This window comes from Solibaculum intestinale, assembly GCF_040096205.1.
GTDB classification, from domain to species: Bacteria; Bacillota; Clostridia; order Oscillospirales; family Acutalibacteraceae; genus Solibaculum_A; species Solibaculum_A intestinale.
In genome coordinates, this window is sequence record NZ_JBBMFD010000002.1 from 113,556 (window position 1) to 161,654 (window position 48,099).

Sequence of the window (48,099 nt, forward strand, 5' to 3'; positions counted from 1 at the left end):
GTTCGCTTTTTCTGTGGTTAAGCCGCTGGCGTTTCTCTTTTTCCGGCTGCGTCTGATCGGGCGGGAGAATATCCCCGAATCGGGCGCTTTGATGCTTTGCTCCAACCACCGCAGCTACTGCGACCCGGTGTTCGTGGGAGTGGGGCTTAAACGCCAGGTGCATTTCATGGCGTACGACAAGCTGTTTCACGGCTGGTTCGGCAAACTGATTACAGCTTTGGGCGCATTCCCGGTCAACCGGGAATCCACCAGCGCCCAGACGGTGCGCAGCGCCTTCGACGTGCTGGAAAACGGGGAGGTCATGGGCATTTTCCCGGAAGGGACCCGTTCAAAGGACGGCGCTCTTTTGAAAGCCAAGGCGGGCGCGGTGATGATCGCCTACCGGGCCAACTGCCCCATCCTGCCCGCCGCCATCATTGCAAAGGGAAAGGTGCGCCCGTTTAAAAAGCACACGGTGCGGTATGGGAAGCCGGTCACCCCCCAGGAGCTGGGGATCACCACCGGCTCGGGCACGGAGATCCGGGCCGCCAGCCGGGAGCTGATGCGCCTCATCGGCGAGCTGATGGAGGAAGGATTTTGAGTATTACCGTGGCAAAAACCGCCGGGTTCTGCTTTGGCGTGAACCGGGCGGTCAATCTGGTTTATGAGCTGCTAAACGAGGGCAAGCGGGTAGTGACCTTAGGCCCGATCATCCACAACCCCCAGCTGGTGGAGGAACTGGAACGCCGGGGTGTGCGTATCGTAAAGCATCCGGAGGAAGCGCCGGCGGGAAGCACGGTGGTCATCCGTTCCCACGGGGTTCCTGCTCAGGTGCTGCGCCGGGTGGAGGAAGCGGGCGTGGCCTGCGCCGACGCTACCTGCCCGTTTGTGGCGAAGATTCACCGGATCGTGGCGAGGGAATCGGCGGACGGGCGGCTGGTTTTGATCGCGGGGGACAAAAACCACCCCGAAGTGGAGGGGATCCGCGGCCATTGCGCGGGGGTTTCTTTCGTGTTCAAAAACGCCGGGGAACTGGAGCAATTGGCCATTTCCATGTCAACAGAAGAAAAAAAACGCGTTTCCATCGTGGCGCAGACCACTTTTTCGTTAAATGAATGGAGAAATTGCATCAAAAGTGCAAAAAAGGTCTATACAAACGCCAAGATTTTTGATACAATATGTAGTGCCACGTCCAGACGTCAAAATGAGGCGGAGGAGCTGTCTTCCCGCTCCGATTTGATGGTCATTATTGGCGGCCGCCAAAGCTCTAACACAGCAAAGCTGCGCGACGTATGCGCGGCCAACTGCGATACCATCCTGGTGGAAACCGCGGGCGAACTGCCGCGGGAACCCATCCGGAAGGCGAAAAGCATCGGCGTTACGGCGGGCGCGTCCACGCCTGCCAGCATCATAAAGGAGGTACTATTCGCCATGTCCGAAATTCTCAACAACGAGCCCGAGAAGGAGCTCGAACAGACCCCTGAGGTTAAGGTGGAGGAGACCGTGGAAACGCCCGAGAAATCCTTCGACGAGATGACCTTTGAGGAAGCGCTGGAAGCGTCTTTCAAAAATTATAATACAGGTGAAAAGGTGCACGGCGTTGTCGTTTCCATTGCGCCCAACGAGGTGCAGGTCGATGTCGGCAGGAAACAGGCCGGTTACATCCCGGCGGACGAGCTTTCCAACGACCCCAACGCCAAGCCCGAGGATCTTGTGAAGGTCGGCGACGAGTTGGATCTTCTCATCATGCGCACCAACGACCAGGAAGGCACCATCATGCTTTCCAAGCGCCGTTTCGACGCCATCAAGGGCTGGGAAGAAATTGTCAAGGCCAGCGAGGACGATACGGTGGTGGATGGAAAGGTCGTGGAGATCATCAAGGGCGGCGTGCTGGCCGTCTCCAACGGCGTGCGCGTGTTTATCCCGGCTTCCCAGGCGACCCTGTCCCGCAACGAGCCGCTGGACGGCCTGCTGGGTAAGGAAGTCAAGTTCAAGATCATCGAGGTCAACCGCGGCCGCCGCCGCGCGGTGGGTTCCATCCGCAAGGTGGCAAGCGAAGAGCGCAAGAAGCTGGAAGAGAAGTTCTGGGAGACGGCGGAGGTCGGTCAGAAGTACACCGGCGTCGTCAAGTCCCTGACCTCTTACGGCGCATTTGTAGACATCGGCGGCGTGGACGGCATGATCCACGTTTCCGAGCTCTCCTGGAGCCGCGTCAAGCATCCCTCCGAGGTCGTCAGCATCGGCGACACGGTAGAGGTGTATATTAAGGAAATCGATCCGGAGAAGAAGCGCATTTCTCTGGGCTACCGCAAGGAAGAGGACAATCCGTGGGAAATCCTCAAGAAGGATTACCCGGTGGGAACCGACTGCGATGTGACCATCGTGGGCCTGACCACCTTCGGCGCCTTTGCCCGCATCATTCCGGGCATCGACGGCCTGATCCACATTTCCCAGATCGCCGACCGCCGCATCGAGAAGCCCCAGGATGTGCTCAAGGTGGGCCAGGTGGTCCGCGCGCGCATCACGGAGATTGACTTCGAGAAGAAGCGCATTTCCCTCTCCACCCGCGTGCTGATCGAGGAAGGCCTTGCGCCGTCCCCGTTCGCGGATGAGGAGGCGCAGGAGGCTGCTCCGGCTGAGGAAGCGCCTGCCGCGGAGGAACCGGCTGCGACCGAGGAATAAGAGACAAAAGAAAAGGGTTGCCGTACTCGTACGGCAACCTTTTTTTGCTTGAGAAGGGCGATCAGACAAGAAATAGTGGCTAGGGCAGCTCCCGGATATCCGTATGCCCAAGCAGGTATTCCATGCTGCATGCATAGAAATCAGCTAAGCGTACCAAGGCTGCCAGCTTGACCCGCCCGGTCCCTTCTTCATACCGCAGGTAGGTTTTCCGCGTAATCCCGGCGGCAAGGGCTGCCTGGGAGGGCGTCAGCCCCCGCTCCTGCCGCAGTTCTTTGAGCCGCGTTTGCATCCTGGTTCACCTCCTTTTCCGTCTGCATCGTACCATATGGAGCAGCCCTTGTGGAAAATTGACGAAGTGTTGACGCAAAGATGACGCAGAATTCCATTAGGACGCCCGGATTTGCAATCGAGCGGTAGCGTCTATCTGCTGGAAATCCCGTGACCGGCACGATATTTCCATACGCTTGTTTTGCCGAACGCTGGCAATTTTATTTGGATTATGGTATAGTAACAGCGAACCCTTATCCACCTGTAATCGAGAGAAGGAGGAGAAACCCCATGCCTTACGAGGTTTATAAAGCCGACCCGGCACGGTACGACACCATGCCCTTTCGCCGCTGCGGACGCAGTGGACTGATGCTGCCGGTGATTTCCTTCGGCCTGTGGCAGAATTTCGGCACCGTCAACCAGTACGACAACTGCCGCCAGATGCTTCTGCGCGCGTTTGACCTGGGCATCACCCAGTTTGACCTGGCGAACAACTACGGTCCCCCCTCCGGCGGCGCGGAAGAGCTGTTCGGAAAGGTGCTCCGGGAGGACTTTAAGCCTCACCGGGACGAGATGGTGATTACCACCAAGGCCGGTTACAAGGGGTGGGACGGCCCTTACGGGGACCATGGCTCCCGCAAGTACCTGATTTCCTCTCTGGACCAGAGCTTAAAGCGGATGGGCCTGGACTATGTGGACATTTTCTATCACCACCGCCCCGACCCGGACACCCCCATTGAGGAAACCATGGGGGCGCTGGCGGACATTGTCAAGTCCGGCAAGGCGCTGTATGTGGGCGTTTCCAACTATACCCCCGAGCAGACCAAGGAAGCCTCCCGCGTCATCCGGTCGATGGGCGTGCCGCTGACCATTCAGCAACAGCGCTACCACATGCATTACCGGGACATTGAGGACGGGCTGCTGGATGTGGTGGAAGAGGAAGGCATGGGCCTGGTGGCGTTTTGCCCGCTGTTCCAGGGCGTGCTCACCAGCCGGTACCTGGGCGGGGTGCCTGCCGATTCGCGCATCACCCATCCGATGAACGGTTCCATCGGGCAGAATGTGGTCACGGAGGAGCTCATCGAGAAGTCGAGAAAGTTAAACGTCATCGCCGCCGAGCGGGATCAGACCCTGGCGCAGATGGCGCTTGCGTGGGATCTGCGGGACAGGCGGATGACCTCGGTGATCATCGGCGCGAGCCGGGTTTCTCAAATTGAGGAAAACGTCAAGGCAATCGAAAACCTGACCTTTACCGAGGAAGAGCTCAACAGCATCGACGACATTTTAAACGGCGTGGTGTAAGCTGCGAAACCGAGTAACAGCCGGGCAGAGAACCCTGTGCGACAGCAAGGTTCTCTGCCCGGCCTTTTTTCGATATATGCCCGCAGGTGCGAAAGCCCGGCAGCATCGCTGCCGGGCTTTTTTGTCAAAAAAACCAGGAGATTCCGACGGCATTTGCAAAAAGAGCGGCGTTACAGCCCTGCCCGCTGCGTTCGTTTGGAAGCGGCGGCTTTTTTCTTTTCCCGGGAAACCGCCGCCCGAAGGCGGGAAGCAAAAAACGGGGTTTTGCGGCTTAAAAGGGCGGCTTTGGCAAAAGGGCATGCATGTTTTCCCGGAAAGCCGTGCACAATAAAACAAGAATGCGCCGATTGGGAGAAGTTCCAGGCGCTTTTTATGGAAAGGAAGGGACGGCCATGGAAGATATGCAGAAAAAGGCCCACTTTCGAAATAAAACGCCGCTTTTTAACCAGGTCTGTGCCAAGCTTCAGAAGAACAGCGACTTTCGCGTGCGGCCCATCCTCATCGGGCAGCGGTTTCAGGGCGCGTTCGTGTTTCTCGACGGGATGATCAATTCCGGGCAGATGAGCGAATTGGTGATGCGTTCTTTGGTGGAGTACCGGTTCGAGGCGGATGCTACGGTGGAGGACCTGTACACCTATATCGATTCGGGCGGCATCTACTGCCCGGACCAGAAAAAGCAGACCGAAGCCGACGTGATCATCAATCAGATGCTCACCGGCAGCGCGGCCTTGTTTTTCGACGGCGCCGCCGAAGCCTATACCTTTGAGATCAAGTCTACCTTTGTACGCAGCGTGTCCGAGCCCACCAATGAAAACATCACCAAAGGCGGCAAGGACGCGTTTGTGGAACGCTGGCTCATCAATACCGCCTTGGTGCGCAGCCGCCTGCATTCGCCGGATATCGTGGTGGAAACGGTGACGGTAGGGCGCCAGTCCAACACCAACATCGCCGTGGTGTACCTGCAAAACACCGCGAACCCAGATTTGGTCCAGAAAGCCAAGGACTGCCTTTTGGGCATGGACGTGGATTCCATCGCTTCCCTGGGCATCGTGGAGGAAGCCCTGTGCGGGGACGACAATTCCATCTTCCCTCAGGTCACCAACACCGAACGTCCCGACTCCTTCTGCGCCGACATCAACGAAGGCTACATCGGCATCATCATCGACGGGTTCCCTTTTGCCCTGCTGGTGCCCGGGAGCCTCCTGCAGCAGATGCAGGCTCCCGAGGACTACGCGCGCCATCCGGTGTTCGCCTCCGCCATCCGGGTGCTGCGGTTCTTGCTTATGGGCGTAACCCTGCTGCTTCCCGGCTTTTATGTCTCCATCCTGTCCTATCACCAGGAAATGCTGCCTTCGCGGCTGGTACAGTCCATTATGAAAGCGCGGCTGGAGGTTCCTTTCGATGAGCTCATTGAAATGCTCGTCATGCTGGTGGCCTTTGAGGTGCTCATCGAGGCGGGCCTTCGCATGCCCAAAAACATCGGGCAGGCGGTGTCCATTGTGGGGGCGCTGATCGTGGGGGAAGCGGCGGTCAGCGCAAAGCTTATCTCACCGGCGGTGGTCATCGTGGTGGCCATTACCGCCATTGCGTCCTTTACCCTTCCCAGCCAGGATTTGAGCAACGCTGTACGGGTGTGGCGTTTCGTGCTGCTGCTGTTCAGCGGGGTGCTGGGCCTGGTGGGCCTGGTGCTGGGCGCTATTTTGCTCACCCTGCGCATTTGCAGCCTGGAAGTGTTGGGCGTGCCCTATATGGCGCCGATCATCGGAGGCCACACCAAAACCAAGGACAGTTATTTCCGCCGTCCCTTCCTGCAGGATCAAAAGCGGCCGGAATTTTTGGGAAATCAGAACAAGACAAGGCGGAGGACAAAAGGATGAAACGAAATACCAAGGCACTCATCGGCAGTTTGTTCCTCTTTGCCCTGGTGTTTTCCGTAAACGCCGGCAGCAAGACAAACCTGCCTCAGCGGGAGGAACTGACCCGCAAAACTCTGGTTCAGGCCATCGGAGTGGATAAGCTTTCCGACGATGCCATGCGCGTGACGTTTGCCCCGGCCATGAGCCGGGACCAGGAAAGCCTGCAAGGATCCACCGAGGAGATCAACAACGTGGTCATCAGCGACGGGAAGACTTTCTTTGAGGCGCTCAAAAAGGCGCAGACCTTCATGAGCAACACCGTTTATTTGGGACAGGTGGACCTGATCGTTGTGGGAGAGGAAGCGGCCCGGGAGGACCTGGGCAAATACATTGATTTTGTCACCCGCGACCAGGATATGCGTATGAGCCTTCATATCGTAGTGGCCAAAGGCGCGACGGCGGAAGAAGTGCTGCGCTGCAACAGCGACGACGGAGCCACTTCTTTTGAAACCATTCAATCCCTCCTGTTGGACGCAGGAGAAATGTCCTACTCGAGTGAAATCCAGCTGCGCCAGGTGGTGCAAGCCACGGAAGAGGAAACGCTCGATCCCATTTTACCAGCGGTGACCATTGCCAAAAAGGAAGACGGTACCGGCGGGGCCGCCACCATCTCTATAGAGGGGTACGGTGTCTTCCAGGATACGAAGTTGCTGCGCTACCTGGAAAAGGACGCGGCAAAGGCCTATAATCTGCTGACCGGCCGGTTTGATAATTCGGTGGCGGTGTTGTCTGTAGAGGGCATCGGGACGCTGTCGGCCCAGCTGCTCAATGCAAGCGTGGACCTTTCTGTCCAAGAGAAGGATGGAAAGCCGGCCTTTACCTTCCGGGTTGGCCTGGCTGCCAACATCACCGAGCGGGTCGGCATGGATGGAAGCGCCAAGGCTCAGGAACTGCGCTTTACCGAGGATACCATGCAGCAGCTGGAGGAAAACCTTTCCGGCCAGCTGAAGGAGGAGATGGAATGGGTGGTCGCCCAAGCGCAGGCGGACGGGGTGGATTATCTGGGCCTTTCGGACCATCTCTACCGCAGCGATCCGGATTGGTGGGACAGGGTGAAAGACGAGTGGGAAACGCTCTATCCGACGTTGACGGTAAATGTGGAACTCGAATCTCAGATTCTGAGCTTTTATACGGTCAATCAAGGTCTCAGCATGGAAGAATGAGCGGATAGGAGGAACACCCAATGACTATATTTTTGTTGACCCTCGCAGCGGTGACCGGCTTTGACCTGTGGAAGAATTGCGGAAAGGAAAAACGGGCGGTAATCACCTATCTGATCTTTGCCTTGCTGGCGCTGGGGCTTGGCGTCGCCTATTTCCTCAACCCCACACAAATGAGTCTGACCCGTCTGCTGCTGGGCTGATGCCCCCATTGCTTCAATAAAGGTGTGAGCGGAAATGAATGAAAAAAATACCCTGTCGGTGCGGCAGATGTTCGTGCTGTTTTTGCTGTTTCTGGGGGTACCGTCCCTGCCGCTGCTGGTGCCGGAAGCGGCCCATATCGGAAAAACGGCCTCTTGGCTCATCCCGCTGGCGGGCGGCCTCCTCTTTTTGCCTCTTTTCTTCCTGTATGGGTACCTGGTACGGCGCATGGGAGAACGGGGGCTGTCGGAGGTGTTCTGCCAGGTATTCGGCAAGCCGGTGGGAATGGCGGTCAACATCCTCTACCTGCTGTGGGGGACCCTGCTGTGCGCTTTTTACCTGCGCCAGTTCGGCGAACGCATCATCACCACCATTTTTACCGAAACGAGCATCGCCGTTTTCCTGGTGGTCATGCTGTTTGCGGTCCTCTATACGGTTAAGCTGGGGCTCAAATCCATCGCCCGTGCGGGAACCCTTTTCTTCTTTGCCATTGTAGTGGTTTATGCGATCTGTTACGGAGCGCTGAGCCAATCGGTGGAGACAAAAAATCTGACCCCGGTTTCCTGGCAGGATACCCTGCCGGTACTGGGCGGCGGTGTGATTATTACCGCTGTCCTTTGTTACATGGTGATTTTCCTCTTTTTCTCGGACAACCTGCGGGACCGGCACCGGTTCCAAAAGGGAGGCCTGATCGCCGTCGGTATTCTTTCCGCCTTTCTGGTGCTGGCGGTAGCAATTCCGGTGGGTCTGTTCGGACATGAGGCGGTTTCCAAGATGAGCTTCCCGTTCTTTGCCGCTGCGAAGAGCGTATCCCTGTTCGGTACCATCGAGCGGGTGGAAGCGGCCGTGGTGGCGGCGCTGACGGTGGGGGACTTCGTTATCGTCACCCTTCTGGCTTTCTTATGTCTAAAGCTTACCAGCTTCGTTTCCGGCGCCCATAAACCCAATGCCTACGCAAACGTCTTCGTCATTCTGGTGTTTGTTCTGTCTCTGGCGATCGGCAGCAACACACTGGAGCTGCGACGGCTGTACACCCAGTTGATTTTACCGGTAAATCTGGTGATGGGAGTGGGAATCCCAATCCTGTTGCTGTTAACGGGAAAGCTGCGCAAAAAGCTGTAAATGCAATGCGCTTGTTTTTAGCAGGAGGTAGGGGAAGGAAAGCCCGAGGCGAGCCGGACGCAAAATACCACGCAAACAAGGGAGGCGCGGCGAAACTTCGCCGCGCCTCCCTTGGCGTTTGGAATATCCGTGCCGGCCAATAGCTTACATTAGCTTGGTTTCTTCCAGCCGTCGCTCGAAGAATTCGTTCATCCGGATCAAAGGCTTTCGAAGTACCAGGCCGATGGCCAGCGCTACGGGTATATGGGCGAACAGCCCCAGCAAATTGAGCAGATAGTGATTGCCGTACATCCCGGCAATGGTTTCCCGCATGGCGTTAATGCCGGCGGTAAAGGGAAGGAAGGGATTGACGGCCTTGAAAAAGTCCGGTGTGACCTCGATGGGAAAGGTGCCGCCGGCCCCCGCTACCTGGATGACCAAAAGAATGACAGCGATGGCTTTGCCCACGTCTCCGAAGGAAACGGTCAGAGTATAGATAAGCAGAGTGAACACCACGCTGGAGCAGACGCCGGCCAATATAAACAGGCCTGGATTCTGGCATTGGATGTGCAGAAGATACAAGTCGCCCAGGCATACGATAAGGGACTGGAGAATGCCGCAGAGCATGAAAAGCAGGTAGCGGCCGAAGTAAAGCTGGTAGGGCTTAAAGTGAGCGTATTTCTCTTCTTCTTTCACCCGGGCCTTTAGAATTGCTACAAGAACCAGACCTCCTACCCAGATGGCCAGGATGGTGTAGAAGGGCGCCATGGCGGAACCGTAGTTGGCGATAGGGTAGAGGGAGGTGGACTCCACCTCTACTGGCTCGGACAGAAAGCTCGCCATCAGAGAGGGATCGTTTTGCATGAGCGCTTCGAGTTTTTGCATGGCTTCACCCTCAGATACGCCCCGCAGTTCCTCGAGTACCTGGTCGAGCCGTCCTTTGGCACTGTCAATCAAAGACTGCGTGCCGCGCAGCGCGTCCACCCCGTGAGACAGAGCACTTTTGAGGCTGTCCGCCGAACCTGCCAGCAGGGAAGTGGAGCGGCTGGCGGAGGACAAAAGCCCAGAGAAATCGGTGAGCGTATCGAAGACCCCATCCATGGTGGAGGTGAGCTGGGGAGCCAGCTGAGAGTGAAGAAGCGAATCAAAAGCCTGCCAATCCGATGAAAGCGTTGCTGCCAAAGCCTTGAGCTCCTGACGCTTTTGCACGGAAAGTTCGCCGGAGGCGTTTAGGTCGGCGATGGCCGAGGAAAGCCGGTCGCTCAGCTGTTGCTGCTTTTGGATCAGGGCGGCGATCTGGTCACAGGCTTTCGAGAGAAGTTGCAGGTCGGGGAACCGCTCATGCAAAGACTCGAGGGCGGAGGAGAGGGAACGGCATAAGAGCAGTACCCGGTCGCTGGCGGTTTTGGCAGAGGTAAGCGATTCCACTGCACCTTCCCGTCCCGCATCCAAGCGGTCGAGCGCGGCGTCGAGTTCCCGCCCGGACGACTGGACAAGCGTAGAGGCGGAGGAACTCACCGTGTCTAGGGAAGAAGAGAGAAGCCGGGAAAGCTGGCGCGAGGAGGTGATGACCCCTTTTATATCGGTGACGGTCTGCTGTCCGTCGGCCAGGAGAGCGTTTCCTTCAGGAAGAGCCAGGGAAAGCAGGTCGGCAGCATCGGATACCGAGAGAGCTGCACTTTCCAAAGAACCGAGGGTGACGGAAATCTCGTCAAGGTTTCCACTTGCCTGTTCCAGGGAAGAAAGGAGGGCATCCATGGCCGAACGCCCGCCGCTTTGGAGCGTTTCATCGGTCAGGTTGAGGGCTTTGCCGGCCACTTCGGTCACGGTAGCAATAAAGGTCTTGTTGACCTCCTGCTGCACTACGCCCACCCCCTTGTCGGTGATTTTGGGAGCGATGGCGTTTTTCTTTTCATTGACATAGTACTCAATGGTAGGACGACGAATGTCGCTTGTGAGAAAACTGGCGATTTTTTCGCTGAAATCGGCGGGAATGAGGATGGTGGCGTAATACTCCCCGCTTTTCACCCCTTCCATGGCCTCATCGGCGTTGTCCATAATTTCCCAACCGATTTGGCGATTGGTAGCGAGCTTTTCGACAATCATGCGTCCGATGTTCAACTCAGTTCCTTCCAGGGTGGTGCCCTCGTCCTGGCTGGCGACTGCCACCCGGATGCCTTGGGTATTGGAATAGGGGTCCCAGTTGGCAGCAATGTTGAACCAAGCATAGAGGGAGGGAATGACGATGATACCGACGGCCACCACCAATGCAATCCAGTTGGTGGCAAGACGCCTAAGATCGGTGACAAAAATGGAAAGAATGTTTTTCATATGGTTTCACACTTTCACGAATTTTTTCTGAGTTGCAATCGGTAAGAAAAAAGTGGATGGCCTGTGGCTTGCATCCGACTTGTAATACTTGTTTTGTAATTCTTTTTTAACCGGACAAGCTATTGAAAATACGGCGCAGGCATGTTTTAATGAGTGAGTCATGTGTCGTTTTTTTGCTCCAGGCTTCGAGAATCCCCTGTCCGCAAGATTCCTTTATCGAGCTTCAGGTGGAGAGTTGAAACCAGGCGGAAGAACTGGCGGTTTTTTAATCCGGCCGAGAAAACCGCTCGCACAATTGCCGTCTGCGGCAGCGGCAGAATGGATGTTTCTATGGTTTTTTCCAGCCTGATTTTTCTCTACCTGTTTTTGCCTGTTTGCCTGATCTTGTATTTTTTAGCAAGAAAAATGAAGGTCAAAAACATCATCCTCCTGGTCCTTTCCCTGCTTTTTTACGCCTGGGGCGAACCGGTATGGGTAATCCTGCTGATCTTTTCCGGTTTTGTGGATTACTTTAACGGCCGGATCATCGAAGCAAACCGGGGCACCAAGTATGCAAAAATGGCCCTGATCGCCTCTATCGTCATTAATTTGGGGCTTCTGGGCGTGTTCAAATATTCGGCCTTTTTCATCCAGAGCATCAATGGGCTCTTTTCCGCCCATCTGCCCTTTGCCGAGTTCGCGCTGCCCATCGGCATTTCTTTCTACACCTTCCAGACTCTGAGCTACACCATCGACGTCTACCGCGGGAATACCAAAGCACAGATGAAATTTTCCAATTTTCTGCTCTATGTTTCGCTGTTCCCGCAGTTGATCGCGGGCCCAATTGTGCGTTACACCGACGTGGCCGAGCAGATTGATAACCGCACCACCACCCTTTCGGGTTTTAAAAACGGAGCCATCCGCTTTTTGACCGGCCTTGCCAAAAAGGTGCTCATCGCCAACTACGCCGGATCGGTGTGCCAGCAGCTGCTTTCGAGCAATCTTTCCGAGCTGACCACGGCGGGGGCATGGTTCGGCATTTTCCTCTTCGCCGTCCAGATTTACTTTGATTTCTCCGGTTATTCCGACATGGCCATCGGCCTTGGAAAAATTTTCGGCTTTGCCTATCCGGAGAACTTCAATTACCCCTATATCTGCACTTCCATCACCGATTTCTGGAGACGCTGGCACATTTCCCTGAGTTCCTTTTTCCGGGATTACGTGTACATTCCCTTGGGCGGCAACCGCAGGCATCTGGTGCTGAACCTCTTGATCGTTTGGTCGCTGACGGGCCTGTGGCACGGGGCCAGCTGGAACTTTGTCCTTTGGGGGCTTTACTACTTTGTGTTCCTCTTCTTTGAAAAGGTGATCCTCAAGGGAAAGATGGAGCAGATGCCTTGGTATGTCAAGCGGCCTTATTCGCTTTTGGTGGTCCTGATCGGCTGGGCCTTCTTTTATTTCACCGATCTCGGTCAGCTGGGGACCTTCTTCCAAAGTTTCTTCTTTGCAAGCCCCAACGGACTGATCGACACCACCTCTCAGACGATCATTATCAACAATTCCCTGTTTGCAGTCATTGCGGTGATCGCCTGCTTGCCGCTATCCAAGTACGTCAAGAAGCTGGTCAATTATGTGGGACAGCAAAAGGGCAACGCCGGTATGGTGGTGCAGTTTTCGCTGAACTTTGTGTATATGGCGGGCGTGCTCTTCTTCTGCACCGCGTCCCTAGTGGGGCAGAGCTACAACCCGTTTCTCTATTTTCGGTTTTAAGGAGGGAAGGAGCATATGCGTGATTTACAGCTTGAAAAAGAAGCCCGGCGGCAGCGCCGTAACCTATTCACCAGCATTTTGTGCCTGACCTTTGTGGTTCCGCTGATTTTCCTCGGCGCCGTATCTTTGGTGGACGGGAAGGCCGAGGTTTCACAGGATGAGAACCGGGAGCTGGCCCAATGGCCCTCCTTCTCCTTTTCCTCTCTCTTCTCCGGCGAATACTTTCAGAAGCTGGACGCGTATTATACCGACCAGTTTCCTTTCCGCAACATGTTCTTGTCGGTCAATAAGTTTCTCAATAACCTCTATTTCGTACCCACCGGGGACGATATGACCATCATCAAAGGAAACCAGGCCGGCATTGGCGGCGATGAGGAAAGCAAAGCGCCGTCTTCCTCCCAGGTGTCCTCCGGCAGCGACTCGTCCAGTCCATCAGAAGGCTCTTCTTCCGAGCCGAGTTCCTCCGAGCCGGACAACAACACGCCCGTGGATATCGATGGAACCGCGGACGCAGAGGTGAAGGAAAACTACACCATCATCTTAAAGGACCGGATTATGGAGCAGTATACCGTCAGCCCCACCTATTTACCCATCCATGCGCAGCTGGTCAACTCCATCAAAGAACAGCTTCCGGAATGCAGGGTGTTCTCCTTGACTGCGCCTACGTCGGTGGAGTTTTACTCGCCCAATCAATATCACACCGGCAACAAGTCCCAGCTTCGCACGCTGGAAATTCTCAAGGAAAACCTGTCGGACGATGTCATCCAGGTCAACGCCTACGGCAAGCTTCGAAACCATACTGACGAATACATCTATTTCCGCTCCGACCATCACTGGACCCAGCTGGGCGCTTATTATGCCTACACGGCCTTTTGCGAATCAGCCGGGTTTCAGGCCCATGATTTGAGCGAATACCAGACCGGGCGGTATGAAAACTTCCTGGGGACGCTCTACCGGGCGGCGAAGAATTATCCCCAGTCGGACAAGGTACGGGATAACCCGGATTACCTGGATTACTACGTGCCCTTGAGCACCCATAACGGGGAAATCTACGGCGACGCCAATTATACCGTCCAGTATAACATCCAGGCGGTGAAGACCGGGCTTAACAATCCCACCTACGCCTATGACTGCTTCTGCGGGGATGCTGCTCTCATCAAGTTTACCAGCGACTGCGGCACCGGCAAGAAGCTCATCATGACCAAGGATTCCTTCGGCAACGCCTTCATCCCCTTCCTGCTTGACCATTATTCCGAGGTATATGTGGTGGATCCCCGCCATGTGTCCAAGGTGTTCGGTGACAGCTTCGATCTGACCGATTTTGTCCGGGAGCATCAGATCGACGATGTGCTGGTGATGAACTACGCCTTCGCCGCGCAGGAAAAGAGCTATCTTACCAAGCTGGAGTCCATTATTTGACAGAGGGTAAAAATGTGCGCTGCGGGCTTTCTTCTTAAGAAGAAAGCCCGCAGCTTTTTCTTTAGTAGAACTTCAAAGGAACAAGCCGCTACCGCCAAAATGGAAGGATTGCGAAAATGCTTTGTAGCCGGGCCTGGAAATTGGTCGAAAGGGGTGCTTATCCGTGCGGTTTTAGCCGAGTCTTTCGGTTACCGGAACAGATCCCAAAGCCGGTCGAAGAAGTTCTTGTCCTCCACCTCTTCCTGGACCTCCTCTTTGGGAGTTTCCTTGGTCAAAGCAGGCGTCTGGATGACGAACTGCACGGAATTGGGCACGATTTTGTCCGACACAAAGGAAACCGGCGTGCTCCCTTCCTCGCTCTTTTCCAGGAAGTCAAACTGATCCAGATAAGAGGAGGATTCCCCGATCCCCTCATGCAGCAGATGCTGGCCGTCCGCCAACTTCTGCACCTCGGAGGGAATGGCCGCGCTCTGGGAAGAAATCTGATCGAGCCCGCTCGAAAGGGCGGTCAAACCTTCGCGCATCTGAGCAGCGCCCTCTTGGAGCTGGCCGCTGTTGGCCTTGAGCTGGGTGAGACCGTCGTTTAAGGACCGGATGCCTCCCACCAGCTGATGGATACCGTCGGACAGCCCGTTGATCTTTTGATCCACGCTGGCAAGCTGGTCCTCCGCCTTTTGTAGCAGTTCCATGGCCTCTTGCTGGTATTCCTCAGGAACCAAGGTGGCAATGAGCTCTCTCACGTAGGAAAGGGCTTCTTCCACCCGGGCTTTGATCTCCCGATAATAGCTTAGCATCTTTTCTCCCTGCTCGGCAAAGGAATTGACTGCGGCGGTGATGTCGCCGCACCCGTCGGACAGGGCGTTCACCGCGTTTGTGTATTCGTCGATGCCGCCGGTGAGGGCCCCGGCTCCATCCTTTGCCTGGGCAGCGCCGTGCGCCAGCTGATCGAGCCCGCCGGACAGGGCGGTCAGCCCCTTCTTGAGCTGGATGGTACCGTCATAAAGCTGACCGGTGGCGTCGGACATCTGTCCCACCGCGTCCTTGATTTCCTGGGTATCCACATCCATAAAGCTGTTGATGTCGAAGTACGAGCAGGTGATGCTGATGGCGTCCATGGAGAAGTCCTTGGCCTCAAAAGAGAGATGGTATTCGCCTTCCCGCCCGGCCATGGCCATATAGGCGAGGGTGGCGGTGCGTCCTACAATGACGGTGGTGGCGCCCGGGGCACTGATCTTCGAACACACGTCCAGGTTTAAGGGCAGCTGGATCTGAGACAGATAGTTCTCTGCAAAATAGGGCTTTGCGTCCGGATTTGGGTGCACCTTAATGGTGATTTCCACCTTGCCGGACTTGCCGATCAGTTCCTGCGGGTCCATGGCTTTGCCGTCCAGCGCGTATTTGAACTCGTAAGTGAAGGGAAGCGCGCCGCTGACCGGGGTGCCCTGATAGTAAAGTCCCTTTTCGCTTTTGGACCGGGTGAAGGAAATTTCGTCCCCCTTTACCGTCGGCTCCTGAGAATCGGTCAGATTCTGGATATCGGTATAATTGCCGTAATCGGTGTATACCCCGTCGGCCGGAGTTTCCAGATGGTTGACCACATACATGGAAGCCATGCTTCCGTCGGCATTGAGGGTGACGTATACGGTTTCGTCCTTTGCCAGAGCCTGGGCCTTGCTGTCGGTAGCCGGCTCCCCGCCGGCGGTCTGGGTTTCTGCCGCGGGCATTACGGCGGGAGTGGAAGCCGAGGCAAAGGTAGCGGTGGTAATCAGCAGCACCGCGGTGAGCAAGATGGAAAGAACCCGTTTCATCGCAATCGCTCCTTTCGCGTGGGTAGCTTTGCCGGATGTTTCGCTTCATGGGGTTTTCTTATGGGCTTTTTATTTGCTTTTGGGACGGGGAGCTTTATAAAAGTGCTTCGTTCCAAGAGAGGTAACCCGGATGACCGGGTCTAGGAGAGTCAATAGGATGGGAAGCAGGGTAAGGACCAGCACGCCGGAGAGGGCCGCGCCGCGCCCGAGCAGCGTGCCGATTTCGCTGATGGACCCAATTTGGGACACAAGCCCGTAGGAGAAGCCGGCCGTTGCTAGAATGAGGGCGGAAATGACCACCGAGGGCCCGGCTGTCTGAATGGCGGACACGGCGGCTTCCCGGGGCGGCTGGATGCGCCGGAATTCCGTATAGCGGGTGGTGAGCAAAATCGCGTAGTCGATGGTGGCGCCCAGCTGCAGGGAGCTTACCACCAGATACCCGATGAACAACAGCTTCGACCCGGAGAAATAGGGCACGCTCATGTTGATCCAGATGGACGCCTCGATGGCGAAAATCAGGATTACCGGGATGGACAAAGACCGCTGGATCAGCAGGATGATAATTCCCACCGCCAGAATGGAAAAGAGATTAACCACCATAATGTCCTGCGATACCGTGTCCTTGATGTCCAGGACGCTGGTGGGGGTTCCCGCGGCCAGCCACTGGTCGGGATAGTACCGCTGGGCGGCGGCCTTAATGTCCTCCACGGCGGCAAAGACCGCGTCCGATTCCCCTTCTATGTTCAGCGATACGATCATGCGGCTGTAATCCTCGGAGATGAACATATCCCGGACCGCCTGGGGCATCATGTCCCTTGGAATGGCCGGATCCGCCATGGTGGCCAAAGCCTGCACGCTTCCCACTGCGTTCATGTCGGAAAGTTCGTTTGCCAGCTGGGCCTCCTTGGCCACGCTGTCGTTGGGAACCAGCAGGATGACGGGATTGCTGACGCCGAACCGGTCCTCCACCTTTTGTTTGGCCACGGCTACTTCGCCCTGGGCCGAGCTGCCCGACGAATCGCCGTAGAGGAAGGAATTGTGGTTCTGCGCCAGGAAGCAGGGAATCAGCAGCACCAGCACCACCCCTATAATCACCCACCGGGATTTGAGAACCCCTCGCCCCAGCTTGCCGAATTGAGGCATCAGCTGGCGGTGGGCGCTTTTCTCAATGACCTTGTGCATGGTCAAGATGATGATGGGGGTCAGGATGATGACGCTCAAAAAGCTGATGACGATGCCCTTGGCAAGGACCAATCCTAAGTCCGTCCCGATGGAATACTGCATGAACACCAGCGCCAAAAAGCCCGCCACCGTGGTCAGGCTGGAGGCGGCGATGGAGGAGATGGATGCTTTGGTAGCGGTCACTACCGCGTCGTAAACGCTGTCGGTTTTCTTTCGTTCCTCCAGGTACCGGTGCATCAGGAACAGAGAATAGTCCATGGACATGGCCAGCTGCAAAATGGATGCCATGCCGTGGGTGATGAAAGAGACTTCGCCGAAGAACAGGTTGGTGCCCATGTTGATGACGATGGACACGCCGATGACAAACAAAAGAATGAACGGCTCAATCCACGTGGAGGAAGCCAGCATCAGGATAAGGATGCACAGCGGGATGACCACCAGCACGATGGTGGTGATTTCCCCGTTCATCACGCTGTTCATATTGCGGTTTTCCTCCGCGGCGCCAGTAATGTAGAGCGGCTTGTCGGTCAGGGTACGGATTTCCTCCAGAGCGGCCCCCGACTTGGGCGAATAGCTCCCTTCAGTGAACTGGACGGTATAGAGGGCCGCCCCGTCCTTATAATAACTGTCGAGATAGCTTTGGTCGATAAATTCCAAGGGCGTGTTGATATCGGCCACCGAGTCGAGCCAAAGCACGGCCGATACGTTTTCCACCCCTTCTATTTTCGTTTTTAGGTCCGCCGCTTCCCGCAGGGATACGTCTTCCACCATCACCGAGGCAGTGCCGGGATAGCTGAATTCCTCTTCCAGCACGGTAATGGCTTGTTTGGTGGTGGATTCTTCCGGTAGATATTCCGCCAAATCGTAATTGACCTGTACCAGAGGAATCATCACGAGACTTGCCACCACCAGCACCAGAAAGATGGAGCAGACGAGAATGCGGTGGTGGAGAATGAAATGTAGGACCCGGTCCAATCAGACCACCTCCTATTCGTGTTTGGGCGGGTACTTGCAGGGAATGCTTCCGAGCAAAAGGCCCAGAAGCTCACTGATCAACGTACGAAGGCGGCTTCCATCTCCGCCGTAGTGGTTGAACACTGTGAAAATCCCTTCCAGAATCGCGCCTGCCATGGCGTCGGCCAAAAGTGGGTCACACTGGGGAAGAATATCCCGGGAAAGCCGCCCGCTGATCATGGCGGAAAGCTCCGCCCGAGCGTTCTTATAGGGGCTGCCTGCGCTTTTGTTCATTAAAATCAAAAACTGGGGCCGGTTTTCCAGGAAGGTTTCAGTAATCAGGTCGGTGATCTGGTTAAGGGTGGGGAGAGTCATCAGGTCCTGGGTGTCCACCGGGATGGAAATCAGCCGGTTGAGAGACTGCCACACCGGAGAAATGATGCTCTCAAAGAGCGCGTCCTTTCCGCCGAAATAAGCGTAGACGTTGCCCACCGTAATGCCGGCCTGGGCGGCGATGTTTCGCATGGACGACTGCTGGTAGCCGGCGTTTAGGAATTCCTCCGTGGCGGCGGCGATGATTTTGTTGCGCACATCGTCCTTTTGCACCTGCATAGAGTTCACCTCCGAAAAAGCAGATTTGAAAGTTAAACGAGTGTTCATTTTTCCGCTTTTATGATACCACTGGAAAAGGATGATGTCAATATTGAATGGTTGTTTAATATTGTCCATCTGTGAAAAAAGTGTGAATTTTTCAAGAAGGAGCAGACTGGAAAAACTGGGCCTTCCCGAAGCGCAGACGGAAAAGGATTGCCTTGGGGCCGCCGAGGTGATAAAATAAGACCAATTGAGGGAAAAGGAAGGGTTTTGATGCGCATCCTTGTGCTTTGCGACGATACCTATCATGCGGGAGAAACCGTCCGCGAGGGGCTGCTGCCCCTGGAAAGGGACGGGGTTTCCTTTGTGTTTTGTGAAGATGGACAAGGGCTCACCAACCAGGGGCTTGCGTCCTATGAGCTGGTGCTGCTCTCCAAGTCGGACCAGCGGTCTATGGAAGATGAACGGCCTTGGCTGACCGAAGAGAGCCTGGACGCGCTGGAAACCTATGTAGGGGAAGGCGGCGGGCTGCTGGCGGTCCATTCGGGGACCTGCTATGACGGAAATGAGCGCATGGAACGGCTGCTGGGCGGCGTGTTTTTGACCCATCCGAAGCAGTGCCCGGTGACGCTGACCCCCTGTGGGGAGGACGAGCTGACCGCCGGCGTTTCCCCGTTTACCGTCACCGACGAGTTTTACACCATGCGCCTTTCGGACCCACAGGTGAAGATTCACGCCACTCTCGAAAGCGAGCACGGCAGCCAGCCTGCGGTGTGGACCAAACGGGTGGGGTTTGGACGGGTGTGCTGTATTACCCCGGCCCACAACCCGAAGTCCTGGAACATTTCCGCCTTTGCAAGGCTGCTTGAAAACGCCGTCCGGTTTTGCACAAAGCCGGTGGGCACGGTGCTGGTAACCGGTGCCGGAAGGGGGCTGGGCTTTAGCCTGACCGAAGCGCTTTTGCGGCATAACTGGCAGGTGGTCGCCGGGGAATACGATCCTAAGGTTTCGTTTTTGCCAAAGCTTTCGGAAGAATTTAAGGGTCGCCTCTGGGTGACGCCTTTAGACGTGACCAGCCCGCAAAGCCTGCAAGCGGCCAAGGCGTTCACCGCCCGCACCGCAGGGACGCTGGACCTGCTCATCAGCAACGCCGGCGTATACGGCCGCCACGAGGACGATTCTTATGAAGAGGGCCTTTATCCCGACGAGATGCTGCGCGACTATCAGGTTAACGCCATAGGGCCGGTCCTGCTCATGGAAGCGTTTGCCCCGCTGATGGAGAAAAGCGGGTGCCGGCGGATTTGTGTGGTGTCCTCCGAAGCGGGGAGCATCGGGGCCTGCTGGCGGCAGAACGCTTTCGGCTACAGCATGTCCAAGGCGGCGGTGAACATGGGCGTGCAGATTTGGTTTCACTGCCTGCGCCCCAAGGGATACACCTTCCGCCTTTATCATCCGGGGTATCTGCGCACCTATATGCTGGGGGAAAAGAACCTTAAGGCGGATTTAGAGCCGGAGGAAGGGGCAAGGCTGGCCCTCGGCTATTTCCTCTTTGACCTTCCCGACGAGGATACCCTGACTTTACACAGTTTCGACGGAAGGGAATACCCCTGGTAAACGCCGTTGCCGCGGATGTCCGCGGAGTTTGGAGACAGATAGATGGAATATATTATTCTGGATTTGGAGTGGAACGGGGCGTGGTCCAAGCGCACGGGAAAATACTTCAATGAAATCATTGAGATCGGCGCGGTGCGCCTGCATGAAAACCGCGTTGTTGCCGACGAGTTCAAAGCCCTGATCCGCCCCCGGGTCAGCGGAAAGCTTACGAGCTTGGTCAGCGACCTGACCAGCATCACCGATCAGGAGCTGCAAAACGGCACTACCTTCTGCCGGGCCATGGAACGGTTCGGCCGGTGGGTGGGGAACCGGGAAAACGTGGTGATGACCTGGGGGAACACCGATCTGCTGGTGCTTATCGAGAATTTTCGCTTTTATTACGGGACCGGCCGGATCCGGTTTTTAAGCCAGTACGCCGACCTGCAAAAGTATTGCCAGAGCGAGATGAAGATGGGCGGCGGCAACCATCTGGGACTCTTAAAGGCAGCCCAGATGCTGGAAATCCCGGTGGATGAAAACAGCCTTCACCGGGCGCTGGACGACAGCCGCCTGTCTGCGAAGGTGTTTGACCGGCTCTATGACGAAAAACGGCTTGCAGCCTTTATCCGAAGCGCTCTGACCGAAGATTTTTACCGGCGGCTGACCTTTAAAAACAAGGTCATCAGCGACATCCAGTCCCCCCTCATCGAGCGCCAGGAGCTGGTGGTGCGCTGCCCCGCCTGTCAAAAGCGCATGCGCCGCAAGGGAAAATGGACCTTCCGGGGCCGATTTTTCAAGGCATCCTTTGTCTGCCGCAGCTGCCAGAAGGAATATACCGCCCGGCTGCAGTTCAAGCAGGAGTTTGACGGGGTGGTGACCAAGCGGATTGTGGAGGAAAAGCTGCCCCCGGCGCAGGAGCCGGAGAAAGTCGCGGCAAAGGAATAAGCGGAATGAAGGAGGGCGCGTCCCTTAAATTCCCGGGGTTGACCGCGCGGCAGGCGGCGTATGACGGTCCGCCGCGCGGCCTTTTGTCTCTCCTTCGGACAAAATCATGGCGAATGTCCGGTTTTCCCGGATATTCGCCGCCCAAGACGGCATATAGATTGGATAAGAATCCAGTGCGGAGGTGTCGCCATTGGACGGGTTGGAACAATGGATCGAACAAGTCAACAGCGCGGTCCACTCCTTTGTGTGGGGACCGGTGATGATCTGCATCCTGGTGGGAGCCGGCATCTGGTTTACCATCGGGACGCGTTTTTTTCAGGTGCGCAAAATCGGCGCCATCTGCGGCACCTTAGGCAGCGTCTTCAAACGGAAGAAGGACCGGGACGCGGGGGCCATTTCGCCCTTTCAGGCGGTATCGGCGGCGCTGGCGGGAACGCTCGGCGTGGGCAACATCGTGGGGGTGGCCACCGCCATCACCATCGGCGGCCCGGGCGCGGTCTTCTGGATGTGGGTGTCCGCCTTTTTCGGGATGATGACCAAGTACGCGGAAGTGGTGCTGGCGGTCCATTACCGGGAACGAAACGGCCGAGGCGAATGGGTGGGCGGCCCCATGTACTATCTCAAAAATGGCCTGCATTCCAAGTTCCTGGCCGGAGCTTTCGCGGTCTTCGGGGTCTGCGCCTCCTTCGGCATCGGCAACATGACCCAGGCAAACGCCATTTCCTCCTATTCGCAAAACGTCTTCGGCGTCCCCACCGCCGTGACCGGTGTGATAATCGCCATCATCACCGGCCTTGTCATCATCGGCGGCATCAAGCGCATCGCCGGAGTGACTGAAAAAATTGTCCCTTTTATGGCGATTCTCTATATTGTGGGCGCGGGCGCGGTGATCGTGGTGCATTATAAAGCCGTGCCGGACGCGTTGAGCGCGATTTTTTCCGGTGCCTTCGCCTTCGAGCCGCTGGCCGGGGGAATTGCGGGCAGCGCCATGGCCCGGGCCATCCAGGTGGGCATCTCCAAGGGCGTCTTTTCCAACGAAGCGGGCCTTGGCAGCGCGTCCATCGTCCACGCGGCGGCGGATACTCCTCATCCGGCCCGGCAGGGGCTTTGGGGGGCTTTCGAGGTGTTTGCCGACACGCTGGTGGTCTGCACCATCACGGCGCTGGCGGTGCTGTCCTGCGGGCTGTGGGAAAACCCGGAGATCACCGGCGTGACCCTGACCCAGAAAACCTTTGAGAGCGTGTTCGGCCCCTTCGGCGGGGCGTTTCTCGCCGTATCCATCATCTTTTTTGCTTTCGCCACCATCATCGGCTGGTCCTATTACGGGGAACGGTGCGGCGAGTACCTGTTCGGCGCAAAGTTTTTAATGCCCTATAAAGTGGTGTACGTGCTGATGACAGCGGTGGGCGCCGTGCTGGAGCTGACGCTGGTGTGGGATTTGTCGGATACGTTAAACGGCCTGATGGCCATTCCAAACCTCATCGGCCTGTTTGCGTTAAGCGGGATGGTGTTTAAGCTGACAAAGGAAGAGTTCCCCGGGCGGCGGGCTTTGGCAGCTCAGAAACGGGGACGAAAGAAGCAAAGGATGCGAAGATAAATGGAAGCGTTTTTCTGTGAGCAGTGCCCGAGAAAGTGTCGGGCTGTGCGCACTGCCACGGCCGGCGAGGGCTTTTGCAGCATGCCCGCCGGGCCGGTGGTGGCCCGGGCGGCCCCTCATTTCTGGGAGGAACCGGTTTTAAGCGGGACAAAAGGATCGGGCGCGGTCTTTTTCTCCGGCTGCGTGCTCCAGTGCTGCTTTTGCCAGAACACGGAGATTTCCGCAGGCGGCTTTGGCAAGACGCTCACCCTAGAGGAGTTTGCCGCCTGTTTAGAAGGCTTGGTCAGGCAAGGGGTTCATAATCTCAACCTGGTCACTCCCACTCATTTTACCCATGTGATTCGCGAGGTTCTCGCCCGGTACAAGCCGGCCGTGCCGGTGGTCTATAACTGCGGCGGGTATGAGCTGCCAGAGACCCTGCGCACGTTGGAGGGCATGGTGGACATCTACCTGCCCGATCTCAAATACGTGGACCAGGATGCGTCCGCCCGGTATTCCGCCGCACCCGACTATTTTGCAGTTGCCTCTAAGGCTATTTTGGAGATGGCGAAACAGGTGGGTTCTGTGCAGCTCGGAAAGGACGGGCTGATGAAAAAGGGCCTGATCGTGCGCCACCTTATGCTGCCGGGGCACACCAGGGATTCCATCCGGGTGCTCGAATGGATCAAGGCCGAGCTGCCCAAGGGAACCTACGTGAGCCTTATGTGCCAGTATACCCCCTGCGGACGGGCGGACCGGTACCCGGAGCTTTCCCGCAAGGTGACGAAGCGGGAGTACGACAAGGTGCTCGACCGGCTGTTCGCCCTGGGGCTGGAACACGGCTTCGTACAGGAGCGGGCATCCGCCGCCGCCAAGTTCATCCCCGCCTTTGACCTGACCGGCGTGCCGGGAGAGGATCGGGAACGAAAATAAACCGAAAGAAGGGACAAGCCATGCCTCGGATTGTCAAGCCTCTTCCTACCTATACCAAAGGGGAAGAGCTCTTTAACGCCATCTCCCATGGAGTCGGCGCGCTTTTGGCGCTGGCAGCCCTGCCCATCCTGATCGTGTGGGCCGCCTTTTATGGGGACGTGTGGAGCGTGGTCAGCTGCAGCGTCTATGGAGCCACACTTCTTTTGCTTTACGTGATGTCCACCATCTACCATGCCCTTCGTATCGAAAAGGCCAAGCGCATCTTTCAGATCATCGACCATTGCTCCATCTTCCTGCTCATCGCCGGGACCTATACACCCTATACGCTGGTGACGCTGCGGCGGGAGGGAGCGTGGGGCTGGGTGCTCTTCGGCGTGGTGTGGGCGGCGGCCATCGGCGGCATCGTCTTAAACGCGGTGGATATGCACCGGTTTAAGGTAATTTCCATGATCTTTTATTTGTGCATGGGCTGGTCGGTGATGGTGGCGTTCGTGCCGCTCATCGAGGTGTTTTCCGGTCCGGGGCTTATGCTGATGATCGTAGGCGGCGTGTGCTACACGGTAGGAGCGGTGCTCTACGGACTGGGGAAAAAGATCAGGTACATGCATGCGGTGTGGCACCTGTTCGTGCTGGCGGGAAGTATTCTGCATTTCTTTTCCATCCTGTTCTACGTCCTGCCCAACCGGTGACCGGCAGTGTAGAGACGGAATAAAATACGCTTTTTTAGAAAAACAGAAAGGAGACCGTTATGATTCGTTTTGACCATATGAATTTCAATGTGCTAGACCTGGACAAATCCCTGCAGTTTTATGCGGACGCGTTGGATCTGCATCCAGTGCGCGAGCATGTGGAAGAGGACTTTCGCATCGTGTTCCTAGGTGACGGGAAAAGCCCCTTTTCTCTGGAGCTTACCTGGCTTAAGGACCGGGAGAAGCCCTACGACCTGGGCGAAAAGGAATACCACCTGGCCTTTACCACCGACCGGTACGACGAGCTGCACAGCCGCCACGAGCAAATGGGCGTGATCTGCTACGAAAACCCTTCTATGGGGATCTATTTCATTGCCGACCCGGACGGCTACTGGATTGAAATCGTACCGGAAAAAGCGTAAGGAACGGCACCTTTTCGAATGCGAGAGAAGGAGGTATCGCTCCTTATTACGCTGGAGAAAAAAGCATTTGTACATGTGTAGTTAAAACCACCGGCTATGCCGGTGGTTTTAACTTGATACGGGAAAAAATCGGCTGACGTCTTTCAAACGTACGGGAATCGGGTTTATTTCCGTGGTGTTTCCTCAGCCAGAAATCGGCGGATGGACCTTTTTGCAATATTGGACCTCTACCGGTAGTTTTTTATCATTGAATGAAGGAAGAGGCCTGCGGACTCAGTCCGCAGGCCTCTTCCTGGTTAATAGGAGATGTTTTTATTTCGTGTCTCCGTCCATCCCCTCCCGCAGGGAACGAACAAAGTCATACAACGGGCCAGCACAGGATTCCCCATGCTCGGCAGCCACCTTGACAACGGCGCTGCCCACAATCACCCCATCGCAGTAGCGCTGCATTTCTTTTGCCTGTTCTGGCCCGGAAATACCGAAGCCTACGGCGCAGGGAATGGTGGCGTAGGGTCGAATTTGGCCGAAAAACGCATCAAAGTCGGTAGAAAAGCCGGAACGCATCCCGGTGACCCCGGTGGAGGACACGCAGTAAAGAAAGCCCTTGGCACCTTTTGCAATTTTGGCCGCCCGTTCGTGGGAGGTGGGGGCCACCAGGCGGATGGAATAGACCCCGTGCGCTTCGGCCACGCCTTCGATCTCGTCCTTTTCCTCATAGGGCATATCGGGGACGATCACCCCGTCCACCCCGCACTGCTCGCACAGGGAGAAAAACCGCTCCTTGCCGAACCGGTAGATGCTGTTTAAGTAAAGCATGAGCAGGAGCGGCTTCTGGGTCCTTTCCCGCAGGCGCTTAACCAGGTCGAAAATAGCCACCAGCGTCGTCCCCGCCGCCAGCGCCCGCTGGGATGCCTCCTGGATGACCGGCCCTTCCGCCACCGGATCGGAGAAGGGAACGCCCAGTTCAATCAGGTCCGCCCCCGCCCGGTCCATCGCCAGAACCGCTTCTTGTGTCACCGAAAGGTTCGGGTCCCCGGCGGTGATAAAGGTGATGAGGGCCTTGCGTCCCTGTTCTTTGCACTCTGCAAATTTCGCATCGATTCTATTCATGAATGGTCACCCCTCTGTATCGTGCTACCTGGTAAACGTCTTTATCCCCCCGGCCGGACAGGCAGATGACCAGGCTCTGGTCCCTGCCCATCTGGGGTGCGAGCTTTCTTGCCGCCGCCACCGCGTGGGCCGACTCAATGGCCGGAATGATACCCTCGGTTTTCGACAGGTATTCGAACGCGCTCACCGCTTCCTCGTCGGTGATGTCCACATAGTCCGCCCGGCCGGTTTCAAAGAGATGGGCGTGCTCCGGGCCGATGCCGGGATAGTCGAGCCCGGCGGAAATGGAATAAACCGGGTCGATTTGCCCCTCTTCGTTTTGCAAAAACAGGGACTTCATTCCGTGAAAAATTCCCTTGGAGCCTTTGGTGATGGTGGCGGCGTGCAGGGCGGTGTCCACCCCTTTGCCGGCCGCCTCCGCGCCCACCAGCCGCACCGACGGCTCGTGGATAAAGTCATAGAACATGCCCATGGCGTTGGAGCCGCCGCCTACGCAGGCCACCACGCAGTCGGGCAGCTTTCCGGTTTTCTCAAGCATCTCCCGTTTGGTCTCCTCGCCGATGATCTTCTGAAAATCCCGGACCATGGTGGGGTAGGGGTGGGGGCCCATCACCGAGCCGATTAGGTAATAGGTGTGCTCTACATTTGTGGCCCAGTCCCGCATAGCTTCGTTGATGGCGTCCTTTAAGGTACGAGTCCCGCTGGACACGCCGGTGACCTTCGCCCCCAGAAGCTCCATGCGGTATACGTTGAGAGACTGGCGCTCCATGTCCTCCTCGCCCATGAACACCTCGCATTCCATACCGAAAAGGGCCGCCGCGGTGGCGGTTGCCACCCCGTGCTGGCCGGCGCCGGTTTCCGCGATCAGGCGGCGCTTGCCCATCTTCTTTGCCAGCAGCGCCTGCCCGAGCACGTTGTTAATCTTGTGGGAGCCGGTGTGGTTTAGATCCTCCCGCTTGATGTACACGGCCGCGCCGCCCAGGTCTCTGGTCATTTTTTCAGCGTAATACAGCATGGAAGGGCGGCCCGCATAGTCCCGGTAATAGGTGTGCAGCTCCTCCAGAAAGGCCGGGTCCTCCCGGTAGTGGTCGTATGCCGCCTGCAGCTCCTGCACGGCGGCCATAACGGTTTCGGGGACGTACTGCCCGCCGAACTCGCCGAATCTTCCGATTTTATTCATGGTCAAACCCCTCTTATGATTGATAGAATCTGCTTGATTTTTTCCCGGTCCTTCACGCCGTCTGTCTCAATCCCGCCGGACAGGTCCACCCCGTCCGGATGCACTTGCCGGACAGCTTCCCGGAGGTTGCCTGCGTGCAGGCCTCCCGCCAGGAAAAAGGGCCTGGGCGGGGAAACGCGCCCGAACAGGCTCCAGTCCGCGGTTTTCCCGGTTCCGCCGTAAGCGTCTTTGGAAAAAGCGTCGAACAAAACCAGGTCCGCCCCATAGCTTTGGGCGCGCTGCAGGTCGGATTCCTTTTGTACCCGCACCGCCTTCCACAGGCCGGCGCCCGGCGGCAAAAACGTACGCAGACGGGCGATGTACGCCGCGTCCTCATCCCCGTGTAGCTGTACGGCGTTTAGGGAAACGTCCCTTGCAATTCGGGCCACCGTTTCAGGCGCTTCGTTGACGAAAACGCCCACCGCCTGGATGGATGCGTCCAAAGCCTTTCGCAGGGCCGCCGCCTGGACGGGCGTCACCTGCCGGCGGCTTTGGGCAAAGACGAAGCCCACATAATCGGGCTTAAATTCGTTTACATACCGGATGTCTTCCATGCGTCTCAAGCCGCAGAGCTTACCCTTCATATCCCCTCCCGCAGAGAGGAAAGGGCAGCCCCGATGTCGCCGCTTCGCATCAGCGTTTCCCCGATGAGAACCGCGTCGGCGCCCTGCTCTCGGACCATACGCAGGTCTGCACTCTTTTGCATGCCGCTCTCGGCCACAAGGATCGTATCCGCCGGCAGCATTTTCGCCAGTGTACCAGTGACGGTGATGTCCACCTGGAAGGTGGTTAAATCCCGATTGTTGATCCCCACGATGGGGCACCCGGCGGACAAAACCCGTTCCAGCTCTTCCTCGTTGTGCACTTCCGTCAGACACGCAAGGCCCACCGACTTGGAAACGGCGAGAAATTCCCGGATGGTTTCGGTGGAAAGCAGCGCGGCGATGAGCAAAACCGCGTCCGCTCCCAAAACCCTGGCCTCATAAATCTGGTAAGGATCAAAAATGAAATCCTTTCGCAGCAAGGGGAGGTTTACCGCTTTGCGGATAGCGGACAGGTATGCGCCGTTTCCCTGAAAGTACCGTTCCTCCGTCAAAACCGATACGGCGTCAGCACCCGCCGCTTCATAGGCCTTGGCGGTGGCAACCGGGTCAAAGTCCGGCTTTATGAGGCCCTTGGAGGGGGAGGCTTTTTTCACCTCCGCGATGACGGCCAGCCGGTTCCCGCGCAGCGCACCCGCAAAGTCTTTGGCAGGGGCGGCCATCCCTTCGGCTTCGGCCCGGACTTCAGGAAAAGGCCGCCTGGCCTGTTCCCGCGCCAGCTGCTCCTTGCGGGCCGCTACGATGTCGTCCAGAATCATGCGCGTTTGCCCTCCTTTGCGAAGGAACTGGTCAGTTCCTTAAGCGCCTCGAGCTTTTGCATGGCCGCACCCGAGTCAATGGAACGTTTTGCCATGGCTATTCCGTCCTCAACGCTGTCCGCCCGGCGGGCGACGTAAAGGGCGCAGGCTGCGTTTAACACCACGATGTCCCGCTGAGGACCTTCCTTGCCGGAAAGCACGTCTAAGGTGATCTGCGCATTGTCCCCAGCCGTGCCGCCCACAAGGACCGATTTGTCCGCAAAGGCAATGCCGTAGTCCCGCGGGTCTAAGTCGTACTTGATGATCTTGCCGTCACGGATTTCGCAGATGCGGGTTTTGTCGGAAACGGTAATTTCGTCGAGCCCGTCGCAGCCGTGGACAATCATGGCGCCCTTGATGCCTAAATTCATCAGCACCCGGGCCATGGTCTCCATCAGTCCCTCGTCGTACACACCCAGAATGATATACTGAGCGAACGCCGGATTTGCCAGCGGGCCTAAGATATTGAAGACGCTGCGCACCCCCATCTCCCGCCGGGGCCCGGCGGCAAAGCGCATGGAGCTGTGAAAACAAGGGGCGAAGAGGAAGGAAAGGCCGCATTCTTTGATGCACCGCTCCGCCTGGGGTGCGGTCATGTTGATGTTGATTCCTAAGGCTTCCAGTACGTCCGCCGCCCCGCTCTTGCTGGACACGCTGCGGTTGCCGTGCTTGGCCACCTTCAGGCTGGCCCCGGCGATGACGAAGGAAGCGGTGGTGGAGATGTTAAAGGTGTTGGCCATGTCCCCGCCGGTGCCCACAATGTCAATAACCGAGGTGGAATGCCCCACCTGCACGGCGTTTTTGCGCATCACCCGGGCAAACCCGGTGATTTCGTCGGTGGTTTCCCCCTTCATGCGAAGGGCGGTCAGGAAGGAGGCGATCTGCGCGTCGGTGGCGCCGCCGCTCATGATGCAGTCCATCGCCTCGAAGGCCTCCTCCTGGCTGAGGTTTTCCCCGTCGATGGCCTTGAAGATGTAAGGCTTTAAGGCGTTACGCTTGGCAGGGGGAATTTCCGCCTTGGGAGTGCCGAAGGAGGTGACGGGAAGGCGGGCTACCTTTCCTAAGAAGTTTTCCAGCAGCTGCTTGCCGCAGCTGGTCAGGATGGATTCGGGATGAAACTGCACGCCGAAGGTAGGGTGCTCCTTATGCATGACCGCCATAATCTGCCCGTCCTCATCGGTGGCGGTGACTTTCAGGCAGGAAGGAAGGCTCTGCCCGTCGGTAATCAGGGAATGGTACCGAGCGACCGGGGCGCTTTTGGGCAGGCCGGAAAAGAGCGGGCAGCGGGGATCCAGATTTACCGTGCTCGCCTTGCCGTGCATCAGCGTTTTTGCCGGGACCGTCTTGCCGCCGAAGGCTTCCCCGATGGCTTGGTGTCCCAGGCACACGCCCAGAATCGGGATGCGCCCGGAAAAACGCTTCACCGCTTCGATGGTGACGCCCGCTGTTTTCGGATAGCCGGGGCCGGGGGAGAGAAGAAGGGCTTCGGGCTTGAGCTTTTCGATTTCGTCCAGGGTAATCTCGTCGTTTCGCACTACTTTTACGTCGCTGTAAAGCTGGCCGACGATCTGGTAAAGATTATAGGTAAAGGAATCGTAATTGTCGATGAGTAAGATCATAGCTTCGCCGCCTCCTCAATGGCATGGATGACTGCCTGGGCCTTGTTCCTGGATTCTTCGAACTCTTTTTCCGGCACCGAGTCGGCCACAATGCCGCCTCCCGCCTGGATGTAGGCTTTGTTGTTCTGAAAGAGCGCCGTGCGGATGGCGATGCAGGTGTCGATGTTCCCGTCGAACCCTAAGTATCCTACCGTGCCGCCGTACAGGCACCGTTTCTTGTTTTCCAGCTCGTCGATGATCTCCATGGCCCGCACCTTGGGCGCGCCCGAGAGAGTTCCCGCAGGAAGCACCGCCATCAGCGCGTCCACCGCCGTTTTGCCCTCCTGTAAGATGCCCTTGACGTCGCTGACCAGGTGCATCACCTTGGAAAACCGCTCCACCTGCATCAGCCGGGTGACCTCCACCGTGCCGAATTTGCTGACCTTGCCCACGTCGTTGCGGCCTAAGTCCACCAGCATGGTGTGCTCCGCTTTTTCCTTGGGGTCGTTTAGGAGGGCTTTCTCATTCTGGGCGTCCAGCTCCGGGGTGACCCCTCTCGGGCTCGTGCCGGCGATGGGGCGGGTGGTAACCACCCCTTTGGTGACATTCACCAGCATTTCCGGGGACGCGCCCACAATCTGATAGGAAGGGCACTGCAGATAATAGAGATAAGGGGACGGGTTCGTCGCCCGCAGCACCCGGTAGACGTCGAAGGGATCGGGGGGGTTCTCCGCCTCGAACCGCTGGGAGAGCACCACCTGGAAAATATCGCCTGCACGGATGTATTCCTTGGCCTTCTCCACATTGGACATGAATTCCTCTTTCGTTAAGTTGGAGGTGATGCGGCAGGGGCGGGGAGGTTTTTCCTGGGCCGGGGCGGGGACAAAAGTGCGAATCTGCTCCGCTAGCTCCTTTGCCCGCGTTTCGCAGGCGGCGTACTGGGCGTCCAAATCCCCGTCCTTATAGATGTTGAGGATGATTACGGTCTTGTTGCTCAAATGATCGAAAGCCACCACCTCGTCAAACAAAAACAGATGGCAGTCCGGCAGATGCAGGTCGTCTTCGGGGACACTAGTTAATTTTTTTTCCAGATACCGCACCGTATCGTAGCCGAAAAAGCCCACCAGCCCGCCGGTGAATTTGGGCCGGTTGGGAACGCTGGGGGAATGGGTGCGCTCAAGAATGCTCTGCAAAAAAACAATCGGATTGCTTACCGGCTGTCTCGAGGCCTTGCCGTCCCGAACCGTGACGCCCTCGCCATGTTCGATCCTTACTTCCAGCTTGGGACGGATGCCGATGAAGGAATACCGGCCCCATTGCTGGGAATTGTCCACGCTTTCTAAGATAAAGCAAGTTTCGTTGCCCGCTTTTAAGGCGTTGAAGAGGTGCACCGGCGTGTAGGTGTCGGAAAGAACCTCGTAAAAAACCGGCGCTAAGTCATAGTCGTTTAGAAGTTCCTGAATTTCGTGTTTGGTCGGATACATAAAAAGCTCCTTCTCTCCGCGCTTAAGATTTCCCAAGTCTCCGCTCCTTGCGCGGGCACAGAGCGGAGAAAGGCAACAAAAAAAGCCGGTCGTCCAAACCATGGGACGATCGACTCGTGGTGCCACCCAAATTCGAAAGCTCAAAAAGCTTTCCTTGTTCACAAGGGTACGCGGCAATTTTGCAAGGTACATTGCGTCAAATGCAGGATACCCCCTCCGCGTAACGTGCGGATCACGGCGTCAGCTACTCCGGCCCTTCTTTTTAAGACCGTTTCCCCTTGCTCCTCACAAACCCATTCCTCCAAAGCAGCGTATGTACCGGCTTTCCACCAGCCGCCGGCTCTCTGAACACCGTGTTGCGGAGTACTCACTTTTGCTCAACGGATTTTTCTATCTGATTTTGTTGCTATTATATGCGCCCATAAACCATTTGTCAACCCTTTTTTTCAGCCAGTAAAAAGATAAAGATTGGCGGCAATAGCCCGAAGATCGACAGCTTCCCTTGAAAAAGACGGGGGTTTGGATGGGCACACGGTCCAAAAAAGCGCCGTTTTGCCGCCAAGGCAGGGCGATAAAGACAAACCCAAATGGTCTTTTGGTTGCGACCTTGCCTGCGAAAAAGCACGCCGTTACGGCTGCAGGCGGGAAAACTCCGCGGCCATGTCCGCCAGCGTCAAACCGGACAGCACCTCGTCGATCTTTTCATCCATCCGGTCCCATACCTTCTTTCGCACGTGCCTGGCATACGGGGATTCTTCCTGCGAGCCGTCCGCGCCTACGATGGACAAATCCCCTTCCAGCACCTCCAGCACCTGCCGGATGGTGATGTCCGAAGGCGGGGCCGCCAGCCGGTAGCCGCCCTGAGAGCCGGACATTCCCCGTATCAGCCCCGCGTTTTTTAAAGCCGCAAAGCTGTGTTCGAGATAGTTTAAAGAGATGTTCTGCCGCTGGGCGATGCTTCCTAACGTCACGTAATCCCCCTGGTCGTGAATGGCCAGGTCGATCATAGCGCGCAGGCCGTACCGCCCCCGGGTGGATAGCTTCATTCCGCTCCCTCCTTTGGAAAGGATTGTGCCAGGTCAAAAAGCGTCACCCCGTCCGCTACCCCATCGATGGCGGCGGCGAGCCTCGTCCAGACCGGACGAGTGGCGCACCGGGAGGCCATGGCGCTTTGGCAGAGGGAAGGGTCACGGATGCAGGCCACTGGGACGAGTTGCCCTTCCACCGCCCGCAGAATCTCACCCACCGTGATTTCGCTAGAAGGCCGGGCCAGCAGGTAGCCGCCCTTCTGCCCGCGCACCGTGGTCAAAAGTCCCGCCTTGCGCAGCCGGAAGAAAAGCTGCTCCAGATACCCTTCGGTAATCCCGGTTTTACCGCTCAGTTCCCGGACCTTTTTCGGCCCTTCCCCGCAATTGACCGCCAGACAGCACATGGCCTCGACCGCGTATTTTCCTTTGGTGGACAGCTTCATCCAGTTCCCTCCTTCTTAGGTTTCTGCTGCTATGATAGCGCAAAAAGGACAGCGGCGCAAGAGAAATTTTATAATTCCTATTGACATAGTAAAGATAAAAGGCTATAATCTTTATCAAATTGATAGGAAATACAGGGAAAGGGGAGACCGGCCGTGGAAAAAACAACCGTTGCCTTTACCCGTCTCGTGCATGTCACCAGCCGGCGAATGTGTCTGTGTTTGTTCCTAGCATAACTGGATGAACCGCACAGGAGGTAAGAAACATGAGCCAATTTCGTTTTGAAACCAACCAGCTGCACGCGGGCCAGGCGCCGGATCCGGTGACCAAGTCCCGTGCAGTGCCCATCTATCAGACTACGTCCTATGTTTTCGACGACACCAACCAAGCCGAGAACCTGTTCGGCCTGAAGGAACCCGGCAACATTTACACCCGCATTATGAACCCCACCACCGATGTTTTCGAAAAGCGCATCGCTGCGCTGGAAGGGGGCGTGGGGGCGTTGGCAACGGCTTCCGGGTCGGCTGCCATCACCTATTCCGTTTTGAACCTGGCTTCAGCAGGGGATGAGATTGTCGCCGCCTCTACTCTGTACGGCGGGACCTTTGCTTTGTTTCACTCCACCTTACCAAAACTAGGCATTCGCACCACCTTTGTAAATCCCGACGATCCGGGCAACTTTGAAGCCGCTGTTACCGAACGGACCAAGGCCTTGTATATGGAGTCCATTGGGAATCCCGGCATCAATCTCATTGACATGGAAGCGGTGGCGGACATCGCCCACAGGCACGGCATTCCCTTGATTGTGGACAATACCTTCGCCACTCCGTATCTGCTTCGGCCCATCGAGTTCGGCGCGGACGTGGTGGTCCACTCGGCCACCAAGTTCATCGGCGGCCACGGCACCTCCATCGGCGGCGTCATTGTGGACGCGGGCCGGTTTGACTGGGCGGGGAGCGGGAGATTCCCGGATTTCACCGAGCCGGATGAAGATTACCACGGCATCCGCTACGTGCCGGATGCGGGAAACGCGGCCTATATCACCAAAGCCCGGGTTCAGCTTCTTCGAAATACCGGCGCGTGCTTAAGCCCCTTCAACGCCTTTCTACTCTTGCAGGGCCTGGAAACCCTGTCTCTGCGGGTGGAGCGGCACGTGGAGAACGCCCAGAAGCTCGCTTGGTATCTCCAAGGACACGAAAAGGTGGCCTGGGTGAATTATCCGGGCCTTCCGGGGAATCCTTATCATGCCCTCGCGGAGAAGTACCTGCCTAAGGGCGCCGGTTCCATCTTCACCTTCGGCGTCAAGGGCGGCGAGTCCGCCGCCCGCAGGCTGATCGACAGCCTGCACATTTTCTCCCAGCTTGCCAACGTGGCCGACGCCAAGTCTTTGGTTATCCACCCGTCGTCCACCACCCACCAGCAGCTTTCCCCAAGCGACCAGGAAAAGGCCGGGGTCACCAAGGATATGATCCGCCTTTCCGTCGGCCTCGAACACATCGACGACCTGATTGCCGATCTGGAGGGAGCTTTTTCAAAACTCGACTAGGAGGCGCTTTTATGCCAAACATCGCACAGGATTTGACCCAGTTAATCGGAAACACCCCCCTTCTCAAGCTGTCCCGTTATGGGGAACAGGAAGGGGTGAAGGGAGAGCTGGTGGCGAAGCTCGAAAGCTTCAACCCCCTCTCTTCGGTCAAGGACCGCTTGGGCTACGCCCTGATTGCCGACGCGGAGGCGAAGGGAATTTTGGGCCCCGGTTCCACCATCGTTGAGCCCACCAGCGGGAACACCGGCATTGCCCTCTCCTTTGTGGCGGCGGCTAAGGGCTACCGCGTTATCCTTATCATGCCGGAAACCATGAGCCTGGAACGGCGCAGCCTGCTCAAGGCCCTGGGCGCCGAGCTGGTGCTCACCGAAGGAGCCAAGGGCATCAAGGGCGCCATCGAAAAGGCCCAGGAGCTGAAAGAGGAGATCAAAGGCGCGGTGATTCTCGGCCAGTTTACCAACCCCGCCAATGTCCGCATGCACTACCATACCACCGGCCAGGAAATCTGGCGGGACACCGACGGCAAGGTGAATCTCTTCGTGGCGGGCATCGGTACCGGCGGCACCATCACCGGCGTGGCAGAGGCCCTCAAGGAAAAGAATCCGGCGGTGCGCATCGTAGGGGTGGAACCGGCCGCATCGCCAGTGCTGTCCGGCGGGCAGCCGGGCCCCCACAAGATCCAGGGCATCGGCACCGGCTTCGTCCCGGAGCTTCTGAGAAGGGACCTGATTGACGAGGTCCTTCCCGTGAGCAATGAGGACGCCTTTTCCACCGCCCGCAAGTTGGCTTCGGCGGAAGGCCTTCTGTGCGGCATTTCTTCGGGCGCGGCCCTGTTTGCGGCCACCCAGGTGGCGAAACGGGAGGAAAACGCGGGCAAACGCATTGTGGTGCTCCTGCCCGATACCGGAGAGCGGTACCTTTCCACCGGCCTCTTTGATGCGTAATCCTGTGCCTGCTCGGAAAGAGGCATTGTCCATCCCCCTGATTTTGCATGTCTATGCAAAATCAGGGGGATTTTGCTGTCCGCCTTAGATTCGCCGACTTTCTTCACACGGCATGCCTATGAAAAGCAAAACCACTTGCAGACCGGGTTCTATCCACGCCAAAGAGGGCGGCTGACTGGCTGGGAAACCAAAGGGATTGGAATGGTACGTGCAGAAATGCAGTTCGGCATCAGAGCGCTGTCATACGTTTCGTAAAAATGAAAAACGCTTCCCGCTGGGACAAGCAGGGAAGGAAATGAGATGGGAATGACTGGAATATCAGCCTTTCAAGCCGGTTTTTCCTCTGTCCTTCTCCTTTTTGGTGGATTTGCAGGGCGTCGATTTTTCAGCAAATTAACGTTTTTTGGAACAAACGGACCTTCTTTTGCATAAAATAAAGTACAAATGACCATTATGTAAACTTTTTCGAACAATTGCTTTCGTCGCATTGAGATGGTCAAAAAAATATGGTAAAATAATAATAAATATTTGCATTTTCATACAGAATGGAAAGGGTGCGATTTCGAAGAAAAACAGGTGAAGGAGGGACTGCGGTTTGATCACAATGATGTTGGTTGGGTCGTTGATTCTGCTGGTGTGTGTCACGTCCAGCAAGCTTTTGTACCGGTTCGGCGTACCGGCGCTGCTTATTTTTTTGGTGCTGGGTATGTTCTTTGGTTCGGATGGACCGGGCGGTATTTATTTTGACAATTTTGATCTGGCCCGGCAGCTTTGCTCCTTCGGCCTGGTTTTCATCATGTTCTACGGCGGTCTGGGCACCAATTGGAAGATGGCCAAACCCGTAGCGGTACCGTCCATCCTGCTATCCACGGTGGGCGTGGTGGTCACGGCGGTGCTGACGGGGCTTTTCTGCCATTTTGTTTTGGGAACCACGTTGCTGGAAGGCCTTTTGGTGGGCTCGGTGGTGGGCTCCACCGACGCCGCGTCCGTCTTTTCCATCCTTCGTTCCCGCAAGCTCAACCTAAAGGGTGGCCTCGCCTCCATGCTAGAGGTGGAAAGCGGAAGCAACGATCCCATCGCCTACATGATGACGATGGTGATTTTGTCCCTCATGTCCGCCGGAGGCGGGAACTCCATCGTGCTGATGGTGGTGTGCCAGCTGGTGTTCGGCCTGGGGCTGGGCTTTGGCCTTGCCAAGCTTGCGGTATGGATTCTGCGCCGGGTCAAATTCGAGATCGAGAGCTATTATCTGATTTTTGTGGCCGCTGTGGCGATCTTAGGTTATTCTCTGTGTGAATTCATCGGCGGAAACGGATACTTGTGCGTGTACATCGTAGGCATTGTGGTGGGCAACAGCAAAATCGTCCACAAGCGCAGCCTGGTGCATTTCTTCGACGGAATTTCCTGGCTGATGCAGATCATGCTCTTTTTTACGCTGGGGCTCCTCTCCTTCCCGTCTCACCTGCCAAGCATCCTGCTGCCCGGCATTCTGGTTTCCCTCTTTCTTATCCTGGTGGCGCGGCCGGCGGCGGTCTTCGGCATCCTATGCTGGTTTAAGCGCCCGGTGAAGCAGCAGTTGTTCGTTTCTTGGGTGGGGCTGCGGGGCGCGGCGTCCATTGTGTTCGCCATCTTCGCGGTAACCAATGTGTCCGGGATGGAAAACGACCTGTTCCACATGGTTTTTTTCGTGGCCTTGTTCTCAGTAGCCGTCCAGGGAACTCTGATCCCCTTCTTTGCCAAAAAGCTCGACTTGGTAGAGGAATCCTCCCCGGTTCTCAAGACCTTTACCGACTACCAGGAGGAAACCGGTGCCGTGCTCAAGGAATACCTCATTGAGCCGGACAGCGTGTGGGCGGACAAAGCCATCGCCGAGGCGGACATTCCCGAGGAAATCCTGGTGGTGATGATCAAGCGAGGCGGCGAGGTGGTGGTGCCAAAGGGCTCCACGGTAATTCTGCCGGGAGACCGGCTGGTTCTCAGTGCAAACGATTTCGATGGGCTGCCTTCCTGACGCGAACGCGGCGGGTGAGGAGAGTTTTTCCAATTTGCACTCATAATTTGTCTTTCTTACGGGACAATAAGAAGAGAACTGGAAGGTTTTTCTCCGGGGAAACGGCGGATGAGGTTGAATTCGGGGCGGCGATGTTGTATGATAAGGTTTATGGAATGCGCAAATATACAAATTATCCCAAATTTCAGCCTTTGCAAACCGGGACGTTTGAACGCGATGGCTCGCCATCCAGGATGACGGACAGAATATGTGTAGTAGTGAGGACAACATGAGATTTCAGTTTAAACAGACGATCCGCACCATTATGGTGCTGTTCGATATCGTAATCTTGTCCGGCGCGTTTTATTTTCTGTGGATCAGCCTTTATAACAGCGATATCCCCAATCCTTTCTTCCGCAACGGGAACTATCTGCTGACCATCGTATACGCGCTGATTGTGACGGTGACGGTCATCCTGATGAAAGGCCATCAGGTGGGGCAGAACCGAATTACCGAAATTCTTTTGTCCCATGCCATTGCGCTGGGCCTTTGCAATACGATCATGTTTTTGCTCGCGTCCCTGCTTTCCTATGAGTTCGTGGATTTTGTGGGCTTTATCTGGCTGACGGTCATTCAAATGATCATCGTTACCTTCTGGGCCTGTATAGCAAACCGGGTCTATTATCAGATTTACCCGCCTCACGATATGCTTCTTGTCTATGACGACGAGATCAACCATGCCATTAAGAAAAAGCTCAACCGGATTGTGGATAAATACCGGATTTTGAAGGAAATCAACGTAAGCGAGGGCCGGGAGGCCATTGAGGCGGCCATGGAGCCCTTCGATTCCATCGTTCTCTCCGTCAACAGCACGGAGCTTCGGCAATGGATGATCAATCTATGCTATCAGAAAGCCAAGCGGCTTTATGTGGTCCCTTCCATTACGAACATTCTGGTCAACGGCGCCACCGACATCCGGGTGGTGGATACCCCCATGCTCTTTCTGCGCAACCAGGGCCTGACCAATGAAAAGCGGCTCTATAAGCGGCTTTTGGACATTGTAGGTTCGCTTTGCGGCATTTTGGTGCTGTCGCCTATCTTTTTGGTGACGGCATTGGCCATCTGGGCTTACGACCGTAAAAACGTGTTCTACACTCAAGAACGCCTGACCATTGACGGGAAGGTGTTCAAGGTGCTGAAGTTTCGCTCCATGATCGTGGACGCGGAGCGAAACGGTGCGCAGCTGGCTACGGTGGACGACGACCGGATTACGCCTGTGGGAAAAATCATACGCAAGCTACGTATCGATGAAATTCCACAGCTTTTTAATGTCTTAAAAGGGGACATGTCGCTGGTGGGTCCCCGCCCGGAACGGCCGGAGATCGCTGCGGAATATGAAAAGTCCATGCCCGAGTTCGCCTATCGCCTCAAAGCCAAGGCGGGCCTGACCGGCTATGCCCAGGTTTATGGAAAATACAACACCACCGCCTACGACAAGCTCCTGATGGACCTGATCTATATTGAAAACTATTCCTTCCTGCTGGATTTGAAGCTGATGATCCTGACCCTGCGCGTGGTGATGATGCCGGATAAAACCGAAGGCATCCAGCAGGGAGAACGGATGGCGCAGACGAAGAAAACCACCGAGGAATAGCCTTGCGCCGAAATTTGCGAGCAGGAGTGTGCCATGTGGACGTATCGGTAATCATCATCAATCACAATACGAAAGACCTGACGGCCCAGACGGTGGAGTCGGTGCTTGCCGCTACCCATAGGGCGTCCTTTGAGGTGCTGGTGATGGACAATTCCAGCAACGAAGCCCAGCGCTATCTGGGGATGAAGGACGAGCGGGTGCGGGTGTTTTCCGGTGTGGAAAACCACGGATTCGGCCATGCGTGCAATCTGGGAGCAAAGAAGGCACGGGGCGATTTTCTCTTGTTTTTAAACTCGGATACCATCGTGCACGATGGCGCCATCGACGCAGGCGCTGCCTATCTAAAGGAGAATCCGTCCATCGGCGTGCTGGGCCTTCGTACCGTGCTGCCGGACGGGACGCTGGACAGCGGCTGCAAACGGGGATTTCCCACGCCCTTAGCCGCCCTTTATTACTTTATGGGGATGGACAAAAAGCATCCTGACAATCCCAAATACGGAGCCTATCACCAAACGTTTATCGACCCTGAAAAGAACAGCGACGTGGACGCGGTCTCCGGCGCGTGCATGCTGGTGCCCAAAGCCGTGTATGAGCAGGTGGGCGGGTTCGATGAGGACTTCTTTATGTACGGAGAGGACCTGGACCTTTGCTATCGCATCAAGGAAAAAGGGTACCGGGTGGTATACTTTGCCGATGGGGCCATCACCCATTTGAAAGGGCAAAGCGGCCTGCACCAGAAGTCGAAGCCCATTATTTATCACTTTCATCACGCCATGCTGCTTTTCTATCAAAAGCATTATCGAAAGCAATATAACCCCTTTGTTACCGGGCTTGTGTATACCGGGATTTACGCCAAGTACGGGCTGACCCTTTTAAAAGGGAAGATGAGCCGGGAAAAAGGAGGAACGGCCGGGGTATGATCGACATTTTGATGGCGGTCTATCAAGGGGAAGCCTATGTCGCCGAGCAGATCGAATCCATTCTAAAGCAAACGTACACCGATTGGACGCTGCTTATTGGGGACGACGGTTCCAAGGACCGCACTATGGAAATCCTTTTGGCATATGAAGCGAAATACCCGTCCAAAATACGGGTCATTCCAAATACAAAAAATTCCGGCAGCGCCCAGGCGAACTTCTTCCGTCTTCTTTCTCTAAGCGAGAGCGCCTACGCCATGACCTGTGACCACGACGACGTGTGGCTGCCCGACAAGGTGGAAAAAACCATGGGGGAGATGGAGCGCCTGGAGGGGGAGAACCCGCCGGGAACGCCGATTTTGGTCCATACCGACCTTGAGGTGGTGGACGAGAACCTGCGTACCATCGCACCGTCCATGTTCCGGCTGCAAAACCTGGACAGCCGCCGGGTTTCCCTTTCAAAGCTGCTGGCGCAAAATGTGGTTACCGGCTGCACGATGCTGGCAAACCGCCCGTTGCTCGACTTAGCCAAGGATCCGCCCGCCAGCGCCATCATGCACGACTGGTGGCTGGCGCTGGTGGCGGCGGCTTTTGGGAAGATCGGATTTGTTGACGAGCCCACCATCCGCTATCGGCAGCATGGGAACAATGAGGTGGGAGCCAAGAACGTCCGGGACCCCAAATATGTGGCGGCAAGGCTGTCGAAAACCGAACAGATTCATAAGGTGCTGACCGATACTTACCGGCAGGCGGCTGGTTTTTACGAGCGTTATCAAGGCAGGCTTTCCAAAGAACAGGCCGAGCTGGTGCTGGGTTACGCGAGAATGCCGGAGTACGGCAAGCTTCACCGCATGGCGCATCTTCTGCGCAACGGACACGGTAAGAATGGGCTGGTCCGCAAGGCCGGGCAGCTCTTGTTTGCATAAAGAAACGATAGGAAATGAGGTTTTTGTATGAAAGGCATTATTCTTGCGGGCGGCGCGGGAACCCGGCTTTATCCGTCGACCATCGCCTGCTCCAAGCAGATTCTGACCGTCTACGATAAGCCGATGATTTATTATCCCCTGTCCACCCTGATGCTGGCTGGAATTCAGGAAATCCTGATCATCTCCACTCCGAGAGACCTGCCGGTGTTTCAGGAGCTGTTTGGAGACGGAAGCCATTTGGGGCTCAAGTTCTCCTACGTGGTGCAGGAAGCGCCCCGCGGCCTGGCCGAAGCCTTCATCCTGGGGGCGGACTTTATTGGAGACGACAATGTCTGCCTGGTGCTGGGGGACAACATCTTTTACGGTTACGGTTTCTCCGGCCGGCTGGCCGCGGCGGCGGGCCGCAAGGAAGGCGCTACCATCTTCGGCTACCATGTCAGCGAACCGAGAGCCTTCGGTGTGGTGGAGTTCGATAAGAACGGCACGGTTCTTTCCATTGAGGAAAAGCCGGAGCATCCCAAGTCTAACTATGCGGTGCCCGGCCTTTATTTCTACGACAACCAGGTGGTGGAGATTGCCAAGTCCATCAAGCCCTCCGCCCGGGGCGAGCTGGAAATCACCGCCGTCAATAACGCCTATCTTGAACAAGGCAAGCTGAAGGTGGAGCTCTTCGGCAGAGGAATGGCGTGGCTGGATACGGGAACCCACCGGGCCATGCTGGACGCGGCCAATTTCGTCGAAGCGGTGCAGACGAGGCAGGGACTGTATATTTCCTGCATTGAGGAAATCGCCTACCGCCGCGGCTTTATCAACAAGGAGCAGCTTCTCGTGCAGGCCGAGCGGTTTAAAAAGAGCGAGTACGGCGATTACCTGTTCCACATTGCTAACACCATCGAGGTATAAGGAAGGACGGAGACGTTTTCGTGAAAATACTGATTACGGGCCGAAACGGTCAGCTTGGAAATGAGCTGGCGAAAATCTTAAAAGAGGGACGGTCGGAGCTGGGAGCCATCCCGGCATGTTATCAAGACGCCCAGGTCACCGGTGTGGACTTAGATGAACTGGACATTTCGGATCAGGAGGCGGTCAACCGTTTCTTTGAGGGAAATCCCTTTGATTTGCTGATCAACTGCGCCGCCATGACCAATGTAGAAGGCTGTGAGGACAATCAGGACGTGGCATTTAAGGCAAACGCCCTGGGGGCTCGGAACATGGCCTTGGCTGCTGACAAAATGGGTGCGAAGCTTGTGCACGTATCCACCGACTATGTGTTCTCCGGGGACGGAAGTGTTCCCTACGTGGAATGGGATCTGTGCAACCCGCAAAGTATTTACGGAAAGAGCAAATATCTTGGCGAGCAGTACGTACGGGAATTGTGCAAAAAGTATTTCATCCTGCGCACTTCCTGGCTTTATGGTTATGTGGGGAAGAACTTTGTCAAGACCATCCTGCGCATCGCCAAGGCAAATGAGGAAATCACCGTGGTCAACGACCAGCGGGGCAATCCCACCAACGCCGCCGACCTTGCCCATCATATCTTAAAGGCTGCGGCTACCGAGCAGTACGGCGTGTACCACTGCACGGGGACAGGAGAATGCACCTGGTACGATTTCGCCTGCAAGATCGTGGAATACGCGGGGATTGACTGCAAGGTCCGTCCCGTCACCTCCCAGGAATATGTGCAGAAGGCCAAGCGGCCCGCCTTCTCGTCGCTGGACAACCGGATGCTGCGTTGCACGGTGGGGGACGAAATGCGCGACTGGCAGGAAGCTCTGGAATGCTATCTGAAAAACCTCAAGGACATGTAAGAAAGGCGGACAAGGATGATGAAAACCTATCTGGTAACCGGAGGCGCGGGCTTTATCGGCTCGAACTTTGTGCTGTACATGCTCAAAAAGTACGACGATGTGAAAATCGTCAACATCGATAAGCTGACCTATGCAGGCAACCTAGAAAACCTCAAAGAGGTGGAGAACCACCCGAACTATGTGTTTCGGCAGGTGGACATTTGCGACCAGGCAGCGGTAGCGGCGTTGTTCCAAGAGTTTGACTTTGATTATGTGGTCAACTTTGCTGCGGAAAGCCATGTGGACCGCTCCATTGCCGACCCGGAAATCTTTGTTAAGACCAATGTCCTCGGCACGGTCAACCTGTTAAACAACGCAAAGCTCGCCTGGCAGACCGGCGACGACCAGTATAAGGACGGATGTAAGTTTTTGCAGGTATCCACTGACGAGGTGTACGGCTCTTTGGGCGAAACCGGGTATTTCATGGAAACGACCCCGCTTGACCCCCACAGCCCCTATTCTTCCAGCAAAGCCAGCGCCGACCTGTTCGTGAAAGCGTATCACGATACTTATAAATTCCCGGTGAACATCACCCGCTGCTCGAACAACTACGGCCCCTTCCAGTTCCCGGAGAAGCTCATTCCCCTCATCATCAACAATACCCTGGCCCATAAGGACCTGCCCATCTACGGCGACGGCATGCAGGTGCGTGACTGGCTGTATGTGGAGGACCATTGCAAGGCCATCGACATGGTGGTGCGCGGCGGCAAGGTGGGCGAGGTGTATAACGTGGGCGGCCACAACGAGCGGCCCAACATTTTCATCGTCAAAACCATCCTTGCCTACATCAAGGAGCATGTGGACCCGGCGGTGGGCGAGCACATGATGAAGCATGTGGAGGACCGTAAGGGTCACGACCGCCGTTACGGCATTGATCCCGAAAAGATCAAGAAGGATTTGGGCTGGTACCCGGAGACCTGCTTTGAGGACGGCATTAAGCTGACCATCCAGTGGTATCTGGACCATATGGACTGGATGAAGAATGTCACCAGCGGCGAATACCAGAAGTATTACCAGAAGATGTACGCGGATAAATAAGCGGTGTATTTGGTGTTTGGCTTTTGTATGCGAAGGCAGGCAGAAGCCAAACCTATCCATATCACGGCGGTCTTGCCGCCAGGGCATAATTTCCATGGAAAGGTGAGAAAGAAAACATATGGGACAGTTTACCTTTATTAAAACCGATATTGAGGACTTATATATCATTGAGCCGAAGGTATTCGGCGACAACCGGGGCTATTTTATGGAGACCTACAACTACAACGACTTTAAGGCCGCCGGTCTTGACATGGTCTTTGTGCAGGACAACCAGTCCCGCTCCAAGAAGGGCGTGCTGCGGGGCCTTCATTTCCAGAAGAAGAACCCCCAGGGAAAGCTGGTGCGGGTCATTGAAGGAGAGGTCTACGACGTGGCGGTGGACATCCGCCCAGGCAGCAAGACCTACGGCAAATGGCACGGCGTTCTCCTTTCCAAGGAGAACAAGCGCCAGTTTTACGTACCCGAAGGGTTTGCCCACGGATTTTTAGTGCTGTCGGACGTGGCGGAGTTTGTATACAAGTGCACCCGCTTTTATGATCCGACCGACGAAGGCGCCCTTTACTACGCTGACCCGGACATTGGCATCGACTGGCCGATTTCCGAAGGAATGGAAGTCCTGTTAAGCGAGAAGGACAAAAAGAACGGGGCGTTCCAAGACTTGAATAGATGAGGGTGAAAACGATTTGAAAGCGTATTTGCAGACATTCACCCGGTACCGCCATCTGCTGATGGACTTGGTAGCCAGGGATTTGAAGGTGAAATACCGCCGGTCGGCTTTGGGTTTTTTATGGAGCATCCTCAATCCGATTCTGATGGCGCTGGTTATTTCGGTCGTGTTCAGCCAGATGTTCCGGTTTAAACAGGAATACTTCGCCTCTTATTACCTCACCGGTGCGTTGATTTTCAATTTTATGTCGGAAGCCACCTCCAATTCCCTGACGTCGGTGATCAGCGGAGCGTCGCTCATTAAAAAGGTGTATCTGCCCAAGTACATTTTTCCGCTTCAGAAAACCGTATTTGCCTTTGTCAACATGCTGTTTTCTCTGGTGGCGGTGCTCGTCATGATGCTCATTGACGGGGTGCCTTTTCACTGGACGATTTTGCTTTTCCCGATTCCGATGATCTACGTGTTTGTGTTTACCGTGGGCCTGAGCCTGCTGCTGGCTACCTTAAACGTGTTTTTCCGGGACGTAGGGCACCTTTATTCGGTTTTCATCACCGCATGGATGTACCTGACCCCTCTCATTTACCCGGAAAGCCTGCTGACTGATACCAAGCTTGGAAGCTTGACACTCATGTCCATTGTGCAGTTCAACCCCATGTATTATTATGTGACCTATTTCAGGCGGGTCGTGATGGACGGTGTGATTCCGGGGCTTGAGGTGAACCTCATTTGCGCCGCCTGTTCCCTGTTCTTTTTGGTGCTTGGCGTGTGGGCGTTCAAGCGCAAGCAGGACAAGTTTATTCTGTATGTGTAAAGAGGAGGGGATTCGGGGTGCCCAACGCGATTGAAGTGAGCAATGTTACCATGAAGTTCAACATGTCCAAGGACAAGGTGGACTCCATTAAGGAATATTTTATCAAGCTTTGTAAGCGCCAGCTGCGTTTTGAGGAATTCACGGCGCTGCAAAACGTCAGCGTCAACATTGAAAAGGGCGACGTGTTTGGAATCGTGGGCCTCAACGGTTCTGGAAAAAGTACGTTTTTGAAGGTGGTTTCCGGGATTTTAAAGCCCACCGAGGGCTGGGCGAAAACCTACGGGACGATTTCGCCGCTGATTGAGCTGGGCGCGGGCTTTGATATGGACCTGACCGCCCGGGAGAACGTGCTTTTAAACGGCCTGGTGCTGGGATACACGAAAAAGCATATGAAGGAAAAGTTCGACGAAATCATTGAATTTGCCGAGCTGCAGGACTTTGTGGATGTGGCGCTCAAGAACTTTTCCTCCGGCATGGTGGCGCGCTTAGGGTTTGCCGTAGCGACCATTACGAAACCGGATATCTTGATTGTGGATGAAATTTTATCGGTGGGCGATTATTTGTTTCAGCAAAAGTGCGAAGAGCGCATCAAGGAATTGATGGCCGACGACACGACAGTACTGATTGTCTCCCATTCGATTGAGCAGATTGAACGGCTTTGCAAGCATGTGATGTGGCTCGACCACGGGCATGTTAAGATGCTTGGGGATATGAAAACCGTCTGTGATGCCTATAAGAGCATGTAGACGAAGGACAGAGATGGCTCGGGAGGAATCATACACCGTTGAAAAGGGACGAACAGACATATAAGACAAAAGACCACACGCCCCATCCAGCGCCTGATTCGGAAATGGGGAAACCTGCGCGTGCAAAGAAGGGCGGCCTGAAAAACAGCCGGTACGGTAAAATCCTTTGCAAGGGATTTTCCAGCATTCAGAACTACGGCATCCGCGCCACCTGGCAAAAGGTACGCCGGCGCAGATTCCGCCGGATGCGGGAACGGGAGTTTATGGCCCACTATGTGTTTACTCCCGAGGAACGGCGGATGCAGGAGAATACGGTCTTTGACCGGGACATCACCTTCAGCATCTTAGTCCCGCTTTACAATACCCCGGAACACTTTCTCACCGAAATGATCGATTCCGTTCGGGCACAGACCTATGGGAAATGGGAGCTATGCCTGGCGGACGGCAGCGACGGGGCCCATGCCTACGTGGGAGACATCTGCCGCCGGTATGCGCAGCAGGACGCGCGCGTGCGGTATCAGGTGCTTACAGAGAACCTGGGAATTTCCGGGAACACGAATCAGTGCATTGCGATGGCCACAGGCGATTACATTGGCTTGTTTGACCACGATGATTTGCTTCACCCGGCGGCGCTCTATGAGGTGATGAAGGCCATTACTGAACACAACGCCGATTTTATCTATACCGATGAAATGACCTTCTCCGGCACCATCCAAAACCCGGTGGCAACCCATTTCAAGCCGGATTTTGCGTTGGATAATTTGCGTGCCAACAATTATATCTGTCATTTTTCGGTGTTCAGCCGGGCGCTGCTCGATCAGGTAGGTTATTTCTCCGGCGATTATGACGGCAGCCAGGATTTTGACATCATATTGCGCCTGACGCAAAAGGCAAAGCATGTGGTGCATATTCCAAAGCTTCTCTATTTCTGGCGCAGTCATGCGGGGTCCACGGCGGGAGACATCAGCGTCAAGCCCTATTGCGTTGCATCCGGGATTCGGGCGCTGAACGACTATCTTAAGCGGGAAGGCATCGAAGGCAGAGCCATGGAGGCGCCCAATGCTCCGCTGCTTTACCGGATTGCATATGCGCTCAAAGAAACGCCTCTGATTTCCATTGTAATGCTCAGCACCGGCAGTGCGGCAGCGAGACGGCGGTGCATCGATTCCATCTACCGGAATTCCACTTATCAAAATTTCGAGCTTCTCCTGGTGGGAACGGATGGCGCAGAGGAGGGTAACCATTCCAATCTTCGCCTGCTTTCCTGGGAGAAGCCTTTTCACCGCGCGAAGATGCTCAATTTTGCCGCAAGCCAGGCAAAGGGAAAATATCTGCTCTTTTTGGATGACGATACCAAAGTGATTTCTCCGAAGTGGATAGAAGAAATGCTCATGTACGCCCAGCGTGACGACGTGGGTGCGGTGGGGGCCAAGCTCTATTTTCCGAACAATACCATCGAGCATGCAGGGCTTCTCATCGGCATCCGAGGAAGCGTCGGCCATGTTCATTACCGGGCGGCACGGGGAGACGCCGGTTATATGGGCCGGCTGATGTACGCCCAGAATTTCAGCGCCGTATCCGGTGCGTGTATGATGATTTCTAAGGAGAAATTTGAGCAAACGGGCGGCTTTTGCGAAGACTATGCGGTTGCCTTTCACGATGTGGACCTTTGCCTGCGTCTGCGGGAACAGGGTCAATTGATCGTGTTTACCCCCTACGCGGAACTTTACCATTACGTGCCCAGGGCAAAAGGCAAGACTGCCACGGATAGTTCGGCCCAATTTCAGAAGGACGAAGCCAGGTTTCAAACCAAGTGGAAGGCCTTCATTGAGAAGGGAGATCCCTATTACAACCCGAACTTTTCCTTGGAACGGGATGATTTTACCTTATAAGTAAGCCATAAGAGGGGATCGGCGCAGCTGCGCCGATCA

Annotated in this window: 41 protein-coding genes (1 of these 41 cut by a window edge); 28 read left to right on the plus strand and 13 right to left on the minus strand. The window is 56.0% G+C overall.

Annotation, left to right across the window (positions count from 1 at the left end; genetic code table 11):
- Both WMO26_RS02730 and WMO26_RS02735 read left to right on the plus strand, forming a co-directional pair.
- Positions 1-580, plus strand: the 3' portion of a protein-coding gene (locus WMO26_RS02730; protein ID WP_349217999.1) for a lysophospholipid acyltransferase family protein. The gene continues 17 nt to the left of window position 1, outside the view; the window shows 580 of its 597 coding nt (coding positions 18-597); the start codon falls outside the window, past its left edge; it ends in the stop codon at positions 578-580.
- The gene (locus WMO26_RS02735; RefSeq protein WP_349218000.1) at positions 577-2,661 is read left to right on the plus strand and encodes a bifunctional 4-hydroxy-3-methylbut-2-enyl diphosphate reductase/30S ribosomal protein S1; all 2,085 of its coding nucleotides are present in this window, start codon (positions 577-579) and stop codon (positions 2,659-2,661) included. Before WMO26_RS02730 ends, WMO26_RS02735 begins: the two co-directional genes overlap by 4 nt.
- 79 nt (positions 2,662-2,740) lie before the next feature.
- On the opposite strand, the gene WMO26_RS02740 is transcribed toward WMO26_RS02735, so the two are convergent.
- Entirely contained in the window at positions 2,741-2,950 is a 210-nt protein-coding gene (locus tag WMO26_RS02740; protein WP_349218001.1) for a helix-turn-helix domain-containing protein, read from the minus strand.
- 269 nt (positions 2,951-3,219) lie between these two features.
- On the opposite strand from WMO26_RS02740, the gene WMO26_RS02745 reads away from it, so the two are divergent.
- The 5 genes from WMO26_RS02745 (at position 3,220) to WMO26_RS02765 (ending at position 8,629) form a co-directional block, all read left to right on the plus strand.
- Positions 3,220-4,230 (plus strand): aldo/keto reductase, encoded by a 1,011-nt coding sequence (locus WMO26_RS02745; RefSeq protein ID WP_349218002.1) that lies wholly within the window; start codon positions 3,220-3,222, stop codon positions 4,228-4,230.
- Positions 4,231-4,622: 392 nt separating this feature from the next.
- Positions 4,623-6,107, plus strand: a complete 1,485-nt coding sequence (locus WMO26_RS02750) for a spore germination protein (RefSeq protein WP_349218003.1) — start codon at positions 4,623-4,625, stop codon at positions 6,105-6,107.
- Positions 6,104-7,309, plus strand: a complete 1,206-nt coding sequence (locus tag WMO26_RS02755; RefSeq protein ID WP_349218004.1) for a Ger(x)C family spore germination protein — start codon at positions 6,104-6,106, stop codon at positions 7,307-7,309. Before WMO26_RS02750 ends, WMO26_RS02755 begins: the two co-directional genes overlap by 4 nt.
- 20 nt (positions 7,310-7,329) lie before the next feature.
- Positions 7,330-7,509 (plus strand): hypothetical protein, encoded by a 180-nt coding sequence (locus WMO26_RS02760; protein WP_349218005.1) that lies wholly within the window; start codon positions 7,330-7,332, stop codon positions 7,507-7,509.
- Positions 7,510-7,543: 34 nt separating this feature from the next.
- Positions 7,544-8,629, plus strand: coding sequence for a GerAB/ArcD/ProY family transporter (locus WMO26_RS02765; RefSeq protein ID WP_349218006.1), 1,086 nt, complete (start codon positions 7,544-7,546; stop codon positions 8,627-8,629).
- 144 nt (positions 8,630-8,773) lie between these two features.
- Here the strand turns inward: WMO26_RS02765 and WMO26_RS02770 are convergent, their stop codons facing one another.
- Positions 8,774-10,939 (minus strand): YhgE/Pip domain-containing protein, encoded by a 2,166-nt coding sequence (locus WMO26_RS02770; protein ID WP_349218007.1) that lies wholly within the window; start codon positions 10,937-10,939, stop codon positions 8,774-8,776.
- Positions 10,940-11,269: 330 nt separating this feature from the next.
- Between WMO26_RS02770 and WMO26_RS02775 the strand changes: the two genes are divergently transcribed.
- Entirely contained in the window at positions 11,270-12,688 is a 1,419-nt protein-coding gene (locus WMO26_RS02775; RefSeq protein WP_349218008.1) for an MBOAT family O-acyltransferase, read from the plus strand.
- Between the two features lie 15 nt (positions 12,689-12,703).
- Positions 12,704-14,107: a DHHW family protein gene (locus WMO26_RS02780; RefSeq protein ID WP_349218009.1), complete on the plus strand. Its 1,404-nt coding sequence runs from the start codon at positions 12,704-12,706 to the stop codon at positions 14,105-14,107.
- A 188-nt stretch (positions 14,108-14,295) separates the two neighbouring features.
- On the opposite strand, the gene WMO26_RS02785 is transcribed toward WMO26_RS02780, so the two are convergent.
- The 3 genes from WMO26_RS02785 to WMO26_RS02795 form a co-directional block, all read right to left on the minus strand.
- Entirely contained in the window at positions 14,296-15,915 is a 1,620-nt protein-coding gene (locus WMO26_RS02785) for a hypothetical protein (protein WP_349218010.1), read from the minus strand.
- Between the two features lie 69 nt (positions 15,916-15,984).
- Positions 15,985-18,072: an efflux RND transporter permease subunit gene (locus WMO26_RS02790; protein WP_349218011.1), complete on the minus strand. Its 2,088-nt coding sequence runs from the start codon at positions 18,070-18,072 to the stop codon at positions 15,985-15,987.
- Between the two features lie 12 nt (positions 18,073-18,084).
- On the minus strand, positions 18,085-18,663 hold the full coding sequence (locus WMO26_RS02795; protein ID WP_349218012.1) for a TetR/AcrR family transcriptional regulator: 579 nt from the start codon (positions 18,661-18,663) through the stop codon (positions 18,085-18,087).
- 255 nt (positions 18,664-18,918) lie between these two features.
- Here WMO26_RS02795 and WMO26_RS02800 point away from each other — a divergent pair, with 255 nt between their 5' ends.
- The 6 genes from WMO26_RS02800 to WMO26_RS02825 all read left to right on the plus strand — a co-directional run bounded on the left by WMO26_RS02800 (position 18,919) and on the right by WMO26_RS02825 (position 24,803).
- A complete protein-coding gene (locus tag WMO26_RS02800) occupies positions 18,919-20,259 on the plus strand; it encodes an SDR family NAD(P)-dependent oxidoreductase (RefSeq protein ID WP_349218013.1) in 1,341 nt (446 codons plus the stop codon).
- A 42-nt stretch (positions 20,260-20,301) separates the two neighbouring features.
- Positions 20,302-21,183 carry a 3'-5' exonuclease gene (locus tag WMO26_RS02805; RefSeq protein WP_349218014.1) on the plus strand — a complete coding sequence of 294 codons (882 nt, stop codon included), beginning with the start codon at positions 20,302-20,304 and terminating at the stop codon, positions 21,181-21,183.
- Positions 21,184-21,382: 199 nt separating this feature from the next.
- A complete protein-coding gene (locus WMO26_RS02810) occupies positions 21,383-22,780 on the plus strand; it encodes an alanine/glycine:cation symporter family protein (RefSeq protein ID WP_435431543.1) in 1,398 nt (465 codons plus the stop codon).
- Complete coding sequence (locus tag WMO26_RS02815; RefSeq protein ID WP_349218016.1) at positions 22,781-23,692, plus strand: radical SAM protein; 912 nt, start codon at positions 22,781-22,783, stop codon at positions 23,690-23,692.
- Between the two features lie 20 nt (positions 23,693-23,712).
- On the plus strand, positions 23,713-24,381 hold the full coding sequence (gene trhA / locus WMO26_RS02820; protein WP_349218017.1) for a PAQR family membrane homeostasis protein TrhA: 669 nt from the start codon (positions 23,713-23,715) through the stop codon (positions 24,379-24,381).
- A gap of 59 nt (positions 24,382-24,440) precedes the next feature.
- Positions 24,441-24,803 (plus strand): VOC family protein, encoded by a 363-nt coding sequence (locus WMO26_RS02825; RefSeq protein WP_349218018.1) that lies wholly within the window; start codon positions 24,441-24,443, stop codon positions 24,801-24,803.
- Positions 24,804-25,115: 312 nt separating this feature from the next.
- Here WMO26_RS02825 and trpA read toward each other — a convergent pair whose 3' ends face one another.
- The 8 genes from trpA to WMO26_RS02865 all read right to left on the minus strand — a co-directional run bounded on the left by trpA (position 25,116) and on the right by WMO26_RS02865 (position 33,084).
- Positions 25,116-25,913, minus strand: coding sequence for a tryptophan synthase subunit alpha (trpA, locus tag WMO26_RS02830; RefSeq protein ID WP_349218019.1), 798 nt, complete (start codon positions 25,911-25,913; stop codon positions 25,116-25,118).
- Positions 25,906-27,093, minus strand: a complete 1,188-nt coding sequence (gene trpB, locus WMO26_RS02835; RefSeq protein ID WP_349218020.1) for a tryptophan synthase subunit beta — start codon at positions 27,091-27,093, stop codon at positions 25,906-25,908. Before trpB ends, trpA begins: the two co-directional genes overlap by 8 nt.
- 2 nt (positions 27,094-27,095) lie before the next feature.
- Entirely contained in the window at positions 27,096-27,716 is a 621-nt protein-coding gene (locus WMO26_RS02840) for a phosphoribosylanthranilate isomerase (protein WP_349218021.1), read from the minus strand.
- Positions 27,713-28,492 (minus strand): indole-3-glycerol phosphate synthase TrpC, encoded by a 780-nt coding sequence (trpC, locus tag WMO26_RS02845; RefSeq protein ID WP_349218022.1) that lies wholly within the window; start codon positions 28,490-28,492, stop codon positions 27,713-27,715. Before trpC ends, WMO26_RS02840 begins: the two co-directional genes overlap by 4 nt.
- On the minus strand, positions 28,489-30,150 hold the full coding sequence (locus tag WMO26_RS02850) for a bifunctional anthranilate synthase component II/anthranilate phosphoribosyltransferase (RefSeq protein WP_349218023.1): 1,662 nt from the start codon (positions 30,148-30,150) through the stop codon (positions 28,489-28,491). The genes trpC and WMO26_RS02850 overlap by 4 nt, the downstream gene beginning before the upstream one ends.
- Positions 30,147-31,613 (minus strand): anthranilate synthase component I, encoded by a 1,467-nt coding sequence (trpE, locus tag WMO26_RS02855; protein WP_349218024.1) that lies wholly within the window; start codon positions 31,611-31,613, stop codon positions 30,147-30,149. The genes WMO26_RS02850 and trpE overlap by 4 nt, the downstream gene beginning before the upstream one ends.
- A gap of 629 nt (positions 31,614-32,242) precedes the next feature.
- Positions 32,243-32,659 (minus strand): RrF2 family transcriptional regulator, encoded by a 417-nt coding sequence (locus WMO26_RS02860; RefSeq protein ID WP_349218025.1) that lies wholly within the window; start codon positions 32,657-32,659, stop codon positions 32,243-32,245.
- Positions 32,656-33,084, minus strand: coding sequence for an RrF2 family transcriptional regulator (locus tag WMO26_RS02865; protein ID WP_349218026.1), 429 nt, complete (start codon positions 33,082-33,084; stop codon positions 32,656-32,658). The genes WMO26_RS02860 and WMO26_RS02865 overlap by 4 nt, the downstream gene beginning before the upstream one ends.
- 263 nt (positions 33,085-33,347) lie before the next feature.
- On the opposite strand from WMO26_RS02865, the gene WMO26_RS02870 reads away from it, so the two are divergent.
- The 13 genes from WMO26_RS02870 to WMO26_RS02930 all read left to right on the plus strand — a co-directional run bounded on the left by WMO26_RS02870 (position 33,348) and on the right by WMO26_RS02930 (position 48,060).
- Positions 33,348-34,628, plus strand: coding sequence for an O-acetylhomoserine aminocarboxypropyltransferase/cysteine synthase family protein (locus WMO26_RS02870; RefSeq protein ID WP_349218027.1), 1,281 nt, complete (start codon positions 33,348-33,350; stop codon positions 34,626-34,628).
- A gap of 11 nt (positions 34,629-34,639) precedes the next feature.
- A complete protein-coding gene (cysK, locus tag WMO26_RS02875; protein WP_349218028.1) occupies positions 34,640-35,572 on the plus strand; it encodes a cysteine synthase A in 933 nt (310 codons plus the stop codon).
- Between the two features lie 604 nt (positions 35,573-36,176).
- Positions 36,177-37,583, plus strand: coding sequence for a potassium/proton antiporter (locus WMO26_RS02880; protein ID WP_435431544.1), 1,407 nt, complete (start codon positions 36,177-36,179; stop codon positions 37,581-37,583).
- Between the two features lie 268 nt (positions 37,584-37,851).
- The gene (locus tag WMO26_RS02885) at positions 37,852-39,216 is read left to right on the plus strand and encodes an exopolysaccharide biosynthesis polyprenyl glycosylphosphotransferase (protein WP_349218030.1); all 1,365 of its coding nucleotides are present in this window, start codon (positions 37,852-37,854) and stop codon (positions 39,214-39,216) included.
- Positions 39,217-39,251: 35 nt separating this feature from the next.
- Positions 39,252-40,136 (plus strand): glycosyltransferase family 2 protein, encoded by an 885-nt coding sequence (locus tag WMO26_RS02890; protein WP_349218031.1) that lies wholly within the window; start codon positions 39,252-39,254, stop codon positions 40,134-40,136.
- Entirely contained in the window at positions 40,133-41,059 is a 927-nt protein-coding gene (locus WMO26_RS02895) for a glycosyltransferase family 2 protein (protein WP_349218032.1), read from the plus strand. Before WMO26_RS02890 ends, WMO26_RS02895 begins: the two co-directional genes overlap by 4 nt.
- Positions 41,060-41,086: 27 nt before the next feature.
- The gene (gene rfbA, locus WMO26_RS02900) at positions 41,087-41,962 is read left to right on the plus strand and encodes a glucose-1-phosphate thymidylyltransferase RfbA (protein WP_349218033.1); all 876 of its coding nucleotides are present in this window, start codon (positions 41,087-41,089) and stop codon (positions 41,960-41,962) included.
- Between the two features lie 20 nt (positions 41,963-41,982).
- A complete protein-coding gene (gene rfbD, locus WMO26_RS02905; RefSeq protein WP_349218034.1) occupies positions 41,983-42,867 on the plus strand; it encodes a dTDP-4-dehydrorhamnose reductase in 885 nt (294 codons plus the stop codon).
- 18 nt (positions 42,868-42,885) lie between these two features.
- A complete protein-coding gene (rfbB, locus tag WMO26_RS02910) occupies positions 42,886-43,944 on the plus strand; it encodes a dTDP-glucose 4,6-dehydratase (protein ID WP_349218043.1) in 1,059 nt (352 codons plus the stop codon).
- 118 nt (positions 43,945-44,062) lie between these two features.
- On the plus strand, positions 44,063-44,614 hold the full coding sequence (gene rfbC, locus WMO26_RS02915) for a dTDP-4-dehydrorhamnose 3,5-epimerase (protein WP_349218035.1): 552 nt from the start codon (positions 44,063-44,065) through the stop codon (positions 44,612-44,614).
- 13 nt (positions 44,615-44,627) lie between these two features.
- Positions 44,628-45,422, plus strand: coding sequence for an ABC transporter permease (locus WMO26_RS02920; RefSeq protein WP_349218036.1), 795 nt, complete (start codon positions 44,628-44,630; stop codon positions 45,420-45,422).
- A gap of 17 nt (positions 45,423-45,439) precedes the next feature.
- Entirely contained in the window at positions 45,440-46,168 is a 729-nt protein-coding gene (locus tag WMO26_RS02925) for an ABC transporter ATP-binding protein (protein ID WP_349218037.1), read from the plus strand.
- A gap of 38 nt (positions 46,169-46,206) precedes the next feature.
- Complete coding sequence (locus WMO26_RS02930; RefSeq protein ID WP_349218038.1) at positions 46,207-48,060, plus strand: glycosyltransferase family 2 protein; 1,854 nt, start codon at positions 46,207-46,209, stop codon at positions 48,058-48,060.
- The last annotated feature ends 39 nt before the right edge of the window (positions 48,061-48,099 follow it).

Coding starts and splice junctions, on each gene's coding strand:
- WMO26_RS02740 (WP_349218001.1), bottom strand. CDS start 2,950: ATGCAAACGCGGCTCAAAGAACTGCGGCAGGAGCGGGGGCTGACGCCC.
- WMO26_RS02745 (WP_349218002.1), top strand. CDS start 3,220: ATGCCTTACGAGGTTTATAAAGCCGACCCGGCACGGTACGACACCATG.
- WMO26_RS02750 (WP_349218003.1), top strand. CDS start 4,623: ATGGAAGATATGCAGAAAAAGGCCCACTTTCGAAATAAAACGCCGCTT.
- WMO26_RS02755 (WP_349218004.1), top strand. CDS start 6,104: ATGAAACGAAATACCAAGGCACTCATCGGCAGTTTGTTCCTCTTTGCC.
- WMO26_RS02760 (WP_349218005.1), top strand. CDS start 7,330: ATGACTATATTTTTGTTGACCCTCGCAGCGGTGACCGGCTTTGACCTG.
- WMO26_RS02765 (WP_349218006.1), top strand. CDS start 7,544: ATGAATGAAAAAAATACCCTGTCGGTGCGGCAGATGTTCGTGCTGTTT.
- WMO26_RS02770 (WP_349218007.1), bottom strand. CDS start 10,939: ATGAAAAACATTCTTTCCATTTTTGTCACCGATCTTAGGCGTCTTGCC.
- WMO26_RS02775 (WP_349218008.1), top strand. CDS start 11,270: ATGGTTTTTTCCAGCCTGATTTTTCTCTACCTGTTTTTGCCTGTTTGC.
- WMO26_RS02780 (WP_349218009.1), top strand. CDS start 12,704: ATGCGTGATTTACAGCTTGAAAAAGAAGCCCGGCGGCAGCGCCGTAAC.
- WMO26_RS02785 (WP_349218010.1), bottom strand. CDS start 15,915: ATGAAACGGGTTCTTTCCATCTTGCTCACCGCGGTGCTGCTGATTACC.
- WMO26_RS02795 (WP_349218012.1), bottom strand. CDS start 18,663: ATGCAGGTGCAAAAGGACGATGTGCGCAACAAAATCATCGCCGCCGCC.
- WMO26_RS02800 (WP_349218013.1), top strand. CDS start 18,919: ATGCGCATCCTTGTGCTTTGCGACGATACCTATCATGCGGGAGAAACC.
- WMO26_RS02805 (WP_349218014.1), top strand. CDS start 20,302: ATGGAATATATTATTCTGGATTTGGAGTGGAACGGGGCGTGGTCCAAG.
- WMO26_RS02815 (WP_349218016.1), top strand. CDS start 22,781: ATGGAAGCGTTTTTCTGTGAGCAGTGCCCGAGAAAGTGTCGGGCTGTG.
- trhA (WP_349218017.1), top strand. CDS start 23,713: ATGCCTCGGATTGTCAAGCCTCTTCCTACCTATACCAAAGGGGAAGAG.
- WMO26_RS02825 (WP_349218018.1), top strand. CDS start 24,441: ATGATTCGTTTTGACCATATGAATTTCAATGTGCTAGACCTGGACAAA.
- trpA (WP_349218019.1), bottom strand. CDS start 25,913: ATGAATAGAATCGATGCGAAATTTGCAGAGTGCAAAGAACAGGGACGC.
- trpB (WP_349218020.1), bottom strand. CDS start 27,093: ATGAATAAAATCGGAAGATTCGGCGAGTTCGGCGGGCAGTACGTCCCC.
- WMO26_RS02840 (WP_349218021.1), bottom strand. CDS start 27,716: ATGAAGGGTAAGCTCTGCGGCTTGAGACGCATGGAAGACATCCGGTAT.
- trpC (WP_349218022.1), bottom strand. CDS start 28,492: ATGATTCTGGACGACATCGTAGCGGCCCGCAAGGAGCAGCTGGCGCGG.
- WMO26_RS02850 (WP_349218023.1), bottom strand. CDS start 30,150: ATGATCTTACTCATCGACAATTACGATTCCTTTACCTATAATCTTTAC.
- trpE (WP_349218024.1), bottom strand. CDS start 31,613: ATGTATCCGACCAAACACGAAATTCAGGAACTTCTAAACGACTATGAC.
- WMO26_RS02860 (WP_349218025.1), bottom strand. CDS start 32,659: ATGAAGCTATCCACCCGGGGGCGGTACGGCCTGCGCGCTATGATCGAC.
- WMO26_RS02865 (WP_349218026.1), bottom strand. CDS start 33,084: ATGAAGCTGTCCACCAAAGGAAAATACGCGGTCGAGGCCATGTGCTGT.
- WMO26_RS02870 (WP_349218027.1), top strand. CDS start 33,348: ATGAGCCAATTTCGTTTTGAAACCAACCAGCTGCACGCGGGCCAGGCG.
- cysK (WP_349218028.1), top strand. CDS start 34,640: ATGCCAAACATCGCACAGGATTTGACCCAGTTAATCGGAAACACCCCC.
- WMO26_RS02880 (WP_435431544.1), top strand. CDS start 36,177: ATGATGTTGGTTGGGTCGTTGATTCTGCTGGTGTGTGTCACGTCCAGC.
- WMO26_RS02885 (WP_349218030.1), top strand. CDS start 37,852: ATGAGATTTCAGTTTAAACAGACGATCCGCACCATTATGGTGCTGTTC.
- WMO26_RS02895 (WP_349218032.1), top strand. CDS start 40,133: ATGATCGACATTTTGATGGCGGTCTATCAAGGGGAAGCCTATGTCGCC.
- rfbA (WP_349218033.1), top strand. CDS start 41,087: ATGAAAGGCATTATTCTTGCGGGCGGCGCGGGAACCCGGCTTTATCCG.
- rfbB (WP_349218043.1), top strand. CDS start 42,886: ATGAAAACCTATCTGGTAACCGGAGGCGCGGGCTTTATCGGCTCGAAC.
- rfbC (WP_349218035.1), top strand. CDS start 44,063: ATGGGACAGTTTACCTTTATTAAAACCGATATTGAGGACTTATATATC.